General features: G+C 70.4%; 46 protein-coding genes. 18 read left to right on the top strand and 28 right to left on the bottom strand.

Features of this window, described 5'->3' with window-relative positions:
• Nucleotides 1–159: 159 nt before the first annotated feature.
• Complete coding sequence (ahcY, locus tag OG194_RS28125) at nucleotides 160–1617, bottom strand: adenosylhomocysteinase (protein ID WP_327403578.1); 1458 nt, start codon at nucleotides 1615–1617, stop codon at nucleotides 160–162.
• Nucleotides 1618–2087: 470 nt separating this feature from the next.
• Between ahcY and OG194_RS28120 the strand changes: the two genes are divergently transcribed.
• Complete coding sequence (locus OG194_RS28120; protein WP_327403577.1) at nucleotides 2088–4343, top strand: fructose-specific PTS transporter subunit EIIC; 2256 nt, start codon at nucleotides 2088–2090, stop codon at nucleotides 4341–4343.
• Nucleotides 4344–4435: 92 nt separating this feature from the next.
• Nucleotides 4436–5125 carry a signal peptidase I gene (gene lepB, locus OG194_RS28115; protein WP_327403576.1) on the top strand — a complete coding sequence of 230 codons (690 nt, stop codon included), beginning with the start codon at nucleotides 4436–4438 and terminating at the stop codon, nucleotides 5123–5125.
• Nucleotides 5126–5186: 61 nt separating this feature from the next.
• Here lepB and OG194_RS28110 read toward each other — a convergent pair whose 3' ends face one another.
• From OG194_RS28110 to OG194_RS28085, 6 genes are all read right to left on the bottom strand, one after another.
• A complete protein-coding gene (locus tag OG194_RS28110; protein WP_327403575.1) occupies nucleotides 5187–6167 on the bottom strand; it encodes a cation diffusion facilitator family transporter in 981 nt (326 codons plus the stop codon).
• Nucleotides 6168–6318: 151 nt separating this feature from the next.
• Nucleotides 6319–7470 carry a mannose-6-phosphate isomerase, class I gene (manA, locus tag OG194_RS28105; protein WP_327403574.1) on the bottom strand — a complete coding sequence of 384 codons (1152 nt, stop codon included), beginning with the start codon at nucleotides 7468–7470 and terminating at the stop codon, nucleotides 6319–6321.
• 109 nt (nucleotides 7471–7579) lie between these two features.
• On the bottom strand, nucleotides 7580–8707 hold the full coding sequence (locus tag OG194_RS28100) for an SIS domain-containing protein (RefSeq protein ID WP_327403573.1): 1128 nt from the start codon (nucleotides 8705–8707) through the stop codon (nucleotides 7580–7582).
• Between the two features lie 31 nt (nucleotides 8708–8738).
• Nucleotides 8739–8909 (bottom strand): Trm112 family protein, encoded by a 171-nt coding sequence (locus OG194_RS28095; protein ID WP_327403572.1) that lies wholly within the window; start codon nucleotides 8907–8909, stop codon nucleotides 8739–8741.
• Between the two features lie 390 nt (nucleotides 8910–9299).
• Nucleotides 9300–10664, bottom strand: a complete 1365-nt coding sequence (locus OG194_RS28090) for a phosphomannomutase/phosphoglucomutase (RefSeq protein WP_327403571.1) — start codon at nucleotides 10662–10664, stop codon at nucleotides 9300–9302.
• 216 nt (nucleotides 10665–10880) lie between these two features.
• Nucleotides 10881–11312 carry a DUF3499 domain-containing protein gene (locus OG194_RS28085; protein WP_327407232.1) on the bottom strand — a complete coding sequence of 144 codons (432 nt, stop codon included), beginning with the start codon at nucleotides 11310–11312 and terminating at the stop codon, nucleotides 10881–10883.
• A 279-nt stretch (nucleotides 11313–11591) separates the two neighbouring features.
• On the opposite strand from OG194_RS28085, the gene OG194_RS28080 reads away from it, so the two are divergent.
• A complete protein-coding gene (locus tag OG194_RS28080) occupies nucleotides 11592–12041 on the top strand; it encodes a metallopeptidase family protein (RefSeq protein ID WP_327407231.1) in 450 nt (149 codons plus the stop codon).
• A gap of 30 nt (nucleotides 12042–12071) precedes the next feature.
• On the opposite strand, the gene OG194_RS28075 is transcribed toward OG194_RS28080, so the two are convergent.
• The 3 genes from OG194_RS28075 to OG194_RS28065 all read right to left on the bottom strand — a co-directional run bounded on the left by OG194_RS28075 (nucleotide 12072) and on the right by OG194_RS28065 (nucleotide 17764).
• Nucleotides 12072–13562, bottom strand: coding sequence for a DUF5719 family protein (locus OG194_RS28075; RefSeq protein ID WP_327403570.1), 1491 nt, complete (start codon nucleotides 13560–13562; stop codon nucleotides 12072–12074).
• On the bottom strand, nucleotides 13559–17302 hold the full coding sequence (locus tag OG194_RS28070) for a glycosyltransferase (protein WP_327403569.1): 3744 nt from the start codon (nucleotides 17300–17302) through the stop codon (nucleotides 13559–13561). Before OG194_RS28070 ends, OG194_RS28075 begins: the two co-directional genes overlap by 4 nt.
• A gap of 198 nt (nucleotides 17303–17500) precedes the next feature.
• Complete coding sequence (locus OG194_RS28065; protein WP_003975777.1) at nucleotides 17501–17764, bottom strand: WhiB family transcriptional regulator; 264 nt, start codon at nucleotides 17762–17764, stop codon at nucleotides 17501–17503.
• Between the two features lie 609 nt (nucleotides 17765–18373).
• On the opposite strand from OG194_RS28065, the gene OG194_RS28060 reads away from it, so the two are divergent.
• The 4 genes from OG194_RS28060 to OG194_RS28045 all read left to right on the top strand — a co-directional run bounded on the left by OG194_RS28060 (nucleotide 18374) and on the right by OG194_RS28045 (nucleotide 22391).
• Nucleotides 18374–18883, top strand: a complete 510-nt coding sequence (locus tag OG194_RS28060) for a cysteine dioxygenase (RefSeq protein WP_327403568.1) — start codon at nucleotides 18374–18376, stop codon at nucleotides 18881–18883.
• Between the two features lie 90 nt (nucleotides 18884–18973).
• On the top strand, nucleotides 18974–19933 hold the full coding sequence (cofD, locus tag OG194_RS28055) for a 2-phospho-L-lactate transferase (protein WP_327403567.1): 960 nt from the start codon (nucleotides 18974–18976) through the stop codon (nucleotides 19931–19933).
• Nucleotides 19930–21246, top strand: a complete 1317-nt coding sequence (locus OG194_RS28050; protein ID WP_327403566.1) for a coenzyme F420-0:L-glutamate ligase — start codon at nucleotides 19930–19932, stop codon at nucleotides 21244–21246. The genes cofD and OG194_RS28050 overlap by 4 nt, the downstream gene beginning before the upstream one ends.
• 137 nt (nucleotides 21247–21383) lie before the next feature.
• Entirely contained in the window at nucleotides 21384–22391 is a 1008-nt protein-coding gene (locus tag OG194_RS28045) for a DNA-3-methyladenine glycosylase family protein (RefSeq protein WP_327403565.1), read from the top strand.
• A gap of 560 nt (nucleotides 22392–22951) precedes the next feature.
• Here the strand turns inward: OG194_RS28045 and OG194_RS28040 are convergent.
• A complete protein-coding gene (locus OG194_RS28040; protein WP_327403563.1) occupies nucleotides 22952–24034 on the bottom strand; it encodes an NDP-sugar synthase in 1083 nt (360 codons plus the stop codon).
• Between the two features lie 147 nt (nucleotides 24035–24181).
• Nucleotides 24182–25513 (bottom strand): peptidoglycan recognition protein family protein, encoded by a 1332-nt coding sequence (locus OG194_RS28035; protein ID WP_327403562.1) that lies wholly within the window; start codon nucleotides 25511–25513, stop codon nucleotides 24182–24184.
• A gap of 138 nt (nucleotides 25514–25651) precedes the next feature.
• Here OG194_RS28035 and OG194_RS28030 point away from each other — a divergent pair, with 138 nt between their 5' ends.
• From OG194_RS28030 to OG194_RS28015, 4 genes are all read left to right on the top strand, one after another.
• Entirely contained in the window at nucleotides 25652–26395 is a 744-nt protein-coding gene (locus OG194_RS28030; protein WP_327403561.1) for a TIGR03089 family protein, read from the top strand.
• A 231-nt stretch (nucleotides 26396–26626) separates the two neighbouring features.
• Nucleotides 26627–27811 (top strand): LCP family protein, encoded by a 1185-nt coding sequence (locus OG194_RS28025; RefSeq protein WP_327403559.1) that lies wholly within the window; start codon nucleotides 26627–26629, stop codon nucleotides 27809–27811.
• A 214-nt stretch (nucleotides 27812–28025) separates the two neighbouring features.
• Nucleotides 28026–29753, top strand: coding sequence for an LCP family protein (locus OG194_RS28020; RefSeq protein ID WP_327403558.1), 1728 nt, complete (start codon nucleotides 28026–28028; stop codon nucleotides 29751–29753).
• A 129-nt stretch (nucleotides 29754–29882) separates the two neighbouring features.
• On the top strand, nucleotides 29883–31451 hold the full coding sequence (locus tag OG194_RS28015) for an LCP family protein (RefSeq protein ID WP_327403557.1): 1569 nt from the start codon (nucleotides 29883–29885) through the stop codon (nucleotides 31449–31451).
• Nucleotides 31452–31478: 27 nt separating this feature from the next.
• On the opposite strand, the gene OG194_RS28010 is transcribed toward OG194_RS28015, so the two are convergent.
• A complete protein-coding gene (locus tag OG194_RS28010; protein WP_327403556.1) occupies nucleotides 31479–32528 on the bottom strand; it encodes a glycosyltransferase family 2 protein in 1050 nt (349 codons plus the stop codon).
• Between the two features lie 126 nt (nucleotides 32529–32654).
• On the opposite strand from OG194_RS28010, the gene OG194_RS28005 reads away from it, so the two are divergent.
• Nucleotides 32655–34112 carry an LCP family protein gene (locus OG194_RS28005; protein ID WP_327403555.1) on the top strand — a complete coding sequence of 486 codons (1458 nt, stop codon included), beginning with the start codon at nucleotides 32655–32657 and terminating at the stop codon, nucleotides 34110–34112.
• Nucleotides 34113–34178: 66 nt separating this feature from the next.
• Here OG194_RS28005 and OG194_RS28000 read toward each other — a convergent pair whose 3' ends face one another.
• Nucleotides 34179–34703, bottom strand: coding sequence for an acyl-CoA thioesterase (locus OG194_RS28000; RefSeq protein ID WP_327403554.1), 525 nt, complete (start codon nucleotides 34701–34703; stop codon nucleotides 34179–34181).
• 120 nt (nucleotides 34704–34823) lie between these two features.
• On the opposite strand from OG194_RS28000, the gene OG194_RS27995 reads away from it, so the two are divergent.
• A complete protein-coding gene (locus OG194_RS27995; RefSeq protein ID WP_327403553.1) occupies nucleotides 34824–36119 on the top strand; it encodes an LCP family protein in 1296 nt (431 codons plus the stop codon).
• Between the two features lie 10 nt (nucleotides 36120–36129).
• Here OG194_RS27995 and OG194_RS27990 read toward each other — a convergent pair whose 3' ends face one another.
• Together OG194_RS27990 and OG194_RS27985 are read right to left on the bottom strand one after the other, a co-directional pair.
• On the bottom strand, nucleotides 36130–36942 hold the full coding sequence (locus OG194_RS27990; RefSeq protein ID WP_327403552.1) for a class I SAM-dependent methyltransferase: 813 nt from the start codon (nucleotides 36940–36942) through the stop codon (nucleotides 36130–36132).
• Nucleotides 36943–37012: 70 nt separating this feature from the next.
• A complete protein-coding gene (locus tag OG194_RS27985) occupies nucleotides 37013–38170 on the bottom strand; it encodes an acyl-CoA dehydrogenase (protein ID WP_266769313.1) in 1158 nt (385 codons plus the stop codon).
• A gap of 178 nt (nucleotides 38171–38348) precedes the next feature.
• Here OG194_RS27985 and OG194_RS27980 point away from each other — a divergent pair, with 178 nt between their 5' ends.
• Entirely contained in the window at nucleotides 38349–39692 is a 1344-nt protein-coding gene (locus OG194_RS27980; protein WP_327403551.1) for a UDP-glucose dehydrogenase family protein, read from the top strand.
• Nucleotides 39693–40201: 509 nt separating this feature from the next.
• Here OG194_RS27980 and OG194_RS27975 read toward each other — a convergent pair.
• The gene (locus tag OG194_RS27975) at nucleotides 40202–40702 is read right to left on the bottom strand and encodes a CGNR zinc finger domain-containing protein (protein WP_327403550.1); all 501 of its coding nucleotides are present in this window, start codon (nucleotides 40700–40702) and stop codon (nucleotides 40202–40204) included.
• 101 nt (nucleotides 40703–40803) lie between these two features.
• Between OG194_RS27975 and OG194_RS27970 the strand changes: the two genes are divergently transcribed.
• Together OG194_RS27970 and OG194_RS27965 are read left to right on the top strand one after the other, a co-directional pair.
• Nucleotides 40804–41181 carry a VOC family protein gene (locus OG194_RS27970; protein ID WP_327403549.1) on the top strand — a complete coding sequence of 126 codons (378 nt, stop codon included), beginning with the start codon at nucleotides 40804–40806 and terminating at the stop codon, nucleotides 41179–41181.
• 52 nt (nucleotides 41182–41233) lie between these two features.
• Nucleotides 41234–41617, top strand: a complete 384-nt coding sequence (locus OG194_RS27965) for a VOC family protein (protein ID WP_327403548.1) — start codon at nucleotides 41234–41236, stop codon at nucleotides 41615–41617.
• Nucleotides 41618–41627: 10 nt separating this feature from the next.
• On the opposite strand, the gene OG194_RS27960 is transcribed toward OG194_RS27965, so the two are convergent.
• From OG194_RS27960 to OG194_RS27945, 4 genes are all read right to left on the bottom strand, one after another.
• On the bottom strand, nucleotides 41628–42770 hold the full coding sequence (locus tag OG194_RS27960; protein ID WP_327403547.1) for a dipeptidase: 1143 nt from the start codon (nucleotides 42768–42770) through the stop codon (nucleotides 41628–41630).
• A 119-nt stretch (nucleotides 42771–42889) separates the two neighbouring features.
• Nucleotides 42890–44068: a dipeptidase gene (locus tag OG194_RS27955; RefSeq protein WP_442811638.1), complete on the bottom strand. Its 1179-nt coding sequence runs from the start codon at nucleotides 44066–44068 to the stop codon at nucleotides 42890–42892.
• Nucleotides 44069–44073: 5 nt separating this feature from the next.
• The gene (purE, locus tag OG194_RS27950) at nucleotides 44074–44613 is read right to left on the bottom strand and encodes a 5-(carboxyamino)imidazole ribonucleotide mutase (protein WP_327403545.1); all 540 of its coding nucleotides are present in this window, start codon (nucleotides 44611–44613) and stop codon (nucleotides 44074–44076) included.
• The gene (locus OG194_RS27945) at nucleotides 44610–45749 is read right to left on the bottom strand and encodes a 5-(carboxyamino)imidazole ribonucleotide synthase (protein ID WP_327403544.1); all 1140 of its coding nucleotides are present in this window, start codon (nucleotides 45747–45749) and stop codon (nucleotides 44610–44612) included. The genes purE and OG194_RS27945 overlap by 4 nt, the downstream gene beginning before the upstream one ends.
• A 163-nt stretch (nucleotides 45750–45912) precedes the next feature.
• Between OG194_RS27945 and OG194_RS27940 the strand changes: the two genes are divergently transcribed.
• Nucleotides 45913–46455, top strand: coding sequence for a GtrA family protein (locus OG194_RS27940; RefSeq protein WP_327403543.1), 543 nt, complete (start codon nucleotides 45913–45915; stop codon nucleotides 46453–46455).
• 22 nt (nucleotides 46456–46477) lie between these two features.
• Here the strand turns inward: OG194_RS27940 and OG194_RS27935 are convergent, their stop codons facing one another.
• Nucleotides 46478–47755 carry an ATP-binding protein gene (locus OG194_RS27935; RefSeq protein ID WP_327403542.1) on the bottom strand — a complete coding sequence of 426 codons (1278 nt, stop codon included), beginning with the start codon at nucleotides 47753–47755 and terminating at the stop codon, nucleotides 46478–46480.
• A 138-nt stretch (nucleotides 47756–47893) separates the two neighbouring features.
• Nucleotides 47894–48571 (bottom strand): response regulator transcription factor, encoded by a 678-nt coding sequence (locus OG194_RS27930; protein WP_174447603.1) that lies wholly within the window; start codon nucleotides 48569–48571, stop codon nucleotides 47894–47896.
• Nucleotides 48572–49048: 477 nt separating this feature from the next.
• On the opposite strand from OG194_RS27930, the gene OG194_RS27925 reads away from it, so the two are divergent.
• A complete protein-coding gene (locus OG194_RS27925) occupies nucleotides 49049–50545 on the top strand; it encodes an oligopeptide:H+ symporter (protein ID WP_327403541.1) in 1497 nt (498 codons plus the stop codon).
• Nucleotides 50546–51958: 1413 nt separating this feature from the next.
• Here OG194_RS27925 and OG194_RS27920 read toward each other — a convergent pair.
• The 5 genes from OG194_RS27920 to serS all read right to left on the bottom strand — a co-directional run bounded on the left by OG194_RS27920 (nucleotide 51959) and on the right by serS (nucleotide 57453).
• On the bottom strand, nucleotides 51959–53293 hold the full coding sequence (locus OG194_RS27920; protein ID WP_327403540.1) for a hypothetical protein: 1335 nt from the start codon (nucleotides 53291–53293) through the stop codon (nucleotides 51959–51961).
• Complete coding sequence (locus OG194_RS27915; protein WP_442811806.1) at nucleotides 53290–54390, bottom strand: hypothetical protein; 1101 nt, start codon at nucleotides 54388–54390, stop codon at nucleotides 53290–53292. The genes OG194_RS27920 and OG194_RS27915 overlap by 4 nt, the downstream gene beginning before the upstream one ends.
• An 8-nt stretch (nucleotides 54391–54398) precedes the next feature.
• The gene (locus tag OG194_RS27910; RefSeq protein ID WP_327407230.1) at nucleotides 54399–55268 is read right to left on the bottom strand and encodes a COG1470 family protein; all 870 of its coding nucleotides are present in this window, start codon (nucleotides 55266–55268) and stop codon (nucleotides 54399–54401) included.
• 33 nt (nucleotides 55269–55301) lie between these two features.
• Nucleotides 55302–56021, bottom strand: a complete 720-nt coding sequence (locus OG194_RS27905; RefSeq protein WP_327403538.1) for an LPXTG cell wall anchor domain-containing protein — start codon at nucleotides 56019–56021, stop codon at nucleotides 55302–55304.
• Nucleotides 56022–56178: 157 nt separating this feature from the next.
• On the bottom strand, nucleotides 56179–57453 hold the full coding sequence (gene serS / locus OG194_RS27900; RefSeq protein WP_327403537.1) for a serine--tRNA ligase: 1275 nt from the start codon (nucleotides 57451–57453) through the stop codon (nucleotides 56179–56181).
• Nucleotides 57454–57671 lie beyond the last annotated feature (218 nt).

The raw sequence follows: 57671 nt of genomic DNA, 5'->3' as shown, positions 1-57671 counted from the left end.
GTCCTGGGTCTTGACGGGCCGGTCCGGCCGACGGAGCCAAAGGGGCAGGCCCCCGGCACGGGGGTGCGGGGGCCTGCCTCGGAGGATCTGCTGCTGAAGACCTGCCGCTGAGAACCGCGTCAGTGCACGGACGCGGTCACAGCGGGCGGGGTCGCCGGATCAGTAGCGGTAGTGGTCCGACTTGTACGGGCCCTCGACCTCGACGCCGATGTACGACGCCTGCTCGGGGCGGAGCGTGGTCAGCTTCACGCCGAGCGCGTCCAGGTGGAGGCGGGCGACCTTCTCGTCGAGGTGCTTGGGCAGCACGTAGACGTCGGTCGGGTACTCCTCGGGCTTGGTGAACAGCTCGATCTGGGCCAGGGTCTGGTCCGCGAAGGAGTTGGACATCACGAACGAGGGGTGGCCGGTGGCGTTGCCCAGGTTCAGCAGGCGGCCCTCGGACAGCACGATGAGGACCTTGCCGTCGGGGAACTTCCAGGTGTGGACCTGCGGCTTGACCTCGTCCTTGACGATGCCCGGGATCTTCGCCAGGCCGGCCATGTCGATCTCGTTGTCGAAGTGACCGATGTTGCCGACGATCGCCTGGTGCTTCATCTTGGCCATGTCCGCGGCCATGATGATGTCCTTGTTGCCGGTCGTGGTGACGAAGATGTCGCCCTTGTCGACGACCTCGTCCAGCGTCGTGACCTGGTAGCCGTCCATCGCCGCCTGCAGTGCGCAGATCGGGTCGATCTCGGTGATGATCACGCGGGCGCCCTGTCCGCGCAGGGACTCCGCGCAGCCCTTGCCCACGTCGCCGTAGCCGAGGACGACCGCGGTCTTGCCGCCGATGAGGACGTCGGTGGCGCGGTTGATGCCGTCGATCAGGGAGTGGCGGCAGCCGTACTTGTTGTCGAACTTCGACTTGGTGACGGCGTCGTTCACGTTGATCGCCGGGAACAGGAGGGTGCCGTCACGGTGCATCTCGTAGAGACGGTGCACGCCGGTCGTGGTCTCCTCGGTCACGCCGCGGATCTCCGAGGCGAGCTGGGTCCACTTCTGCGAACCCTCGGAGATGGTGCGGGTCAGGACCTGGAGGACGACGCGGTGCTCGTCGGACTCGGCGGTGTCGAGGGAGGGGACCTTGCCGTCCTTCTCGTACTCGACGCCCTTGTGGACGAGCATCGTGGCGTCGCCGCCGTCGTCCAGGATCATGTTCGGGCCGCCGGTGGGGGTGTTCGGCCAGGTCAGCGCCTGCTCCGTGCACCACCAGTACTCCTCCAGGGTCTCGCCCTTCCAGGCGAAGACCGGAATGCCCTGGGGGTTCTCGGGCGTACCGTTCGGGCCGACGGCGATGGCGGCGGCCGCGTGGTCCTGGGTGGAGAAGATGTTGCAGGACACCCAGCGGACCTCGGCGCCGAGGGCGACCAGGGTCTCGATGAGGACGGCGGTCTGCACGGTCATGTGCAGCGAGCCCATGATGCGGGCGCCGACCAGCGGCTGGCTGGCGGCGAACTCGCGGCGGATCGACATCAGGCCGGGCATCTCGTGCTCGGCGAGGGTGATCTCCTTGCGGCCGAACTCGGCCAGAGAGAGATCGGCGACCTTGAAGTCCTGTCGGTTGTCGACAGTCGTCATTACGAGGAGCTCCTCGGAGTTGGGGCCTTGTGGATACGGCTGGTCTGCGCGGCAGCGGGCACAGGGGTGCCCGAGGAAGGGCACCGGAATGCCCCCGTACGCGCAGCGCAGTCCGTCGGAGGCCCTCTCTCCCTCGGTCGGTCCGCGTCGGGACCGCCCGACCGCCATCAGCAGCGACGTCTGGCTCCCACCCAAGCTACACCGGCGGACCCGGCCGCCCCCAGCCCACCTCCGGACGGATCCGGCCGAACTCCGGCGGGTGTCCGGTGTCGGACCGGGTTTCCGGGGGAGCCGCAGGAGAGTGCCCGCGAGCAGTGGGCGGAGGGGAGCGCACGACGGCGACCAGGGACTTCCGCGTCTTTGAGTCGGGCGTCGGATGTTGCAGGATGCACGGAGATCAGGAGCCTCTGATCAATCTTGCGGGACGTCCGGGACGGCGTTCCGCGCGACGAAGGTGTTAGGAGAACGACGTGACGAGTACGGCCGGCCCTCCCCCCACGGGCGGCGGCGATGGCGAGCGGCAGCGGTTGAGGCTGCTCGCGGTGACCGCGTGCCCGACCGGCATCGCCCACACGTACATGGCCGCGGAGAAACTCGCGCGGGCCGCCGAGAGCCGCGGCATCGACATGAAGGTGGAGACGCAGGGTTCCATCGGGGCTGAGAATGTCCTGGATGACAACGATGTCAGCACCGCGGACGGCGTCATCATCGCCGCGGACAAGGACGTGGACCTGAGCCGTTTCGTCGGCAAGCGGGTCCTCGTGGTCGGAGTCGCCGAGGGCATCCGGCATCCCGAACGGCTGATCGAGCAGGTGCGGTCCGCGCCCGTGCACACAGCGAGCGGTACAGCCTCGGCGACCGCGGCGCCGACCGGCAGGGAACGGAGCGTCGCGTACAAGGCGCTGATGAACGGCGTCAGTTACATGATCCCGTTCGTCGTGGTCGGCGGGCTGCTGATCGCGATCTCGCTGTCGCTCGGCGGCCACCCGGACCCCTCCGGCGGTCTGGTCATCCCGAAGGACTCCTTCTGGATGGACGTGAACAACATCGGCGTGATCGGTTTCACGCTGATGGTGCCGATCCTGTCCGGTTACATCGCCTACGCGATCGGCGACCGGCCCGCGCTGGTGCCGGGCATGATCGGCGGCTGGATCGCCAACACCGGTTCGCTGTACGACTCGAAGGCGGGCGCCGGGTTCATCGGGGCGATCGTGACCGGGTTCCTCGCCGGCTATCTGGTGCTGTGGATCAAGAAGGTCAAGGTCCCGAAGTTCGTACAGCCGATCATGCCGATCATCGTGATCCCGATCGTGGCGACGACGGCTCTCGGGCTGTTCTTCATCAACGTGATCGGGAAGCCCATCTCCTGGGTGTTCGAACACCTCACCAGCTGGCTCGGCGGGATGACCGGCACCAGCGCGATCCTGCTCGGCACGATCCTGGGGCTGATGATCGCGTTCGACATGGGCGGGCCGGTCAACAAGACGGCGTTCCTGTTCGGCGCGGGGCTCATCGCGACCGGCAACCAGGCCGTCATGGGCATGTGCGCGGCCGCGATCCCGGTGATGCCGCTCGGCCAGGGCCTGGCCACGCTGATACGGCAACGGTTCTACACCGAGCAGGAGCGGGAGACCGGTCTGGCCTCGCTGTTCATGGGCTGCTTCGGCATCTCCGAGGGCGCGATCCCGTTCGCGGCGGCGCGGCCCGCGCAGGTCATCCCCGCCAACATGCTGGGCGGCGCGGTGGCCGGTGCGATCGCCGGGCTCGCAGGGGTGAAGGACGCGGTGCCGCACGGCGGGCCGATCGTCGCGGTGCTGGGCGCGGTGAGCGGCGTACCGATGTTCTTCGTCGCGGTGGCGATCGGTACGGCGGTCACCGCGGTGACGACGGTCGCGCTGGCCGACGTGAGTGAGCGGAAGCGGCACGGGGCGCCCGTCGGGCACGGGGTCAGCGCGGACGAACCCGAGCTTGCGTTGGTCGGGGCCGGGGTCGGAACGCCGGGCGCCGGGGGCGTCGTAGCGGAGCGGGCTTCGCGTGGGGGCACGGCAACGGTCGGGTCGGCCGGGTCAAGTACGGGTGCTGCGGCTGCCGTTGAGACCATGGCCGACGCTGGCTCGGCCGGCATCGACTCAGCGAACTCGGGCTCGGCCAACTCCGGCTCGGCCGACGCTGAAGGCGCCCCCGGTTCCGGCTCCGGCTCCCCCGCCGCGAGCTCCGACCCGGAGATCCGCCCCGGAATTCTCCCCGAGGCTCTCCCTGAAGTTCCCCCCGAAGTCCTCTCCGGCTACCTCACCGAGCAGACCGTGAAGGTGGGGCTCGACGCGGGTGACAAGGAGGGCGTAATCCGGGAGATGGCCGGGCTGTTGGCGCGGACCGGGAAGGTCGTGGACGTCGAGGAGTTGGTGGCGACCGCGTTGCGGCGGGAGGCGCAGGGGACGACCGGGCTCGGGGAGGAGATCGCGATTCCGCATGCCAAGACGGATGCGGTGAGTGCGCCGGTGGTCGGGTTCGCGCGGTCGGCGGAGGGGGTCGAGTGGGGCTCCCTGGACGGCACGAAGGCCCGGCTGGTGTTCATGATCGCCGTGCCGGAGGCGGCCGCCGGTGATGAGCATCTGCGGATTCTGGCGCTGCTGTCGCGGAAGTTGATGGATGCCGGGTTCCGGGAGCGGCTGTCGGCGGCCGAGGACGAGTCGGCGGTGCTCGGTGTGCTGAGCGAGGTCGGCTAGCCGTCCGGTGTGGGCCCACGGCCGTCGCAGGTCGCGGGCCCGCACAGACTGTTCACAGAGACCCGCTACCCTCGCGCCCGCGGAAGTGCCGCATGGGGAGGGAAACGATGTCGGGCAAGGGGCGGGGACTCGGGGTCACGGCTGTCGTCGTGGGCGTGTTGGGGGTGCTGTTGGCGATCGGCGCACTCGTGTACGCGCGGAATTCCTACGGAAGTTCCACCATCAGCAGCCAGAGCATGGCGCCGACGTACATGCCGGGCGACCGGATCGTCTACGAGAAGGTCGGCGGCGGGGTGCACCGCGGTGACGTCGTGCTGTTCTCGGCGCCGGACCGCTACGGGTTCAGCGCGAGTGTGATGCAGCGGGTCGTCGGGGTGGGTGGCGACCGTGTGGTGTGCTGCACGGGTTCGGGCACGGCCGCGCGGATCACCGTGAACGGAAAGCCGCTGGCGGAGCCCTATGTGAAGCAGGGGGATGTCGACGGTGTGCACAAGACGTACGACGTGACGGTCCCGAAGGGGCGGCTGTTCCTGCTCGGTGACAACCGTGCGAACGCGATGGACTCGCGTTTCTTCGCGAGCGACCACGACGGGACGGTGGCCGAGTCCGCCGTCCGGGGCCGGGTGACCGACGACCGTACGGTCGCCTCCGGGATCGGGGCGGTGGTCATCGGCGGGGTCGTGCTCGCGCTGGTCGGTATCGGCCTGGGGATCGCCGCGTTCGTCGTACGGCGGCGGAGGGCGGCGCCGATCGCGCCGTGGCCCGTTCAGCAGAGCCAGTAACTGGAGCAGCAGGGCCCGTCGAGCGTCTCGGCCGGCCCTGCTGCCGTAGCAGCGGAGGGGCTCAGTGCTCGGCGGGGTGCTGGGCCGGGCCTCCCGGAGTCGCCTCGCGGTCCGCGCCCTTCGTTGCTTCGGACTCGCTGTAGATGTCGGGTTCGAGGTAGATCACGCGGGCGATCGGGACGGCTTCGCGGATGCGGGACTCGGCGGCGTTGATCGCGGTGGCGACCTCGGTGGCCGTGTCATCGTGCTGGACGGCGATCTTGGCGGCGACGAGCAGTTCCTCGGGGCCGAGGTGGAGCGTGCGCATGTGGATGATGCCGGTGACGGTGTGGCCGTCGACGATCGCGGTCTCGATCTTCTTGACGTCCTCGGGGCCGGCGGACTCGCCGAGCAGCAGGGACTTGGTCTCGGCGGCCAGGACCAGCGCGATCAGGATGAGCAGGATGCCGATGCAGAGGGTGCCGATGCCGTCCCAGACGCCGTCGCCGGTGAGCAGGGCCATGCCGACGCCGCCGAGGGCGAGGACCAGGCCGATGAGCGCGCCGAAGTCCTCCAGGAGGACGACGGGCAGCTCGGGGGCCTTGGCGCGGCGGATGAACTGCGACCAGGAGTGCGTGCCGCGCAGTTCGTTCGACTCCTTGATGGCCGTACGGAACGAGAAGCCCTCGGCGATGATCGCGAACACCAGGACGCCCACGGGCCAGTACCAGTGCTCCAGTTCGTGCGGGTGCCTGATCTTCTCGTAGCCCTCGTAGACGGCGAACATGCCGCCGACGGAGAAGAGGACGATCGAGACGAGGAAGGCGTAGATGTACCGCTCGCGGCCGTAGCCGAAGGGGTGTTGCGGGGTGGCCTCGCGCTGGGCCTTCTTGCCGCCGATGAGGAGCAGGGCCTGGTTGCCGGAGTCCGCGAGGGAGTGGACGCCCTCGGCGAGCATCGAGGACGAGCCGCTGAAGGCGAACGCCACGAACTTCGATACCGCGATCGCGAGATTGGCGCCGAGCGCCGCCACGATCGCCTTGGTGCCGCCTGACGCGCTCATGTGTTCGCGGTGTCCCTTCGCCTTCGTACGTCTTCGTCTACGTCGGACGTCTGCCCCGGATGGGCCGTCCGACGTCTTTGCCCGTCCTTTGCCGGTGGGCCATTCTTGCAGCCCTGCCCGGCGACGGCTCGTCAGGTATCCACAGGCCCGGTCATACGATCACAGTGGCGCGGAAGACCGTGCCTACGCCGGACACCTCGGCCTTGTCTCCTGCCGGGACGAAGACCGACTGGCCGGGCGTCAGTTCGAATTCGCCCGCCTTCACCACGCCGGCCGTGCAGAGCAGTATCTGCGGGGTGTCGAGGGTGAGGTCGTGGGCGCCGGTGCCCTCCGGGAGGACGTACCGGGACAGCCGGAACTCGTCGATGGGGGTCTCGTAGACCTCCTCGCCGTCGGGGGACGCCTCGGGGCGCAGCACTCCGGGGTCGCTCGCCTCGAAGCGGACGATGCGCAGGAGTTCGGGGACGTCGACGTGCTTGGGGGTGAGGCCGCAGCGCAGGACGTTGTCGGAGTTGGCCATGATCTCGACGCCGAGGCCGTTGAGGTAGGCGTGCGGGATGCCCGCGCCGAGGAACAGGGCCTCGCCGGGCTGGAGTCGGACGTGGTTCAGGAGCATGGCCGCGATGACACCGGGGTCGCCCGGGTAGTGGTGCGCGATGTCGGCGTAGGGCTCGTAGTCGCCGCCCAGACGCGTGCAGGCGGTCGCCGCCGCGGTGACCGTGTGGCGCATCTCCTCGGGGTCGGCGGTGAGGATCGCCGTGAGGACCTCGCGCAGGGCGGCTTCCTCGGGGTGTGCGTGCAGGAGGTCGACGTACGGCTTCAGGGAGTCGACGCCGAGACCCGCGAGCAGGTCGGCGGCGCGCAGCGGGTCGCGGAAGCCGCACAGGCCGTCGAACTCCGTGAGCGCGCAGATCAGTTCGGGCTTGTGGTTGGCGTCCTTGTAGTTGCGGTGCGGGGCGTCCACGGGGATGCCCCGGCGCTCCTCGTCGGCGTAACCCTCCTTCGCCTGCTCCAGGTTGGGGTGCACCTGGAGGGAGAGCGGGGCGCCGGCGGCGAGGATCTTCAGCAGGAAGGGCAGTCGCGGGCCGAACTTCGCGACCGCCTTCTCCCCCAACTCCCGCTCCGGAGCCGCCTCGATGACCTCGACGAGCGTCCCGCGCGCGGTGCGTGAGGGTGCTCCCGGGTGCGCGCCCATCCACATCTCCGCCTGCGGTTCGCCGTTCGGCTCGACGCCGAGCAGCTTGGGGATGGCGGTGGTGGAACCCCAGGCGTAGGGGCGGACGGTGTTGTCGAGGCGGTCCATGTGGCTCTCTACCGGTTCTCTCTGCGTACGACCCGAGGACGACCTGGGTACGACGTGGCTTCGCGCCCCGTACGACGCTGTACGGCGGCTCAGGGCTTCGACGACAGGATCAGGCGCCCGAGGCGAGCGCCAGGTAAACGGCGGCGAAATCCGTCATGGCGATCAGCTCCGCGAGGGTCTCCAACTCGCCGCCCTCTTCGGGCTCCAGCTCGCTGATCGGCGTGTCGTGGCTGAGGGCCAGGTCACGGGCGGTCGGAGCGGCCGTGAGGCCGCCGATCGGACGGTCCCGGAGCAGCACCACGCGTGCGTGCAGCGCGGGCGCTTCATCGACGCGATCCCTGAAGAAGTCGTCGGGGTCGGCACTGGCGGCGAGCGGGCCGGCCAGCAGCGCGTTGTGCTCGGCGAGCGCCTCGGGCAGTTCGGAGACGAGCGCGGGGCGACCGGCCAACTCGGCGAGCGCGGCGGCGAATCGGCGGCCCGCCGGGCCTGCCGACGTGCCCTCCGTCCAGATGACCGGGAGCGATTCGGCGAGTTCGGAGGCCAGGGTCTTCGCGGGATTGCTGTACGTCGCGACGGCGGGCCCGCAGCGCTCGGCGACCTGGTCGAGCCGGTCGGCGACCTTCTCCAGGGCCTCCGGAGGCGCGCTGAGCAGTCCCGTGCGGTCCAGGATCGCGAGGAGCGGGGTGAGCAGCGCCCAGAGGACTCCGGGGGCGGAGGCGGCCAACGGCTCGTCGTGTTCGTACGGTGCCGTCGCCATCGGTACGAAGAGGCCGTGCGCGCCGTCCACCGCCTCGGTGAGAGGGCTGCGGCTCGGTGCTACGGCTACGACGGTGCAGCCGCGGCGGTAGGCCTGCTCGGCGAGGAGGGACAGGCCGGGTTCGGTGCCGTCCGGGGTGGTGATCAGCAGCAGGTCCACGGAGCCCGCCCAGCCCGGGAGTTCCCAGCGCAGGGCGCCGGCCGCGGAGGCCACGCCGGTGGGTGCGAGGCGGGTGACGGGGCTGCTGGCACCCGCGAGTGTGCCGAGCAGGTCGGCGACGCAGATGGCGGCGGCGCCGGGGCCGGCGATCAGGATGGCGCGGGGGCGGCCGTCCGGTTTCAGGTCGTGGACGCCGGCCTCGGCGGCGTGCCGAGCGGCTGTGCGCACCCGTGCACCGGCTTCGGCGGCACCGCGGAGCAGGGCTCGGCGGTCGGCCTCGGCCAGTGCCTCCGGGGTGTCGAGCAGCGATTCGTCGAGCATGGGCGGCGGCCTCCGATCGCGTCGTCGTCGGTTACGCGGGGTGGCGGGCCTCGTCGACGAGCAGTACGGGGATGCCGTCCCGGACGGGGTAGGCCAGACCGCAGTCCGCACCGGTGCAGATCAGCTCGGTGTCCTGCTCCTTGAGGGGGGCGTGGCAGGCCGGGCAGGCCAGGATCTCCAGGAGGCCGGCTTCGAGCGGCATGAGGTGTCCCTCCGAGGGGTGTCTGCGACGCTTGGGCGGATGTGCCTGGTCAGGGTACCGCCGGTTGGTAGGGCTTGCCGGAGTTGGGCTCGGCGTACCTGGGGGCTGCCGCCCCCAGACCCCCGCGTCGGCCTGAACGGCCTCGTCCTCAAACGCCGGACGGGCTGGATGTGGCGGCCGGTGCTGGAGAGGTGGGCCCCCTCCGGGGTGGGTGGGGGTTGGGGACGGCCAACTCGGTCTGTGACGCCAGGCAAGCTGAAAATGCCGACCGGCGCCGCAGAGGTCTCCCCTCCGGGTAGGTGGGGTTTCAGGGCAGCGAACTCGGCCTCAGACGCCGGGCCACCTGGATCTACCGACCGGCACCGAGAAGAGCCCCCAGCCGAAGCGCCCTCAGCCCCTGATGATCCCCAGCACCTCGTCCCGCACCTTCCCCATCGTCGCCTCGTCCCGTGCCTCCGCGTTGAGCCGCAGCAGCGGTTCCGTGTTGGACGGGCGGACGTTGAACCACCAGTCGGCGGAGGAGACGGTGAGGCCGTCGAGTTCGTCGAGGGTGAGGTCGGTCTGGTTCTCGTAGGCGGTGCGGATCGCCGTGAGGCGGGCCTGTTGGTCGTCGACCGTGGAGTTGATCTCGCCGGAGCCCACGTAACGGTCGTACTGGTCCACGAGGGCGGACAGGGGGCCATCCTGGCCGCCGAGTGCGGCGAGGACGTGGAGGGCGGCCAGCATGCCCGTGTCGGCGTTCCAGAAGTCCTTGAAGTAGTAGTGCGCGGAGTGCTCGCCGCCGAAGATCGCGCCGGCCTTCGCCATCTCGGCCTTGATGAAGGAGTGGCCCACGCGTGTGCGTACCGGTGTGCCGCCGTTCTCCTTGACGACCTCGGGGACCGACCAGGAGGTGATCAGGTTGTGGATGATGACGCCCTTGCCGCCGTTCCTCGCCAGCTCGCGGGAGGCCACCAGGGCGGTGATCGCGGACGGTGAGACCGGGTCGCCGTTCTCGTCGACCACGAAGCAGCGGTCGGCGTCGCCGTCGAAGGCGATACCGAGGTCGGCGCCCTCCACGCGTACGCGTGCCTGGAGGTCGACGATGTTGGCCGGGTCGAGCGGGTTGGCCTCGTGGTTCGGGAACGTGCCGTCCAGCTCGAAGTACATCGGGACCAGGGTGAGCGGCAGGCCGGCGAACACCGTCGGGACCGTGTGGCCGCCCATGCCGTTGCCCGCGTCGACGACGACCTTCAGGGGGCGGATGGAGGTCAGGTCGACGAGGCCGCGGAGGTGCGCCGCGTAGTCCTCCAACGTGTCCCGCTGGGTGATCGTTCCCGTCGGTCCGGAGACCTCCGGCGCGCCCGAGTCCAGCCAGGACTCGACGAGTCGGCGGATCTCGGCGAGGCCGGTGTCCTGGCCCACGGGGGCCGCGCCCGCCCGGCACATCTTGATGCCGTTGTACTTCGCCGGGTTGTGCGAGGCCGTGAACATGGCGCCGGGCAGGTCGAACGCGCCCGACGCGTAGTACAGCTGGTCCGTGGAGCACAGGCCGATCTCGGTCACGTCGACGCCGCGGGCCGCCGCCCCGCGCGCGAAGGCTGCGGAGAGACCCGGGGACGAGGGCCGCATGTCGTGCCCGGTCACGATGGCGCTCGCGCCGGTCACTTGGACGAAGGCCGCTCCGAACAGCTCGGCCAACGACTCGTCCCACTGGTCCGGGACGACGCCCCGTACGTCGTACGCCTTCACAAGCTGTGACAGATCAGCAGACACGGCCAACCCTCCAGAAAGTCCTATCGGTCGCCCCAAACTACCCGCCAGGACCGGCATTCGACGTGCGGCAATGGAGCCGTCCACACACCGTTACCTCAGCTCAGGGCGGCATCTACCCGAGCGGCACAGGGTGGTTGGAGGAGCGACCGCGTGAATCGTTGAACGACGGGTTCACTGAACGACCGGATCGTTGAACGAACTCCGGGACGGACCGCGTCAGTTGTCCGGTGAGCGCAGCACCCGAAGGTGACCCCGGCGTGCGACCTCCATCGGGTCCACCGTGCGGGCCCCGCCTCCGCCGCCCGCGCCTGCCGCCCGCTCCTGGGGGCGGGCCGCCTCGCGCACGGCATTGGCGAGCGCTTCCAGGTCGTCGCCGGTCGGGCGGGCCGGGGCGGAGCTGTCGAGGAGGCGGACGACTTCCCAGCCGCGGGGCGCGGTGAGGCGCTCGGAGTGCTCGGCGCACAGGTCGTAGCAGTGGGGTTCGGCGTAGGTGGCGAGGGGGCCGAGGACCGCGGTCGAGTCGGCGTAGACGTACGTCAGCGTCGCGACGGCGGGGCGGCCGCAAGCGGTGCGCGAACAGCGACGTACGGGGCTCACGACGTTGGACGGTACCGCACTCTTGAGCGGGCCGCGACGACTCTCCCCCAGGTCACCCCACCGTGTCGGGCTGTGAAACGCCCCACACACCTCACCGACAACACGCGGCTGACCTGCACGAACACCCTCTCCCGAGATCTCGAACGGGGTCGGATCCGGTCACCACTCGGCACAAACACCGTCAATTGCCTTGAGAGGGACGGTCTTCGAGACCTACGGAATCGAGCCCAACCTTGGCTGGAATGGTCATCCGGCGACATGCCGTGCGGAGCGTCCGACGGCGGGTGGAGTCGGGCGGCCGGACCTGACGGGGACTACGCTTCACCAGTGATGGACACCCCCGTACCGCCCTCCGCCGCCGGCCCCGGGCCCCACCGCCGCGATCGCCACGGCCGGGGCATGCGCGGCCCGATCGCGCCGCCCCAGGTTCCGCTCGCCGCGAGCCGCGCCGACGCGTTCGCGGATCTGGTGCAGGACTCCGTGGAGCGCCTGGAGCGGCGCTGGCCGCAGCTGTCCGACATCGATTTCCTCGTCCTGGAAGTCCCTCGACTGGGTGGTGCGGGCGAGGGCTGGAACGACGAGTCGGTGCCCCTGGGAGGCACGATCGCCGCCCGCGAGGGCCAGCCCGCGCGCGTGGTGATCTACCGGCGCCCCGTCGAGATCCGCACGAAGGGGCGCGACGAACGGGCCGCCCTCGTCCACGAGATCGTCGTGGAGCAGGTCGCCGAACTGCTGGGGCTCACCCCGGAGACGGTCGATCCGCGCTACGGGGAGGACTGAGCCCTCCCCACGCGCGCGTGCCCCCGACTCCTACTTCTTCTGCAACACCGACAGGTCCTCGTCCGTCTGCGGCACCGACACTGTTCCCCGGTCGTCGGGCAGTGTCTGGATGGTGAAGCCCGGTACGCCCTCCTCGGTCGCCGACAGTGTGCGGGCCGCGTACACCGGGCCGCCCGACTGCGGTTCGACCGTCAGCGCGTAGGTGCCCTTCAGGCCTGCGGGGACCGGGAGTTCGACGTCCTCGGTGGTGCCGGCCTTGATCGTGTACGTCTTCGAGACGGGCGTACCGCCGCCGCTGCCCGCGGACGCGGTGACCTTGACCGTCGCGGTGCGGGTGGGCGCGACCAGGGACAGCGTGGAGCCCTTGGCGCTGTTGTCGGCGGACGTCGCGCGCGCGCCGACCTGGCCGGTCGCCGGGATGAACGCCGTCTCCTGCTTGCTGCCCTTGCCCCGTACGACCTTCAGCGCGGCGACGATCGGCACGGACTGGTCGGTCGGTGTCAGCACCAGGGAGCCCGGGTCGCCGCGCGTGACGTCGCCCAGGTCGACGGCGGTCGTCATGCCCGCCTTCACGTGCACGGTCTCGTGCCCGGCCGGCGTGATCATCCCCGTGGGTGACGACAGTCGCACCTTCAGGTCGGCGTCCGAGTCGCCCGGCGTGAAGGCGATCAGCCGCACGGAGGTGGCGTCCTTCGGGATGCCCGGCATCACCAGGCTGCCCGCCGGGTCCGTGGACGCGGCCAGCCAGTCGCCGCCGAGCTTGGAGTCGAGGGCCTGCACGGACGCGCCGACCCGGCCGCTGCGCACGCTCACATGCACGGTCAGGTCGGTCTCCGGGTCGTCGGTGAGCGTGGACAGCAGGATCGGCTCGCTGGCGTGCGGCTCGACCGTGATGCCCTCCCCCACCGTCGACTTGAGGTCGCCGTCCTTGCCGTAGAGCTCGATGTCGACGACGGCGGCGGAGTCGTCCGGGTTGGTGAGGTGCACGTAGTCGGTGCGGCCGGTGGCGGTGCTGGCGCCCGGGAACCAGAACTCGGTGTCCGGGGCGGTGCAGTTGACGCCCTGGAGGCCGCGGCCGTTGCCCGCGGCGACCTCGGTGGTCTCCTGGACGGACCAGCCGGGCGCGTACTTGCCCTCGGCGGTGCCGAGCAGCGCGGGTGCGTCGGCGCCGGAGCTGTCGCCGGTGGCCGGGGTGCCGGGGGCCTTCGGCTCCAGGACGGGCTTGGCGGGCTTCTTCTTGCTGCTCGTGCCGTCGCCCGACTCCTCGGTGGCGGACTGGAGTTCGGCCTTGCCGCCGCTGTCGGTGCCCGTCGTGACGGGCGTGAAGGACGTGTACGAGGTGTCGGCGAGGTCGGAGGTGCTGGGCGCCGGGCAGAGCAGGCTGGTGCGCTCCACGGGCAGCCGGGCGGCCGCCTTGGCGGTGCCGGTGCCGGACGCGGCCGGTGCCTTCATCTCGGCGAACCCGGTGACGGCGGCGAGCGCGACCACGCCGGCGAGGAGGGACAGGGTGGGGCGGTTCACTGCTGGCTCCCGTCGGGGCGCTCGTTGCCGTGCGGTCGTTGCTGCTGGTCCGGGTCGTACGTCGGGTCGTAGGCGGGGTCGTAGTTCGGGTCGTAGCCCTGGTTCTGCCCCTGGTTCTGCCCCTGGTTCGGGTCGTAGCCCGGGTCGTACGTCGGGTCGTACGCCGGTGTCGCGGGCTGGCCGCCGTACGCGTACGGGTCGTACTGGCCGGCCTGACCGGTCTGGTAGGGGTCCGCCTGGTACGACTGGTCGTAAGTACCGGGCGGGTACTGCTCGTTGGCCTGGTACTGCTCGCCGCCGTAGGTGCCGTACTCGGCGCCCGCGTAGCTCGCCGCGTCCCACTCGCCGTAGGACTGCTGCTGCGGGATCGCGACGACGGCCTCCTCCTCCGGAGGAGGCGTGGTGTTCGTCGCGAAGGCGTCGAACTGCCCGGTGTCCGCCGGGTCGTCGGTCTCGTCGGTGGATTCGGCCTCCGCCTGGGCGCGCAGGCGGCGGGCCCTGCGGCCCTCGCCCGCGACCGCCTGGGCCGGGATCAGCTCCTCCTCGGGGAGGTCGTCGTCGATCTCACGGCGGCGGCCCGGGAGGGCGAGCACGACGAGGACGAGGGCGAGTGCGCCCTGGGTCCACAGCCAGGCGGTGTGCCCGATCGGGTCGTCGTAGGTGACGTCCAACCTGCCGCCGGAGGCGGGGAGTTCGAAGCCCTGGGCCCAGCCGTCGACCGTGGTGCGGGTGAGCGGCTTGCCGTCCAGGGTGCCTGTCCAGCCCGCGGCGACGGAGTCGGCGAGGCGCAGGACACGGCCGGTGGCGCCGGACGGGATCGTGGTGTGGATGTCGACGGGTCCGGCGGCGACGGGCTTCGGGGTGCCGGAGCCGGTGACGATCGCCGCGCGGGAGACCTCCTCGTCCACCTGCCACAAGGCGCTGCCGTCGGCCTGGCTGAGCCTGCTGAGGCCGGGGGTGGCGTCCAGGACGCGGCTGACCTCGCGGGGCGCGCCCTTGTGGACGAGGACGTAGCGCACGGCGAAGCCGCCGAGTTCGTCGGCCTGGTCGGCGCCGGAGCCGGCGACGAGGTTGGCGACGACCTTGTCGAGCTTGGTGTTCTCGCCGTCCGCCGCGGCGAACTCGCCGTCTCCCATGCGGGTGCCGGAGCCGCGCACCAGCATGTAGCCGACGTGGGCGGCGGAGTCGCTGTCGAGGACGAGGGTGCGGGCCTGGTCCCGGGTGCCGCTCTCCTCGGCGACGAACGCGGGCACCTGGGTCGGGTCGTGGCGCTCCAGGGGGCCGTCGGCGCCGCGGATCATCCAGCCTGCGGCGACGAGCAGCGGGCCCGCGGCCGAGGCGAAGGCGATCAGGACGGCCACCGGCTGGCGCCAGCCGAAGCTCTGCTCGGCCACACGCGCGCGTGCCCCGTCGGCGCCGAGCGCGGCGGCGGCGAGGAGGGCGAGGCCGTAGACGAGGGTCGCGGGGCCCGCCCAGGTGGAGCTGTTGGACAGGACGGCGAAGACGAGGCCCACCAGGGCGACGCCCCAGGCCGTCCAGATGCCGAACTGACGCTCACTGCGCAGCAGGGCGGCGAGCGCGGCCAGGACGATGCCGATGAGCATCAGGCCGCTGACCGTGCCGGGGCCGCCCGGGCTGGCGCCGAGCAGGTCGAGGGGGGACGCGGACCCGGAGCCGTACTCCAGGCCTGCCTGCTGGAAGAAGCCGAACGGGAGCAGGGTCAGCGACCAGGGCGCCAGCATCAGCAGCGGGGTGCCGTACTGGGCCAGGAAGCGCGGTCCGTAGCCGACGAGGTCGCCGCGGCGCACGGCCAGCAGCGCGACGCCCAGGAGCAGCGTGATGGGCCAGATGATCGGCGTGAAGGCCGTGGTGACCGTCAGGAGCAGGGCGTACGCCCAGGTGGCGCGCCAGCTGCCGCGGGCCCCGGAGGCGTGCGTGAGGCCGCTGGCCGCGATGCCCGCGCGGGCCATCAGCGGGAGCAGCACGGCGAGCACGGCGGTGCCGATGTGGCCGCCCGCGAGGGCGCCGGTGGCGGCGGGCAGGAAGGCGTAGACGACGGCCGCCCACGCGCGCAGCAGGCGCGACTCGACGAGCGGGCGGGACGCGAAGTAGGCGGTGAACCCGGCCAGCGGGACCGACGCGACCAGGAGGACCGTGACCGCGAAGCCGGTCGAGCCGAAGAGCAGCGAGGAGAGCATCGCGACGAACGCGAGGTACGGCGGCGCGGACGGGGTGCCGCCGACGCCCACCGGGTGCCAGGAGTCCAGGAAGCGCGACCACAGCTCGCCGGAGTCGCCCGGGGCGGGCAGCAGCGCGCCGCCCGTGAGCGCGCCGCTGGCGAGCAGGCCGCGGCAGGCGACGAGGGAGACGAGCAGCAGCACCAGGAACAGCACCGGGCCCGGCTTGCGGGCGATGCGCTTCACGCGCGCGAACTGCTCGATCTCCAGGAAGTCCGCGTCGTCGCCGCCGGGTCCGGACTCGACGGCACCGCCGTGCCGGCCGGCTCCGGAGGTGATCTCGGGGTCGGAGGTGTCGACGAAGCTTCCGGCGACCTGTTCGAAGGTGGCCCGCACGGTCGCGCCGGGCGGCGGGAACAGGGGCCGCAGTTCGGCCTTGTCGATCTGGGCGCCGGCGCGCCTGCGCCTGCCGGCGAGGATCCGCTCGGGGCGCAACAGGGTCCCCAGGAGGCCGCGGATCTCGTCGAGGGCCTGTCCGGGGACCTTGCCGACGAGGTTGGCGACGGTCCGCAGCAGTGTGCCGACGACGACCCTGACGAGCACCCAGGGCAGCACTGCCGTACGGCTGTTGACGAGCAGGGTGTAGACCGCGCCGGCCTTGTCGACCTTGTGCGGGGAGGCGACGGTGCGGCCCGCGCAGTCGACGGCGCGGCGCTCGCGGGAGGCCGCCTCGGCGTGCCGGACGACCGCCTCGGGGGCGACCAGGACGCGGTGGCCGGCGGCGGTTGCGCGCCAGCACAGGTCGACGTCGTCGCGCATCAGGGGCAACCGGCGGTCGAAGCCGCCGAGTTCGTCGAAGACGTCGCGCCGGACGAGCATGCCGGCGGTGGACACGGACAGCACGGGCCGTACGTGGTCGTGCTGTCCCTGGTCCTGTTCGCGGCGGTCCAGGCCGGTCCAGCGGCGGCCGGAGTGAGCGATGGTGACGCCGACCTCCAGCAGCTGCCGCCGGTCGTACCAGCCGCGCAGCTTGGGGCCTACGACGGCCACGTCGTCGCGGCCCAGCTCGTACTCCTGGTCCACGACCCGCAGCAGTTGCGCCAGGGCGTCGGGCTCCGGGGCGGAGTCGTCGTGCAGCAGCCACAGCCACTGGACGGGCTCGCCGTACGGGAGTTCGGGCATGTCGTAGGCGTCGTCGCGCCACGTGCGCGTGACGGGGTCCCAGCCGCTGGGGCGCTTCAGGTACAGCAGCTCGTCCGGGGTCAGCAGGGGCGCGATGCGGTTGGCCTCCTCGACGGCCTGGCCGAAGCCGGTGCGCCGGGCGAGGTGGAGCACGCGGTCGGCGCCGAGGGCGTCGGTGACCAGCTGGGCGGAGTCGTCCGCGCTGCCGGTGTCGGCGGCCATGACGCTCTGCACGGGGCGCTCCTGGCCGAGCAGCCCGGCGAGCGCGTCGGGCAGCCAGCGGGCGCCGTCGTGGGAGACGAGCACCGCGGTCACCACGTGACGCGGGAACTCAGGAGTGGCAGCGTCGTGTTGGCCTGCCGTGTGGCTGTGCACGGACATCGAGGTACGGGCCCCGGTTCGATGGACTGCGGTGGACGCCCGTGTCCCGAGGGGACCGCGGTACGTCTCGGACGAGCGCCCACACTATCGGCTGGGCATGACGACGGCCCGCCGCCTGTGGATAACCCAGCCGCGACGGGCCGTTCGGTACGTCCCGAGGTATGTCCCGAGGTATGTCCGGAGGTGTGCCGTCCGGCTTCAGACGGCGGCCTTCTTGAGCCGACGGCGTTCCCGCTCGGAGAGGCCGCCCCAGATGCCGAAGCGTTCGTCGTTGGCGAGGGCGTATTCGAGGCATTCGGAGCGGACCTCACAGGCCAGGCAGACCTTCTTGGCCTCGCGGGTGGAGCCGCCCTTCTCGGGGAAGAAGGACTCGGGGTCGGTCTGGGCGCACAGCGCGCGCTCCTGCCAGCCGAGTTCCTCGTCCGCGTCGTCGACCAGCAGTTGCTGCACCAGCTCGGTCATGTGCGCCCCTCGTCCGTCTTTCGCGTCCCCGTGATGTGGCCGTTACCGATGTCGGCTGAACGACACGAGTGAAATTACAAGTGTGCTGCTCCGGGCGAGTCAAGCCGAGATCTGCTATTGGGCCCCTTATTCACTCTGCGGAACCAAGGGCTAGCGGAAAGTGTTCAAATCGGCATAAACATTGACAAGCAGAAGAGACCCTCCCGAGCGCCTCCTACCCCGGGACGGAGCCTGTACGGGGGAGGACGCCCAGGAGTTCGATCTCGTTCCACTGGGGTTTGTGCGCCCGGTTGTGCGCCATGTGTCCCGGTAGACACCTGAACAAACCTTTCACCTCGGAGATGAACCGGATGAGGTGAAACATGTCCCACATGCCGGGCGTCGAGTTGACAGTGCGGGTGTGAACCGCTGTCCTTGTGGGCATGCTCGCGAACTCGGCACCCACCTCGACCCGCACCGCCGGGTCCCTCGGTGCTGCCCACGCTCGCTGTAGCTGTTGTTGCTGTTCCAGCTGTTGAGCCCACGCGCTCCAGCCCTGCTTGCTCTCTTCATTTGGTGACACCCAGCCCCCGCCGTTACTTACTTACGCCGAGGAACCACCGCACCCCCATGAACAGCGACAGCGACCTCCAGATCGCCGGCGACATCCTCGAAGTCCCGCACCTCCTCCAGCCGCCGCGCGAACACCCCTCCACCGTGGCCGAGTTCGTCGGCCTGGCGCGCTCCGTCGCGGCCGACCGCGCCCAGTGGGAGCACCTCGTCGAGTTCGACGCGACGACCCGCTGGTACCACCGGCTGCGCACCGGCCCCGGCTACGAGGTGTGGCTGCTGTCCTGGGTGCCCGGACAGGGCAGCGGGCTGCACGACCACGGCCGCTCCTCCGGTGTACTGACCGTCCTGGACGGCACGCTGACCGAGCGCACCGAACGGGGCACGCGCGCGTTGGGGGCGGGCGCGCAGCGGGTGTTCGCGCCGGGGTACGTCCACGAGGTCGTCAACGACACCCTCGAACCGGCCATAAGCCTGCACGTCTACTTCCCCGGCCTGACCGCGATGCCGATGCACACGGCGTGCGCGCGGCGCACCGGGTCCGAGCCGGTCGACGCCGTGACCGCCTGACCCGACGCGGTGACCGCCGGGCACGCGACTCGGTGCGCGATGGGACGACTGCCCGCCGCGTTGTCGGACCCGCCTGCAAGACTTGTCCCCATGCGCATTGTGGTTCTGGCAGGCGGTATCGGTGGTGCCCGGTTCCTGCGCGGTCTCAAGCAGGCCGTGCCGGACGCGGACATCACGGTGATCGGCAACACGGGGGACGACATCCACCTCTTCGGGCTGAAGGTCTGCCCGGACCTCGACACGGTGATGTACACGCTCGGCGGCGGTATCAACGAGGAGCAGGGCTGGGGTCGGGCCGACGAGACCTTCCACCTCAAGGAGGAACTCGGGGCGTACGGGGTCGGGCCCGAGTGGTTCGGGCTCGGCGACCGGGACTTCGCCACGCACATCGTGCGGACCCAGATGATCGGCGCCGGGTTCCCGCTGAGCGCGGTCACCGAGGCCCTGTGCGACCGGTGGCAGCCCGGGGTGCGGCTGATCCCCATGACGGACGACCGCGTCGAGACGCATGTCGCCGTCGAGGTGGACGGTGAGCGCAAGGTGATCCACTTCCAGGAGTACTGGGTACGGCTGCGCGCGTCGGTGGCCGCCGAGGCCGTCGTACCGGTCGGGGCCGAGCAGGCCAAACCCGCGCCCGGGGTCCTGGAGGCGATCGCGGAGGCGGACGTCATCCTCTTCCCGCCGTCCAACCCGGTCGTCTCCGTCGGCACCATCCTCGCCGTGCCCGGCATCCGGGAGGCGATCGCCGAGGCCGGGGTGCCCGTGGTCGGCCTCTCCCCCATCGTCGGGGACGCGCCCGTGCGCGGGATGGCCGACAAGGTGCTCGCGGCGGTGGGCGTGGAGTCCACGGCCACCGCGGTGGCCGAGCACTACGGCTCGGGGCTGCTCGACGGCTGGCTCGTCGACACCGTGGACGCGGCCGCCGTGGCGGATGTGGAGGCGGCCGGCATCCGCTGCCGGGCCGTACCGCTGATGATGACCGACACCGAGGCGACCGCGCGGATGGCGCGGGAGGCGCTGGCGTTGGCGGAGGAGGTGCGGGCGGTATGAGCGAGGTGGTACCGGTGGAGGGGTACCGGGTCTGGGCCGTGCCCGGGATGCCCGAGGTGGCGGCCGGAGACGATCTGGCCAAGCTGATCGCCGCGGCCGAGCCCGGGCTGGTCGACGGGGACGTGCTCCTCGTCACCTCGAAGATCGTGTCCAAGGCGGAGGGGCGGATCGTCGAGGCGGCCGACCGGGAGGCCGCGATCGACGCCGAGACCGTACGGGTCGTCGCGCGGCGCGGGGCCCTGCGGATCGTGGAGAACCGGCAGGGGCTGATCATGGCCGCGGCCGGGGTCGACGCCTCCAACACCCCTGCCGGCACTGTGCTGTTGCTGCCCGAGGACCCGGACGCGTCCGCGCGCGCGATCCGCGACGGACTGCGGGACGCGCTCGGCATCGGCGTCGGCGTCGTCGTCACCGACACCTTCGGGCGACCGTGGCGCACGGGGCTCACGGACGTCGCGATCGGCGCCGCCGGGGTGCGCGTGCTGGACGATCTGCGCGGGGGCAGGGATGCCTACGGCAATCCGCTGAGCGCGACGGTCGTGGCCACGGCGGACGAACTGGCCGCCGCCGGTGATCTCGTCAAGGGCAAGGCCGCGGGGCTGCCGGTCGCCGTGGTGCGGGGGCTGCCGCATGTCGTGACCTCTGAGGATGACGAGTTGGGCGCGCGGGCCATCGTGCGGGGCGGGCGTGACGACATGTTCCGGCTCGGGACGTCGGAGGCCGTACGGGAGGCGGTGACCCAGCGTCGTACGGTACGGGCCTTCACGGACGAGGCGGTCGACCCCGGTGCCGTACGACGGGCCGTGGCCGCGGCGGTGACCGCGCCGGCGCCGCATCACACGACGCCGTGGCGGTTCGTGCTGCTGGAGTCCGCCGAGTCGCGGACCTCGCTGCTGGACGCGATGCGGGACGCGTGGATCGCGGATCTGCGGCGGGACGGGAAGTCCGAGGAGTCCATCGCGAAGCGGGTGCGGCGGGGGGATGTGTTGCGCGGGGCGCCGTATCTCGTGGTGCCGTGTCTCGTCATGGACGGTTCGCACACGTATGGGGACGTGCGGCGGGACGGGGCGGAGCGGGAGATGTTCGTGGTGGCGGCGGGGGCGGGTGTGCAGAACTTCCTGGTGGCTCTTGCCGGGGAGCGGTTGGGGTCGGCGTGGGTTTCTTCGACGATGTTCTGCCGGGATGTCGTGCGGGGGGTGCTGGGGTTGCCGGAGGGGTGGGATCCGATGGGGGCGGTGGCTGTGGGGCATGCGGCGGTGTCGCCTGCGGCTCGGGCTGAGCGGGGGGCGGGGGCGTTTATTGAGGTGCGGTGAATCGCCGTTGGGGGGAGGACCGTATGCGAGTGCGGGTCGGTGGGGGCTGAGCGCGCAGTTCCCCGCGCCCCTGAAGGGCGCGCTACAGCCTAGGCTCGTGACACTGTCAGACCTCACACATCACCCTGGAACTCACCGTGGCCGGACGTTTCGTTCATCGGCCCACTCGTACGACTGTGCGGGGTGGGGATGTTGTCGTTCCTGGGGGTATCCCTCGGCAGGTCGCCGAAGTGGGACGGGTGCGGAGGTGGGTGCCGGACTGGCCGCTTGATCTGGGGCTGGTGCTCGGGCCGTTGCGGCGGGGGCCCGGGGATCCGACGTTTCGGGCGGACGCGGACGGGGCTGTGTGGCGGGCCAGTCTTACGCCCGTGGGGCCGGGGACGTTGCGGGTGTCCGCGCACGGGGGTGAGGTGCGGGGGGAGGCTTGGGGGCCGGGGGCGGAGTGGTTGTTGGAGCGGTTGCCGGAGATGCTTGGCGCCGGTGATGATCCTGAGGCGTTCGTGCCTCGGCATCGGCTTGTGGCGGTGGCTCAGCACCGGCGGCCGGGGTTGCGGTTGACGCGGACCGGGCTGGTGCTGGAGTCGTTGATTCCGTCGGTGTTGGAGCAGAAGGTGACGACCGACGAGGCGTATCGGGCCTGGCGGTTGCTGGTACGGAAGTTCGGGGTGCCGGCGCCCGGTCCTGGTCCTGTTGGCGGGCGGATGTGGGTGATGCCGGCGCCGCGGGCGTGGGCGTTGATCCCGTCGTGGGAGTGGCATCGGGCCGGGGTCGACGACAAGCGGGCCTCGACGATTCTGCGTGCCGTACGGGTCGCCGCGCGGCTTGAGCAGGCGGGGGCGATGTCCGCGGAGGATGCACGGGCCCGGTTGGAGGTGGTGCCGGGGGTGGGGGTGTGGACGTCCGCGGAGACCGTGCAGCGGAGTCATGGGGCGGCGGACGCGGTGACCGTGGGGGATCTGCATCTGCCGGGGATCGTGGGGTGGGCGTTGGCCGGGGACCGGGACGCGGACGACTCGGTGATGTTGTCGTTGCTGGAGCCGTATGCGGGGCAGCGGCATCGGGCGGTCCGGCTGATTCTGCTGAGCGGGCGGACTCCGGCGAGACGGGCGCCGAAGATGCCGCGGGGTGACATCGGGAAGCTGTGAGGTTGCCGGGGTTCCGCGGGGCGGCATCGGGAGGCTGCGAAGTCACCGGGGTCCCGCGTGATGACATCGAGAAGCTGCGAAGTCACCGGGTCTCGCTCGCCGTCCCTGGGGGCTTCGCCCCCAGACCCCCAGGCCTATGCCCACCCACCACCCGACTCGGTGGGCATAGAAGTGGGCCACCGACTGGCTCGGTGGGCCGAGAGGTGCACCGGCGATCGGCTCGGTGGGTCGAGACGCCGGCCGGCGACCAACTCAGTAGGCCGGGAGAAGTATTCGCGATCGGCTCGATAGGTCAAGAAGTCGACCGGCGATCGGCTCGGTAGGGCAAAGCGTCGACCACCGACCGACGCGTCTCGCCTGGGCACCGACTGCCAGCCAACTCGGTAGGTCCAGACGTCAACGACCGCCCAACCCGGCACACCCAGAAGCGGGCCCCGCCCCCTCACCACACCCAGATCCGGCCCACTGCCCGCCTCCCCAGGCCGAGCACCCCCTAAAGGCACCGGGGCGCAGCCCCCAAGGACAGCGCCCCTCCCCCCTCCGCTCGCCCCCTCCCCTGCCTACTGATCCGAAGAGAACCGAACCGCCCCCGCCGGAATCCGCGCATCGCACCACACCCGCATGCCGTCCCGGAGTTCGTTGTCGGCGCCGATGATCGCGCCGTCTCCGATGACCGTGCCGGTGAGGACGGAGCGTTCGCCGACTCGGGCTCGGGTGCCGATGAGGGAGTCGGTGATGACGGCGCCCGGTTCGATCACCGCGCCCGGGAGGATCGTCGAACCGAAGACTCTCGCGCCCTCCGCCACGAAGGCGCCCTCGCCGACCACCGTGCCGCCCGTCAGTTTGGCGTCGGCGGCCACCCGGGCCGTGGGGAGGACCAGGCGGTCTCCGCAGCGGCCCGGGATCGCGGGGGACGGGGCTCGGCCCAGGACCAGGTCCGCCGAGCCCCGGACGAAGGCCGCCGGGGTGCCGAGGTCGAGCCAGTACGTCGAGTCCACCAGGCCCTGGAGGTGGGCGCCGGCGGCCAGCAGGTCCGGGAAGGTCTCCCGTTCCACCGATACCGGGCGGCCCGCCGGGATCGTGTCGATGATCGAGCGGCGGAAGACGTACGCGCCCGCGTTGATCTGGTCGGTGACGATCTCCTCGGGGGTCTGGGGCTTCTCCAGGAAGGCCAGGACTCGGCCCGTCTCGTCCGTGGGGACCAGGCCGTACGCGCGCGGGTCCGTGACCTTGGTGAGGTGGAGGGAGACGTCCGCGCCGGTTGTCTCGTGGGTGTGGACCAGGGCCCTGATGTCCAGGCCCGTCAGGATGTCGCCGTTGAAGATCAGGACGGGGTCGTCGGGACCCGAGTGGAGGCGCGAGGCCACGTTGCGGATCGCGCCGCCCGTGCCGAGGGGCTCGTCCTCCGTGACGTACTCGATGTGGAGGCCGAGGGACGAACCGTCACCGAAGTGCGGCTCGAACACCTCCGCCAGATAGGAAGTGGCCAGGACGATGTGGTCCACGCCCGCCGCTCTCGCTCTCGCCAGCTGATGCGTGAGGAACGGCACCCCCGCCGCCCTGACCATCGGCTTCGGCGTGTGCACCGTGAGCGGGCGCAACCGGGTGCCCTTGCCGCCGACCAGGAGGATCGCTTCTGTCACCTGTCGTCTCTGCTTCCTGCCGGGACCGGCCGAAGTGTTTTTTCGGCCGGCCAGTGTATGCAGACCGTGCACGCGCGCAGCTGTGTGTCCGTGCAGCCGCGCGCGTGTTCCGCAGACCCTTCCCGGCCCCCTGTCGGTCCGCCCCTGTCAGCGGCCCTGGTACCGGGCCGACGTGGAACGGGCCGAGCCGAGCTTGCCGTAGAGCTGCCTTCCCGGGCACTCCGTGGCGAACCCGTCCCGATGGCCGGAGATCACATTGAGTCGTACGTTCTTTCCTTTTCGGTAGAGATTGCCACCACCGGACTTCAGGTATGTCTTGCCGCGCGGATTGACCCCGTAGAGCCCGAGCTTCCATGCGGTGAGCTTGGCGATGGCGGTCACTGCCGCCGAGGACGGTTTGGCGCTGCCGAAGGTTCCGAGGACCGCGATCCCCATGCTGTTGGTGTTGAACCCGAGGGTGTGGGCGCCCATGACCGCCTTCGCGACTCCCCCGGCGCGCCCCTCGTAGATGGTCCCGCACTTGTCGACGAGGAAGTTGTAGCCGATGTCGCGCCAGCCACTGCTCTTGACGTGGTAGCGGTAGATACCGCGAATGACGGAAGGCGCTTGCGAGCAGCGGTAGTTGTTGCCGGTCGCGGTGTGGTGCACGAAGGCCGCCTTGACCTTCTTCGTGTACACGAAGCCCTTCTCCCGCAGCTTCTCGTCGGCGCCCCAGCCGTGCCGGGTGACGATCCGCGGGCGCGGGCCGATGTACGGCTGCGCCTTGGCGCCCAGGGCGACCATGTCCCGTTCCGTGGCCTGTTTGCTCAGCGCCGGGATCTCGTTGGCGGCGAGGCGGGGGGTGGCGGTGCGGTTGGTGGTCGCGGGGCGGGCGCCTGCGGTCGGGGCTTGTGCCGCGCCTGGATCCACCAGTTCCAGGTGCAGGCCGGTGGGGAGCGACGACGGCTGTTCGTCGATGTTTCCTACGGTCCGTGTCGCCGCCGTGTTCGCTCTTACTCGTACGTCCACTCCGTCCGAGTCGCCCACCCACAGCGGGGCCGTGGAGCCGTGGACGTGGCCGGAGTCGCGTTCGGCGGTGCCGGGGTCGGCGCCGTGGTCCTCGTTGTGGGTGTCGATGTCCTGCCAGCCCGACCATGTGCCGGTGCCGGTGGTCCGGGTGCGGACCTGGACCTGGCCGCGCAGTTCGGTGTCGGGGTCGGACCAGGTGACGCCGACGAGGGAGAAGCGGTGGACGCCGGCGCGGGTCAGGCCCTGTTCGGGGGCCGCGCCCAGGGTGCGGTCGCGGGTACGGGGGGTGAGGGGCAGCGACTGGGTGCTGCCGGGGAGGTCCGGTGCGGCGGTCGTCGACGCGGTTCTCGCGCCGCTCGTCGACCGCGCCGCCGGTGCCGATGCCGGCGCCGCGGACGCGGGCAGGGTGAGCGGGAGGGCCAGTGCGGCCGCGCAGGTGACGCCGATCGAGGAAGCAAGGAATCCACGCATGCCCCTGATTCTGAACATAGCCATACATATCTGCCCATCCGGGAATTGACGGACCGTCGGCTGCCGTTCGTCCGAACCGGTGGTCCGGCGCCGGACGCGGGGGCGTGCGGCGGTGGGCGCCCGCGTACGCTTGCGCGGGTGAACGCCACCGATCGCACCCCTGCCGACCTGCTGCGTTCCGCGCTCGCCGCGGATCCTGGCCGCCCCCTGGTGACCTTCTACGACGACGCCACGGGGGAACGTGTCGAATTGTCCGTGGCCACCTTCGCCAATTGGGTGGCCAAGACCGCGAATCTGCTTCAGGGGGATCTCGGCGCCGGGCCCGGTGATCGGGTCTCGGTGTTGTTGCCGGCGCACTGGCAGACGGCGGTGTGGTTGCTGGCGTGTTCGTCTGTGGGGGTGGTCGCTGACGTGGGGGGCGATCCCTCCGGGGCCGATGTGGTGGTCAGTGGGCCGGAGTCGTTGGAAGCGGCGCGGGCGTGTGGTGGGGAGCGGGTTGCTCTTGCCTTGCGGCCGCTCGGGGGGCGGTTTCCGCAGACCCCGGCCGGGTTTGTCGACTATGCCGTTGAGGTGCCGGGGCAGGGGGATCGGTTTGTGGCGTTCTCGCCGGTCGATCCTGGGGAGCCGGCGTTGGTCGTGGGCGGGAGTGAGTTCACGGGGGCCGAGGTTGTTGAGCGGGCCCTTGCCGACGGGGGTGTGGATGCGGGGGGTCGGGTGTTGTCGGGGCTGTCGTACGGCACGTGGGACGGGTTGAGCGCGGGGTTGTATGCGCCGCTTGCCTCTGGGGGGTCTGTGGTGTTGTGCCGGAATGTGGATCAGCTGGGCGAGGAGTCTTTGGCTAAGCGGGTTGAGAGTGAGCGGGTGACTGTTTCGCGGCTCTGAAGGGGGCGGCGAGGGTTGTCTGGCGAGTTACGGCCGGTGGGGGCTGGTCGCGCCCACGCGGCGGAGCCGCAAATCGACACAGCCCCGCGCCCCTTAGAAGCAAAGAGCATCAGTCACCTGAATGGGTCAGCAACGCCCGCCTCCCCCACCCCATCCACGCCATGGTCGTAAGAGCAGAACCACACGCAGGACCACACACTCTTACGACGGCCATGAGGGGTGGAACCGCACGTGTTCGACGACACCGTAGGAGGCGTTCTCGGGCCGGGTGCGGGGGCTTCCGCTTCCGGGCCGGGGCTCGTACGTCGGCGGCGTCGGCGGTGGGTGCGGTGGGTCGGGGCCGGGGTGGGAGTGGTCGTCGTAGGGGCCGCCGGGATCGGATGGGGCGTCTACGCCAAGCTCGACTCGAACATCACGCCCGACAACGCCGCCGCCGCCGAGCTCGCCCGGTACGAGAAGGAGCGGCCGACCGCCCTCGTGAAGGGCGCGCAGAACATTCTGCTGATCGGGTCCGACTCGCGGTCGGGGGACGGCAACGCGGAGTACGGGCGGGACTCGGGGACCGAGCGGTCGGACACGACGATCCTGTTGCATCTGGCTGCGGACCGGCGCAGCGCGACCGCCGTGTCGTTGCCGCGGGACCTGATGGTGGACGTACCGGGGTGTCTGCGGCCGGACGGGACGCGGACCGAGCCGATGTTCGCGATGTTCAACTACGCGTTCCAGGTGGGGGGTTCGGGGTGCACGATCCGGACCGTGGAGAAGCTGACGAACGTGCGGATCGACCATCACATGGTGGTGGACTTCCATGGGTTCAAGGACATGGTCGATGCCGTGGACGGGGTGGACGTCTGCCTGAAGGCTCCCATCCGTGACAAGGCCGCCAAGTTGAGGCTGCCCGCGGGCAGGGTCACCCTCGACGGGGAGCAGGCGCTCGGGTATGTGCGGGCGCGGAAGTCGCTCGGGAACGGTAGTGACACCGATCGGATGGACCGTCAGCAGGGGTTCCTGGGGGCGCTCGTCAACAAGGTGCAGAGCGACGATGTGCTCTTCAATCCGGTGAAGTTGTATCCCGTGCTGGACGCGGCCACCTCTTCGCTCACCACCGATCCGGAATTGGCGAATCTGCGTGGTTTGTACGAACTGGTGCGCGGACTGCGGAACATCCCCACCGAACATGTGCAATTCCTCACCGTTCCGCGGGAGTCGTACATTTACAACGCGAATCGCGACCAGCTCGTGGAGCCCGAGGCCGAAAAGCTGTTCGCCCGGCTCCGGGTGGACGCGACCGTCGCCGTGACGCGGCAGGTTCCGCAGGATTCCGTCGCAAACTCCCGTAATGCGGCGCCCGGTTCAGGGGTCTCGCCCGCGCCCACGTTTCGCGGGAACACCGCCGCCGAGGACACCTGCGGGTAAAGCGATCGCCAAGCAGACGAACTTTTGTTCCGAAAAATAGGACGGATTGACCGGTTGTAGGGACGTGGAATTTGTCACCACAGTCACTTGACGCTCAACTGGACGGATAGTGTGAGCGATCCGGTGTGCTGTGTGCTTGCGCACCGGATGAACGAGACCCGAGCGCCTGGAGGGGGAAGGCGCCGCGTGGCCCCGACGGAGGATTCGGTAAACCGTGGACGCGCAAGGCCGTGGGCGGGCGGGCGACATCGACCCCGCAGACCAGTGGGTACTCAATCCGAACACTGGTGAATACGAACTGCGACTGACTCCTTCCACACCGCAGTCAGCGGTGCCGGGGCCCCGTAGAGCCACTGCGCAGAACCGCAGTGTGGCGGCGCCGGAGCGGGAGACGGTCCCGAAGGGTCCGGGGCGTGAGGTGCCGCCGCCGCGCAGACGGCGGGGCGCGCCCGAGGAGCCACCCGGGCGGCGCGGGCGCCGGCCGGTGAAGAAGAAGGCCAAGGGCAAGAAGGTCCTGATGTGGACCGGCGGCGGGCTGGCCTTCGTGCTGGTCGCCGTCTCCGCGGCCGGATACCTCTACATCAAGCACCTCAACGACAACATCACGACCGCCTCCGACGACGGCGCGAGCACCGGTGGCTTCAGCAAGGGCAAGGCCATCAACCTGCTGGTGATCGGCACCGACAAGCGCACCGGCTCGGGCAACGAGGGCTACGGCGACGCCGGCAGCGTCGGCCACGCGGACACCACGATCCTGCTGCACGTGTCCAAGGACCGCTCGAACGCGACCGCGCTCAGCATCCCCCGCGACCTGATCACCGACGTCCCGGACTGTCCTACGACCCAGTCGGACGGCACGTCCAAGGTCATCCCGGGCACGACCAGCGTCCGCTTCAACACCAGCCTCGGGCAGGACGGCCGTACGCCCAGCTGCACCGTGCGGACGGTCACCGAGCTGACCGGGATCCAGCCCGACGACTTCATGGTGGCCGACTTCAACGCCGTGAAGACGCTGACGGACGCGGTCGGCGGGGTCGAGGTCTGTCTGGCCAAGAACATCGACGACTCCGACTCGCATCTGAAGCTGTCCAAGGGCACGCACAACCTCTCGGGCGAGCAGGCGCTGGCCTTCGTGCGGACCCGGCACTCGGTCGGCTTCGGCGGTGACCTCAGCCGGATCACGCTGCAACAGCAGTTCCTCAGCGCGCTGATGCGGAAGCTGAAGTCCAACTCCACGCTCACCAGCCCCTCGAAGATGCTGAAGCTGGCGGAGGCCGGCACCAAGGCGCTGACCGTCGACGACAACCTCGACACCATCGGCAAGCTGAAGGACCTCGGTCTGGAGCTGGGCAAGCTCAACCCGAAGAACCTGACCTTCACCACCGTGCCGGTCGTCGACAACCCGGCGGAGAAGACCCCGGTGACGGTCGTCCTCAACAACACGACCGCCCCGCAGGTCTTCTCCCTGATCAAGAGCGACACCTCCTTCACCGCCGTCAAGCAGCAGGCGGCGAAGGAGAAGGCCGCCGTGGCCGCCCGGCTCAAGGGCACCAAGTCCGCCGCCTCCGCGGTGCGGGTGCGGATCCTCAACGGAGGGGCCGTCGCCGGCAGCGCACAGGAAACTCTTACGTGGCTGCAGAATGATGAGGGCGTGCTCAAGTCCGAGAACGCGGGCAACGCTCCGGCGGCGCTCGCGAAGACGACCCTTGAGTACGCACCCGACCAGGCGGACCAGGCTCGACGGCTCGCCGACATCATGGGTCTCTCGGGGTCCGCGATGAAGCCGGGCAAGAGTGTGCAGAACTCCCAGGGACTGCCGGCGATGACGCTGACCCTGGGCAAGGACTTCAAGGGAGCCGGCGTCCCGCTCACCTCGACAGCGGGGTCGACGCCGGAGGGGGTCCAGAAGTCCACGGCGGACAAGGTTGAGTGCGCCAAGTAAGTGACCACACGGGTCCGTTCCGCGTCTAACAGGGCGCGGGGCGGACCCGTGCGTCAGGGCGCGTCGTGGAGGGGTGGGGACTTGACTCGGAGCAGCGTGCGTGGGGAGGTGCCGGCGGTTGAGGACACGATGTCGCTCACGCCGGCGGACGGGAAGAGACCGGCGGCCAGGAAGGGATCGTCGGACGGGGACGGGGGCAGACCCAAGGGCCGTAGCCGACGGGCCTTGCGCTGGTCGGCGAGTGTCCTCGTGCTGGTCATACTCGGGACGGCCGGCGCCGGATTCCTGTACTACCAGCACCTCAACCACAACATAAAGAAAGACCCCCTGAACATCGGGGACGAGAAGGACCGGGCGGCCGAGTCCAAGGCCAACGCGGCCGGGCAGAAGCCGCTGAACATCCTGCTGATCGGTTCGGACGCGCGGGACTCCGCGGAGAACCAGAAGCTGGGCGGCGCGAAGGACACGTTCGACACCCCGGCCCGCGCCGACGTCCAGATGCTGCTCCACGTCTCGGCGGACCGCAGCAACATGTCGGTCGTGAGCATGCCGCGCGACACGTTGACGGACATTCCCAAGTGCACGGACCCGGACACCGGCAAGAAGTACGCGGCCGAGACGGACGTCATCACGAACGACTCGCTGGGCCGCGGCGGCCCCGGGTGCACGGTGGCGACCTGGGAGAAGCTGACCGACATCCACATCGACCACTTCATGATGGTCGACTTCGCGGGTGTCGTGTCGATGGCGGACGCGATCGGCGGGGTGCCGGTCTGTGTGGACGCCAACATCTACTCGCACACCTCCTCCGGCAAGGGCTCCGGCCTGAAGCTGAAGAAGGGGACCACGGCCGTGAAGGGCACGCAGGCCCTGCAATGGCTGCGCACGCGTTACGGCTTCGAGGACGACACCGACATCGCCCGGACCAAGGCGCAGCACCAGTACATGAACTCGATGGTCCGGCAGTTGCGGGAGAACGCGACGCTGAGCAATCCGACGAAGCTGCGCAGCCTCGCCGAGACGGCCACGAAGGCGCTCACGGTCGACAACGGCCTCGGGACCGTGGCCAAGCTGTACGACCTGAGCAAGGAGCTGAAGAAGGTTCCGACGGGCCGGATCACCATGACGACGATGCCGTGGGAGTACTCGGGCAGCAGCGGCCGGGTGGTGCCCAAGCCGGCCGACGCGGCGAAGCTGTTCCGGCTGGTCCGTGAGGACATCGCGCTGGACGGCAAGGACAAGAAGAAGACGACTACGGCGGTGAAGGCGTCCACCGATCCGGCCGCCGACGACGACAAGATCGCCGTACAGGTGGAGAACGGCACCCGCACCGACACGACGGGCGCGGTCCGCGGCCGGGCCACCTCGATCGCCCAACTCCTCGTCGGCAAGGGCTTCAAGGAGGCGGTCGCCGACTCCTCGACGACCCCCAGCCAGGCCACGACGCTCGTCCGCTACCCGAGCGCCGACCTGGAGGGCGACGCCCAACGGGTCGCCAAGGCCCTCGGCATCCCGACGAGCGCGGTGAAGAAGTCCACGAGCGTCTCCGGCGTCACCCTGGTCGTCGGCGCGGACTGGACCACCGGCACCAAGTACAAGGCCCCGGCCGAGGACGACACGACCCCGACCTCGGCGGACGCCCTCAACGGCTCGGACACCACGGCGTGCATGCACGTCGACCCGAACTACGTCTGGTAGCAGTTCGGGTCGTCGGGGTGGCGGTACTCAGCTGCTGGTCGAGCTGAGTACCGCGGGCCGCCTGGACGCGATCACCCTGCGGGCAAGGGACTTGGGGCTGGTGAGGAAGCCGTAGCCCCAGGACATGTGCATGGTGGCGAGGGCTACCGGGATCTGGAGGCGGGCCTTCAGGGAGAGGCCCTTGCCTGCCGGGAGGGAGCCTAGGGTGATGGCGGCGAAGTAGCCGGCGGGGATCAGGAAGGCCCAGGGCGTCAGTACCGCGCCGGCCACGATGCCCGCCGCGATCGCGCAGACCGCCGTCGGCGGGGCGAGGTAGCGGAGGTTGATGGAGCCCTCGTGGTAGCGGGCGACGACGTGGCGCCAGCGGCCGTAGTCCTTGTACTGCTTGGCGAGGGCCTTCACCGACGGGCGGGGGCGGTACGAGACCCGGAGTTCGGGCGAGAACCAGATCAGGCCGCCGGCCTCGCGGATGCGGAAGTTCAGCTCCCAGTCCTGGGCGCGGATGAACTCCTCGTTGTAGCCGCCCTGTTGCTCCAGTGCCTCGCGGCGGAACACCCCGAGGTAGACCGTCTCGGCGGAGCCCGCTTCCCCTCCCGTGTGGAAGGCCGCGTTGCCGACGCCGATCTTCGAGGTCATCGCGGCGGCGACCGCGTCCTCCCAGGCGTTCTCGCCCTCGGCGTGCATGATGCCGCCGACGTTCTGCGCGCCGGTCTCCTCCAGGAGGCGTACGGCGGTGGCGATGTAGTTCGGCGAGAGGATGCCGTGGCCGTCGACGCGGACGACGATCGGATGGCGGGAGGCCTTGATCGCGGCGTTGAGGGCGGCGGGCGTCCGACCGGTGGGGTTCGGGACGGTGTGCACGCGCTTGTTCTCAGAAGACGCGGTTTCGGCGACAAGCTCGGCCGCGATCTCGTCCGTACGGTCCTTCGAGGGACCGATGGCGATCACGACCTCCATCTCGCCGTCGTACTCCTGAGCAAGGATCGCTTGGACGGCTCCGCGCAGATGCCGTTCCTCGTCGAGGACGGGCATGATCACAGAAACGGCGGGGAGTCGCACGTCGGGCTTGGCGTTCATAGGGGGCTCACGTTACCGCGAACGGGGGACACGGACGCGCCCCGCCCGGGCGTCTGCCGTCGTATCAGATCGTATCGGCCTACGGTGCTCAAGATCCCACGTACGGCCCTCGCGGAGGTGTCCCCCATGCCCACGCCGCCCCGCCGCTCCCCCGCCGCCCGTCCCCCTCAGCGGCGCCCACGGCCCCCCGTACGACCGAAGAAGAAGCCGCGCTGGGCCACGCGGGCGGCGACCACGCTGTCCGTGGTGGTGCTCGCGTCCGCCGGGATCGGGCACGCGGTGGTCACCAGCCTCGACGCCGACATCGCCCGCGTCGACCCCTTCAAGGACATGAAGAACCGCCCGCGCGCGGGCCACGGCATGAACGTCCTGCTGGTCGGCACCGACGGCCGCGACAAGATCACCGAGCAGGAGCGGCGCCAGTACCACCTCGGCGGCGCGCCCTGCCACTGCACCGACACGATCATGATCGTGCACATCTCGGAGGACCGGGAGCGCGCCAGCGTCGTCAGCCTCCCCCGCGACTCCTACGCCGAGACGCCCCCGCACGTCGACCAGACCACCGGCGACCACCACGGCCCGCACCCCATCAAGCTCAACGCGGCGTACGCGGAGGGCGGCCCCAACCTCACCGTCCGGACCGTCGAGTCCATGACCCACGTGAAGATCGACCACTACCTGGAGGTCGACTTCACCAGCTTCATGAAGACGGTCGATGTCCTCGGCGGCGTGAGGATCTGCACCGCCGAGCCGCTCAAGGACTCGTACACGGGTCTCGATCTGCCCGCCGGTTCGCACACCCTGATGGGCGGGCAGGCCCTCCAGTACGTCCGCTCGCGGCACGTCGACGGTGCCTCCGACCTCGGCCGGATGAAGCGCCAGCAGCGTTTCCTGGCGGCGCTGATCGACCAGGCCACCTCCTCCGGGGTGCTGCTGAACCCGCTGAAGTTCCGTGACGTGACCCGCGCGGTGCTCGGCTCGGTCCGCGCCGACAAGGGCTTCGGCACCGACGAACTCCTCGACCTCGGGCGGGCGATGCGCACCTTCTCGCCGTCCTCCTCCGAGTTCACCACCGTACCGATCGGGCAGATGGGATACGTCGTGAAGGGCATCGGCTCCACCCTGAAGTGGGACGAGCCGAAGGCGGCCAAGCTCTTCCAGGCCCTGCGCGACGACAAGCCCCTGACCGTGCGCAAGGCGGCGCACGCCAACGCCGTGAAGGTGGACGTGGCCCCGCAGCAGATCCGGGTCCAAGTGGAGAACGGGACGGCCACGGGCGGTCTCGGCAAGCGCGTCGACGCGGCGCTGGCGGCGACCGGCTTCCGCACGACGCACCAGCCGACGAGCGCGGCCGATCACGCCGTACGCCGGACGGTCGTGGCCTACGACCCCCGCTGGGACCGTTCCGCGAAGTCCCTCTCCGCCGCGCTGCCCGGAAGCGAGCTGCGGGCCGTGAAGGGGCAGGGGCCGGTGCTGAAGGTGATCGCCGGGAGCGACTTCAAGCAGGTCACGCGGGTGCGGGCGACGGATGTGCAGCAGGGCGAGTTCGGGGTGGTGACCGGGGACGAGGTGGGGTGTTCCTGAAAAGTGTGACACTTCGGCGATTTCTGTAACACTTTTCCCAGGAGGGTAGGTCCCCCCACCCCCGCCTCAGTCGTCGAGGCCCTCCGCCGCCCGCTTCTCGCGCAGTTCCATGATGGCGCGGCGGCGGGCCAGGCGGTGGGTGCGGCGGATCTGGGCCTCCTGGTAGCGGCGCTCGTCGCGCTCGGTCTCCGGGAGGACCGGCGGTACCGCGCGGGGCTTGCCGTCGGCGTCGACGGCGGCGAAGACGAGATACGCGGAGCCGACCTGGGTGGCCGGGGTCGACTCGTTCCACCGCTCGGCCAAGACCCGCACGCCGACCTCCATGGAGCTCCGCCCGGTCCAGTTGACCTGGGCCTTCACATGGACGAGGTCGCCGACGCGGACCGGTTCCAGGAACGCCATCTCGTCCATCGACGCGGTCACGGCCGGCCCGCCGCTGTGCCGCCCGGCGACGGCGCCCGCCGCGTCGTCGACCAGCTTCATGATGACCCCGCCGTGCACCGTGCCCAGCAGGTTCGTGTCGGCGTTCGTCATGATGTGGCTGAGGGTGGTCCGGGAGGCGGACGTCGGCTTGCCCGGCAGGTCTGTCATGGACGCCACCCTATGCCGGGGTGGACATCTGCGGACTTTGTGTTGGCTTCGCAACAGCAGTGCCCTGATTTTCCTACGACCCTTGTAATGGACCAGGTCGCAACCTGCACACTGGGCCCCATGAACGATTGGCCCGAGGGATCGTCCGGCGGCAACCGCGGCAACGAGTACGGACGCGGTAGCGCGAACGCACAGCCGGAGAGCGCACGTGTGATGCGCCAGGTACGACGCGGCCCGCAGGCCCCGCCGTACGGCGCCGGAGTCCCGCCGCAGCCGTCGTACACGGGCGGCCAGGGCTATGACGAGGGCCAGAACGGCTACGGCCAGGGCGGCTACGACAACAACGGGCACGACGGCTACAACACCGGCCAGGTCTACGGCGGTGGCGGGCCGGGCGGACCGCAGGGGCCGGACGGCGGGCGTGGTCCGCGCCGCGCGCCGAACTGGCGGCGTCGTATCAAGTGGGGCGCGATCACCCTGGTCACCGTGCTGGTCGTGACTTCCGTGGCGACCTACTTCTGGGCCGACTCCAAGCTGAACCGCGACGTCGACCTGTCGAAGGTGATCGACCGGCCGGAGGCGGGCGACGGCACGAACTACCTGATCGTCGGTTCCGACAGCCGCGAGGGGCTGTCCGCGGCCGAGAAGAAGAAGCTGCACACCGGTTCCGCCGCGGGCAAGCGCACGGACTCGATGATGATCCTGCACGTGGGCGACAGCGGTGACACCCTGGTCTCGCTGCCGCGTGACTCGAACGTCACGATCCCGTCGTACGTGGGATCCAGCTCCGGCAAGACGTACCAGAACACGGGTCGGCAGGAGAAGCTCAACGCGGCGTACGCGGAGGACGGGCCGACGCTGCTCGTCCGCACGGTCGAGTACAACATGGGCCTGCACATCGACCACTACGTCGAGATCGGCTTCAACGGCTTCGCGGACATCGTGGACGCGGTCGGCGGGGTCACCATCGACATCGACAAGGGCTTCAAGGACTCGTACTCGGGCGCCGACTTCAAGGCCGGCAAGCAGACGCTGAACGGCGAGGAGGCGCTGGCCTTCGTCCGTACCCGGCACGCGTTCGCCGCCTCCGATCTCCAGCGCACGAAGAATCAGCAGAAGTTCCTCTCGGCCCTGGCCCACCAGGTGGCGACCCCGGGCACCCTGCTGAACCCCTTCAAGCTCTACCCGACGCTGGGCGCGGGCCTGGACTCGCTGAGCGTCGACAAGGACATGTCGCTCTGGGACCTGGCGTCCATGTTCTGGGCGATGAAGGGCGTCAGCGGCGGCGACGGCACCTCGATGAACATGCCGATCTCGGGCTCCACCGGCGGCAACCTCGTCTGGGACAAGGCGAAGGTGAAGACGCTGGTGAACGAGCTGAACAACGACCAGAAGGTCACGGTCGCGGGTAACTGAGGCCCGAGGCTCAGGCCCTGCCGCACGCCAGCACGGCGATGTGCGGCAGGGCCAACTCATGTCCCCCTACGGCGAATTCGCCGGCCAGCCGCTCGTACTCCCGCCTGATCCGTACGACCGTCCCCTCGTCCTGCGAGGTGACGATGAGCCCGGCGGTGGCGACACCGGCGGCGGGCCCGCCCCACCACTCGCCGACGGTGGTGCGGTGGTCCCACTCCAGCTCGGCGGCCCGGGCGTCGGTGAAGCCGGCCTCGCGGAGCAGCTCCGCGAACGCGTCCGCCGTACGCGCGAAGTCCTCCGCGGGATCGAGTCGCCGCAGATCGTCCGGCACCACGGCCCCCGCCGCCGCGAAGGCCCGCCCGAACAGTTCCTGCCCGGCACCGCGCCGCGCGCCCCACGAGGTCAGCGCGACCCGTCCGCCCGGCTTCAGCACGCGCCGCAGTTCAGCGAGGGCAGCACGCGGGCGGCCCACGTGATTGACGACGAAGTTGGCTACGACTGCCTCGAACTCGCCGTCGGGGTAGGGCAGTTCGGGCAGGAGGGCGACCTCCGCCTCGACGCCCGCGGCCCGCGCGGCGGCCACCATCCCGGCGTCGGCGTCCACGGCACACACCCGCGCGCCCCGCTCCAGCGCGGCCAGGGCCGCCGTACCGGTCCCGGTGCCGGCGTCGAGGACGTACGTCCCGGTCTCGATCTCGGCGGCGTCCAGCAGCCGCTCCACCGGGTGCGCGCAGAGCCGCGCGAAGCTCGCCGCGTAGGCGTGGGCTCGGCCGGCCCACATGGTGCGTTCGGCAGTGTCGAAGGCTTGGGTCGAGTCAGTCATGGGCCGCAGCATGCCTGACGAAACGGCGAGGGCACCCACCAGGGGTGCCCTCGCCGCTGTTCGTCGTTCCTTACGGCAGGTTGCGCGCCATCACGATGCGCTGGACCTGGTTCGTGCCCTCGTAGATCTGGGTGATCTTGGCGTCGCGCATCATGCGCTCGACCGGGTAGTCGCGGGTGTAGCCGTAGCCGCCGAGGAGTTGGACCGCGTCGACCGTGACCTCCATCGCGACGTCCGAGGCGAAGCACTTGGCGGCGGCACCCTGGAAGGTGAGGTTCTTGTCGCCTCGCTCCGATGCCGCCGCGGCCTGGTAGGTGAGGGCGCGGGCGGCCTCGATCTTCATGGCCATGTCGGCGAGCATGAACTGGATGCCCTGGAAGTCGGCGATCGGCTTGCCGAACTGCTTGCGCTCCTTGACGTAGCCCTTGGCGTAGTCGAGGGCGCCCTGGGCGATGCCGAGGGCCTGGGCCGCGATGGTGATGCGGGTGTGGTCCAGGGTCTTCATCGCGGTGGCGAAGCCGGTGCCCTCGGCGCCGATCATGCGGTCGGCCGGGATGCGGACGTTGTCGAGGTAGACCTCGCGGGTCGGGGAGCCCTTGATGCCGAGCTTCTTCTCCGGGGCGCCGAAGGAGACGCCCTCGTCCGACTTCTCGACGACGAAGGCGCTGATGCCCTTGCTGCGCTTCTCGGGGTCCGTCACCGCCATCACCGTGTAGTACTCGGAGACGCCCGCGTTGGTGATCCAGCGCTTCACGCCGTTGAGGACGTAGTGGTCGCCGTCGCGGACCGCCTTCGTCTTCATGCCGGCCGCGTCCGAGCCCGCGTCCGGCTCGGAGAGGGCGTACGAGAACATCGCGTCGCCCTTGGCGAGCGGGGTCATGTACCGCTTCTTCAGGTCCTCGGAACCCGAGAGGATCACCGGGAGCGAGCCCAGCTTGTTCACCGCGGGGATGAGGGAGGAGGACGCGCAGACGCGGGCCACCTCCTCGATCACGATGACGGTGGCCAGCGCGTCGGCGCCGGTGCCGCCGTACTCCTCGGGCACGTGGACGGCGTGCAGGTCGTTCGCGACGAGGGCGTCGAGGGCCTCCTGCGGGAAGCGTGACTCCTCGTCCACCGCTGCGGCGTACGGCGCGATCTTCGCCTCGGCCAGTGAACGGATCGCGTCGCGGAGCATGTCGTGCTCCTCCGACGGGCGGTACAGGTCGAAATCAGCCGATCCGGCCAAGATCTCTCACGCTCCAAGGACGCTGTGATCACAGTGCTAATTACCGTTAAGTAACCCAAATTTTAGGGGCCCGCCCACGGGAGGGATACGTGAGCTTGGCGACAGGGGGAAAGGTGCCCGGTGAGAGCGCCGGTTATGCTCGGGCGCGCATCGCCCCCGTACCCCTTCTGGAGCACTCATGGCCCTCAAGATCACCGTGATCGGCACCGGCTACCTGGGCGCCACGCACGCCGCGGCCATGGCCGAACTGGGCTACGAGGTGCTGGGTCTGGACGTCGTCCCCGAGAAGATCGAGATGCTCCAACGGGGTGAGGTCCCGATGTACGAACCGGGGCTTGAGGAGCTGCTGCGCAAGCACGTCGCCGGGATCGAGGGCTCCACCGGGCGGCTGCGCTTCACCATGGACTGGGCCGAGGTCGCGGAGTTCGGCAACGTCCACTTCATGTGCACGAACACCCCGCAGAAGCACGGCGAGTACGCCTGCGACATGTCGTACGTCGACCGGGCCTTCGAGCTGCTCGCCCCGCACCTCACGCGCCCCGCGCTGGTCGTCGGCAAGTCCACGGTGCCGGTGGGTTCGGCGGACCGCCTGGCCGCCTACCTCGCCGCGCACGCGCCCGTCGGTGCGGACGCCGAGCTGGCCTGGAACCCGGAGTTCCTGCGCGAGGGCTTCGCCGTCCAGGACACGCTGCACCCGGACCGGGTCGTGGTCGGCGTCCGCAGCGAGCGGGCCGAGAAGCTGCTGCGCGAGGTGTACGCCAAGCCGATCGCGGCCGGGTCGCCGTTCGTGGTGACCGACTTCCCGACCGCCGAGCTGGTGAAGACGGCCGCGAACTCCTTCCTCGCCACGAAGATCTCCTTCATCAACGCGATGGCCGAGGTCTGCGAGGCCGCGGACGGCGATGTCGTGAAGCTGGCGGAGGCGATCGGGCACGACGAGCGGATCGGGAAGAAGTTCCTGCGGGCCGGGATCGGCTTCGGCGGCGGCTGCCTCCCGAAGGACATCCGGGCGTTCATGGCCCGCGCCGGCGAACTGGGCGCCGACCAGGCGCTGACCTTCCTCCGCGAGATCGACTCCATCAACATGCGCCGCCGCGGCCAGATGGTCGAGATGACCCGCGAGGCGCTCGGCGGCGGCTCCTTCCTCGGCAAGCGCGTCGCCGTCCTCGGCGCGACCTTCAAGCCGGACTCGGACGACGTGCGCGACTCCCCCGCCCTGAACGTCGCCGGCCAGATCCACCTCCAAGGCGGCCAGGTCACCGTGTACGACCCGAAGGGCATGCCCAACGCCCTACGGCTGTTCCCGACCCTGGGCTACGCCGACACCGCCGTGGAGGCCGTACGCGGCGCCGACATCGTCCTGCACCTGACGGAGTGGCGCGAGTTCCGCGAGCTGGACCCGGCGACGCTCGGCGAGGCCGTACGCGCCCGCGTGGTCCTGGACGGGCGCAACGCCCTCGACCCGGCGCTGTGGCGCAAGGCGGGGTGGACGTTCCGGGCGATGGGGCGGCCTACCGCGTGACGGTCGGGTGAGCGGCGGCTGAGCGACGGCTGAGCGGATGCCGCCGGCCGGGCCGAGGCTCGGCCGGTGAGCCATCCCGCCGCATCTCACGTGGGCGGGCGCACGGAGGACACCGGTCTGCCCGACGCTCACGCGGCGAGCCGCCCTACCGCATGGCGCACGCCTGAGCGGGGGGCTGAGCGGACGACGCCGGTCCGGCCGGGTTTTGATGGTCCGACCCATCGCATCACGCACAGGTAGATGGACTACACCGGTGCGCCTGCGGCTCAGTGGGTGAGCGTCCCAGCGCATAGCGCGCGGGTGGGCGGACAGCCCCGGTCCAGCAGAGGCTCGATCGGTGAGCGTCTCCTGCGGTGAGCCGCCCTACCGGATGACGCACGCGTGAGCGGCGGCTTGGCGGACGACGCCGGTCCGGCCGAGGCTCAGTCGGCCGGACCGGCGTCTGGCTGCATTCTGCACCACTGGACTGTGCTGGGCGTCGGGACCGCTCAAGTCGCCTTCCGTGAGGGCTACTTGGCGCGGTAGCGGCGCATCTTCGCGCGCGAACCGCAGACCGCCATCGAGCACCAGCGGCCCCGGCCGGCCGGGCTGCGGTCGTAGTACGCCCAGTGGCAGGTCGGGGCCTCGCAGGCTTTGAGTCGGGGCCAGGTGCCCGCGACGAGGGACCCGGCGATCGCGGCTGCCACGCGGGAGAGCAGGGGGTCCGCGTCGGCGGGGGTGAGGCGGGCGGAGCCGTCGTGGGCGTCGAGTTCGATCAACAGCGGGGCCCGTGCGAGGAGTTCACCGAGCGGGGTCACGTCCTGGTGCGCGGGGTGGCCCGCGTGGGCCAGCAGCGTGGCGCGCAGGGACTCGCGGAGTTCACGGGCGTGCGGGACCTGGTGTGCGGTGAGTCCGAAGGGGGTCCGGCCGGCCTCCGTGTCGAGCGCGTCGGCGCCCGCCTCGATGTCCAGCGTGTTCACCAGGGCCTCGATCAGGGCCAGGTCGCCGGGTGCGGGACCTCGTTCACTCATGGCTGCGACCGCTTCATGCTTGCGACGTTACCCCCAATGCGGGAGCATGCAGTAACCGTTACCGCCTTACAGTATCTATGGGTAACCCAAAGGAGTCCGTCATGACCGACCCCACCCCCATCGCCGAGCTGGGTGCCGTAGTCCTGGACTGTCCCGATCCGCGCGCGCTCGCCGCCTTCTACGCCGGGATCCTGGGCGGCACCGTCGAGGACGAGGACGGCGGCGGCTGGGTGGACCTGAAGCTGCCGGGCGGGCGGACGCTGGCGTTCCAGGAGGCCCCCGGGCACGTACCGCCGGAGTGGCCCGCGCCCGCCGGCTCGCAGCAGTTCCATCTCGACCTGACCGTCACGGACCTGGACGCCGCCGAGAAGGACGTCCTGGCGTTGGGCGCGACGCCGCTGGACACCGACGATCATTCGCGCGCGTGGCGTGTGTACGCCGACCCGGCGGGGCACCCGTTCTGTCTCTGCGCCTGCTGAGACCGCCGACACAGCCGACACAGCCGACACAGCCGACACCAGGGAGTTCACCATGACCGCCGTGGCACGTTTCCGTTCCACCGTGCTCGACTGCCCCGACCCGCTCGCGCTCGCCGAGTTCTACGCCGGGATTCTCGGCGGCACACCCCATGTCGCCCACGACGAGTGGGTCGTACTCGACATCCCGGACGGGCCGCGGCTCGCCTTCCAGCGGGTGACGGACTACACCCCGCCCCAGTGGCCGCGCGCGGACCGGCCGCAGCAGTTGCATCTCGACTTCGACTCCGGGCCGACCTGGGAGGAACTGGAGGTCGCGGAGGCGAAGGCGCTGGCGCTCGGCGCGCGGCCGTTGCACCAGGAGGACAAGGAGAACTTCCGGGTGTACGCCGATCCGGCAGGGCATCCGTTCTGCCTCTGCCGGATCGACCACCCGTAGGTCCTGAGCGCTACCCGTCCAGCTCGGCGATCTTCGCCGTCGACGGCTCGCGGCGCTGCTGGGCGGCGCGGGCCGTGAAGTCGGCGCTGCGCAGGGCGCGTTGGACGTTGCCCCAGCTGAGCAGGGCGAGGTCGGGCTCGGACCAGCCGCGGTGGAGGAGCTCGGCGATGAGGTTCGGGTAGCAGGAGGCGTCGGCGAGGTCCTGCGGATGGGCCGTACCGGCGTCGTACGTGCCGGACAGCGCGACGCACTCGCGGCCCGCGACCTCGTGGACGTGGTCGAGGTGGTCGGCGACGTCCCGGACGGACGGCCCGGTCTGCTCGGCCGTGAGCGGCACCATGCACAGGCCCTTGGCGGCGCCGACCGCGGCGAGGAGTTCGTCGGAGAGGTTCGCCGGGTGCGGGCGCAGCGTGCGGGCGGCGGAGCGGGTGAACAGCACCGGTGCCTTCGAGACCGCGAGCGTGCGGCGGATCGTGCCGTCGGAGGCGCCGGAGAGGTCGGCGAGCACGCCGAGCCGGTTCATCTCGCGCACGACCTCCTCGCCGAACCGGGTCAGCCCGGCCTCGCTCGCCCAGGACACCCCGGACAGCGTGAGGACCCGTAGACCCAGCGCGTGCAGGGAGCGCAGGATGCCCAGGGAGTCGCCGAGCGCGGCGGCTCCGGCGGGGCCGAGCAGCACGGCGATACGGCCGCAGTGGCGCACGTCGGTGGTCTCGCCGGCGGTGTACGCCAGACGCAGGCCCTCGGGGTGGGCGCGGACCACCGTGTTGACCAGATCCAGCTGCTCCAGGGTGGCGCCGACCGCCCGGTCCCCGGCGAGGCCCTCGGGCAGGTGCAGCGACCAGAACAGCGCGCCGACATGCCCCTCGCGCAGCCGCGGCACATCGGTGTCCACGGAACTCTCCCCCAGCTCCAGGTCAAACCACGGCAGATGCCGCAGCGCCCACGGCAGCCCGCTGTAGCCGTCCGCGACCGGGTGCGCGGCGAGGATGGCGTGCGCGCGCTCCAGCGGGGCGGCGGCCGGGTCGGAGACGGGGTCGTACGGTTCCGCGGTGTCCGGCGGGAAGACCCCGGCGGGGAAGGGCTCGTGGACCAAGTCGTCGAGCTCGCCGACCTCGGTCGGCGCGTGCAGTTGGTCCTGGAGGTCGGCCATGGCGGGCTCCGTACGTCGTTACGGCAGTACGGTCACCGTCGCACGCCCGCGAGGGGGCCACCCGGTGGGCGGGGCGTTCGGGGTACGGCGCGGGAGTGGGCGCTCCCGCGCCGCGCCGGTCAGCCGTCCAGCGACTCGATCGTCGCGTTCGACGGCCCCCGCGTCGCCCGGGTCCCGCGCGCGACGTCCTCGGCCGCGCCCAGCACCCGTACCGCGTTCTTCCAGGTCAGCTTGGCGAGGTCGGCCTTGGACCAGCCGCGGTCGAGCAGTTCCGCGATGAGGTTCGGGTAGCCGGACACGTCGTTCAGGCCGTCGGGGGTGAAGGCCGTGCCGTCGTAGTCGCCGCCGATGCCGAGGTGGTCGACGCCGGCGACCTCGCGCATGTGGTCGAGGTGGTCGGCGACCGTGGAGACGGTCGCGATCGGGCGCGGGTGGAGCTCCTCGAAGGCGTGGTGCACCTTCATCGCCTCTTCGGTGGTCTCCAGGTGGTGCAGCCCGTGCGCGCGCATGTTGTCGTCGGCCGCGGCGGTCCAGTCGACGGCGGCCTGGAGCACGAACTTCGGTACGAACGTCACCATCGCCATGCCGCCGTTGCCGGGCAGTCGCTCCAGCACGTCGTCGGGGATGTTGCGCGGGTGGTCACAGACGGCCCGTGACGACGAGTGGGAGAAGATCACCGGGGCCGTCGAGGTGTCCAGCGCGTCGCGCATCGTCGTCGCCGCCACGTGCGAGAGGTCGACGAGCATGCCCTCGCGGTTCATCTCCCGCACGACCTCACGCCCGAACGCCGACAGTCCGCCGACCCCCGGCTCGTCCGTCGCCGAGTCCGCCCACGCCACGTTGTCGTTGTGGGTGAGCGTCATGTAGCGGACGCCGAGCGCGTACAACCCCCGCAGCGTGCCGAGGGAGTTGGCGATCGAGTGCCCGCCCTCCGCCCCCATCAACGAGGCGATACGGCCCTCCCCGCGCGCCGACTCCATGTCCGCGGCGGTCAGCGCGGGCGCCAGGTCCTGCGGGTAACGGGCGAGCAACTGCCGTACGCAGTCGATCTGTTCGAGCGTCATCGACACCGGGTCGGGCAGGTCCGAGCGCACGTACACCGACCAGTACTGCGCACCGACGCCGCCCTCACGCAGGCGCGGGATGTCGGTGTGCAGGTGCGCGTTCTGCGCTACGGCGATGTCGCGGGCGTCGAGGTCGTAGGTGACCTGGTTGCGCAGCGCCCAGGGCAGGTCGTTGTGCCCGTCGACGACCGGGAACTCGCGGAGTATCTCCCGGGCTTGGTCCAGTGACGTCATCGCCGTCACTTCCCGAAGCCGAAGCCGCTGCCGCTCGCGCCCTCGACCTTGGCCCGCAGCCGCTTGCCCTTCTCGGTGGCCTGGTCGTTCAGCTCCTGCTGGAACTCCCGCATACGGACGAGGAGTTCGTCGTCGTGCGTGGCCAGGATGCGGGCGGCGAGCAGCCCCGCGTTGCGCGCTCCGGCGACCGAGACGGTGGCGACGGGGACACCGGCCGGCATCTGCACGATGGACAGCAACGAGTCCATGCCGTCCAGGTACTTCAGCGGCACGGGGACGCCGATCACCGGCAGCGGCGTCACCGAGGCGAGCATGCCCGGGAGGTGGGCGGCGCCGCCCGCACCCGCGACGATCACCTTGAGACCGCGGCCGTCGGCCCGCTCCCCGTACGTGATCATCTCGCGGGGCATGCGGTGCGCGGAGAGGACGTCGACCTCGTACGCGATCTCGAACTCGTCGAGGGCCTTCGCGGCACCCTCCATGACGGACCAGTCGGAGTCCGACCCCATGACGATTCCTACGACGGGTCCTGCGACGGAGCTCATTCGGTGATCGTGCCTCTCAGATAGCCGGCTGCGTGGCGGGCGCGGTCCAGGACGTCGTCCAGGTCGTCGCCGTAGGTGTTGACGTGGCCCACCTTGCGGCCGGGCTTCACGTCCTTGCCGTACATGTGGATCTTCAGCTGGGGGTCCCGGGCCATGCAGTGCAGGTACGCGGAGTACATGTCCGGGTAGTCGCCGCCGAGAACGTTACACATCACGGTCCAGGGGGCCCGTGCGCGCGGATCGCCCAGCGGGAGGTCGAGGACCGCGCGGACGTGGTTCGCGAACTGGCTGGTGATCGCGCCGTCCTGGGTCCAGTGACCGGAGTTGTGCGGGCGCATGGCGAGTTCGTTGACGAGGATGCGACCGTCGCGGGTCTGGAACAGTTCGACGGCGAGGTGGCCGACGACTCCGAGTTCCTTGGCGATGCGCAGCGCCATCTCCTCGGCGTGGAGCGCGAGGGACTCCTCCAGATCGGGGGCGGGCGCGATGACCGTGTCGCAGACCCCGTTGACCTGCTGGGACTCGACGACCGGGTAGGCGACGGCCTGGCCGTGCGGGGAGCGTACGACGTTCGCCGCCAGCTCCCGCACGAAGTCGACCTTCTCCTCGGCGAGGACGGGGACGCCGGCGCGGAACGGGTCGGCGGCCTCCTCCGGGGAGTCGACGACCCACACGCCCTTGCCGTCGTAGCCGCCGCGGACGGTCTTGAGGACGACGGGGAAGCCGTCGCCCTCCGCCGCGAACGCGACGACGTCCGCCGGGTCGCTGACTAGCCGGTGCCGCGGGCACGGCACGCCGATCTCGACGAGCTTCGCGCGCATCACACCCTTGTCCTGGGCGTGCACGAGCGCGTCCGGGCCGGGGCGCACGGGGATGCCGTCCGCCTCCAGGGCACGCAGATGCTCGGTGGGTACGTGTTCGTGATCGAAGGTGATCACGTCGCAGCCCCGCGCGAAGTCACGCAGCGTGTCGAGGTCGCGGTAGTCGCCGATGACGACATCGCCGACGACCTGCGCCGCGGAATCCTGAGGGGTGTCACTGAGGAGCTTGAATTTGATGCCGAGCGGGATGCCCGCCTCGTGTGTCATACGAGCGAGCTGCCCCCCGCCGACCATGCCGACTACCGGGAACGTCACTCCCCCAGGGTATCGGTCACGCCGGGGCGGCCTGATTTCCGTATCTCTTACCGTTCTTTTCCGGGTCTCTTCCCGACCTGTGAGCGGCTTCACGGGCGCCGGGGGAAAGCGGTGGTTAGCATGGCTGGGTCGAGAATCCGAGAAGACGGGGGCCTGCACAACCATGGAGCCTGGTTCCGAAGGGCCTTTCAAACGGCTCGCCCGCGAGGTCGCCAAGTTCGGCGCGGTGGGCGTGGTGGGCACCGTGGTGAACTTCGCGGTCTCGAATCTGCTGTGGCATCTGACCAGCCTGCAGGCCGTGCGTGCCAACGTGATCGCGACGATCGTCGCCATCGCGTGCAACTACGTAGGCTTCCGGTACTTCACCTACCGTGACCGCGACAAGAGCGCCCGCACCAAGGAACTGAGCCTGTTCCTGGCGTTCAGCCTGGTCGGCCTGGTGATCGAGAACGGCATCCTGTTCGCGGCGATCTACGGCTTCGGCTGGGACAGCTCGCTGCAACGCAACGTCTTCAAGGTGCTCGGCATCGGCATCGCGACGCTGTTCCGCTTCTGGTCGTACCGCAGCTGGGTGTTCAAGGCGCTCCCGGCGGAGGACGACGGCGAGGACGAGGATGAGGCCGGGGAACCCGTCGCGAAGGCGGATACCCCCCTCATCGAGCCCCAGCGCGAGCCGCTCCCCCGCCCCAAGCAGCACGTGAGCTGAACCCGCCCGCTCCCTCCGGTCCCTAGCGGACCGTGGGCTCGTCGTCGTCCACCGGCACCCGCTTGGTCGGCGGCGTACGCGACAGGAACAGCCCGAACACCGGCGGCTGCGCCTGCAACATCTCCAGCCGCCCGCCGTCCGCCTCCGCGAGGTCCCGGGCGACCGCGAGCCCGATCCCGGTGGAGTTACGACCGCTGATCGTCCGCTCGAAGATGCGAGCACCGAGGTCCGTGGGAACGCCGGGCCCCTCATCCGTGACTTCTACGACGGCCTGGTTGCCGGTGACGCGGGTGCGCAGGGCGACCGTGCCGCCGCCGTGCATCAGGGAGTTCTCGATCAGCGCGGCCAGCACCTGCGCGACGGCGCCCGGGGTGCCGACGGCCTGGAGATGCCGCTTGCCCGAGCTGACGATCGCGCGCCCCTCGCTGCGGTAGGCGGGGCGCCACTCGGCGAGCTGCTGCTGGATGACCTCGTCGAGGTCGAAGGAGACGGCGGAACCGGTACGGGGGTCACGCGCGTTCGTCAGCAGCCGCTCCACGACATCTGTGAGCCGCTCGACCTGCGTCAGCGCGATCGTCGCCTCCTCCTTCACCGTGTCCGGGTCGTCGGTGAGGGTGATCTCCTCCAGCCGCATGGACAGCGCGGTCAGCGGCGTACGCAGCTGGTGTGAAGCATCGGCAGCCAGCCGTCGCTCGGCGGTGAGCATGCGGGCGATGCGCTCGGCGGAGGAGTCGAGGACGTCGGCGACCCGGTCCAGCTCGGGCACGCTGTACCGCTTGTGCCGGGGCCGCGGGTCACCGGAACCGAGCCGTTCGGCGGTCTCCGCGAGGTCGGTGAGCGGCGAGGCGAGGCGGTTGGCCTGGCGTACGGCGAGCAGTACGGCGGCGACCACGGCGAGCAGGGCGACGGCGCCGATGATGAGCAGCGTCCGCCCGACCTCACGGGTGACGGTCGAGCGGGGCTCCTCCACGGTGACCGTCTCGCCCTCCTCGCCCTTGGCGGTGGAGCGGATGACGTCACCGGCCGGCTTGGTACCCACCTCGATCACCGGGTCGCCCGGGATGCGGATCACGGCGTAACGGTCCTCCGTGACCTGCGTGCGCAGCACCTCGGAGTCGACGATCTCCGCCCCGAGGATCCGGCTGTCCACGATGCTGGCCAGCCGGAGCGCCTCGGAATCCACGCGTTCCTGGGCGCTGTTGCTGATGGTCCGCGTCTCCACGATGACAAGAGACACACCGAAGACGGCGATGACCACGAGCACCACGGCGAGGGTGGACTGAATAAGACGACGACGCACGGGACTCTCCGAGAAAGGGTGACGTCAGCGCCCCTTTAGGGGCGCTTCAGGGGCGCGGGGAACTGCGCGACCAGCCATACGCAGCCAGCACCCGCGCACCCACCCAAGCCACCATGGCGATGACGCGCGTAAACCGACCTAGCTCTTCTCGAACCGGAAACCCACACCCCGCACCGTCGCGATGTACCGAGGGTTGGCCGCATCGTCACCGAGCTTCTTCCGCAGCCAGGAGATGTGCATGTCGAGGGTCTTGGTCGACGACCACCACGTCGTGTCCCACACCTCGCGCATCAACTGGTCACGGGTCACCACCCGCCCGGCGTCCCGCACAAGCACCCGCAGCAGGTCGAACTCCTTCGCGGTGAGCTGGAGTTCCTCGTCGCCCATCCACGCACGGTGGGACTCGACGTCGATACGGACGCCGTGCGTGGCGGGCGGCTGCGCGGGCTCGGCCGCGCCGCGCCGGAGCAGGGCCCGGACGCGGGCGAGCAGTTCGGCGAGCCGGAAGGGTTTGGTGACGTAGTCGTCGGCGCCCGCGTCGAGGCCGACGACTGTGTCCACCTCGTCGGCGCGCGCGGTCAGGATGAGGATGGGGACGGTGTGGCCCTCGGCGCGCAGTCGGCGGGCCACTTCCAGGCCGTCCATGCCGGGCAGGCCCAGGTCCAGGACACACAGGTCGATGCCGCCCTGGATGCCGGCGTCGAGCGCTGTCGGTCCGTCCTCGCGCACCTCGACCTCGTAACCTTCCCGTCGCAAAGCGCGGGCCAGCGGCTCCGAGATGGACGCGTCGTCCTCGGCGAGCAGTACACGGGTCATGAGGTGATGGTAGTCCGCCTCGGACAGCGGTCGGGGTGTGATCGCCACGAGTGATTCTTACCTTGGGGCAAGTCGGATTCTCAGCGGTGAAGAATCTGGTCCGAACCTGTGCCTGTGGGATGCGATCCTTGTATCCACCTTCGAAAGATCGACCACGGTTCCACTTATCCCTGTGATCGATGTCTCAAGTCCTTCCATTTCCGGCGGTGTCCTGCCGTATGGTGACCTGAACGCCTGTAGCAACACCGGGGACCTTTGGCGAGCGTTTATAGCTGAAGGTCTCTTTTGTGTGCGGGCTGGCTGTCGCCAGCCTTGAAAGGAATGACCTGTGGCCGGGTGCCCCGGGGCGGACTCCCCGAGGGCGTGGGGACGGACGTGCCGATCCCGCCGGTGCCGGCCGCCCCCCACCGGGCGCGCGACCTCCCCCAGAGGGGGGACCCCCACTGCAAGCGCGTCCCGAACCAGCAAGGAACGACCATGGCGTCCAGCCTGACGAAGGACTCGGTGACTCCGGGCACCCCCGGTTCCGAGACGACCTTCTTCGGCCACCCCCGCGGACTGGCCACTCTCTTCATGACCGAGATGTGGGAGCGATTCTCCTACTACGGCATGAAGGCCCTCCTCCCGCTGTACCTGGTGGCACCGGGCGGCCTGCACATGAGCGCGGCCACCGCGACCGCGATCTACTCGGTGTACCTGTCGCTCGTGTACCTGCTCGCCCTCCCCGGCGGCTGGTTCGCGGACCGGGTCCTCGGCCCCCGCAAGACGGTCGCTGTCGCCGGCGTGATCATCATGCTCGGCCACCTCACCCTGGCCCTCCCGTCCTCGGGCACGTTCTTCGCGGGCCTGGGCCTGGTGGCGATCGGCTCGGGGCTCCTCAAGGCCAACATCTCCACGATGGTCGGCCACCTCTACGAGGGCCCGGACGACCCGCGCCGTGACGGCGGCTTCACGCTCTTCTACATCGGCATCAACATCGGCGCGTTCGCCGCGCCGCTGGCCATCGGTACCGTCGGCGAGAACTACAACTGGCACCTCGGCTTCGCGCTCGCCGCGGTCGGCATGGCCATCGGCCTCGCCCAGTACCTGCTCGGCACGCGTCACCTCAGCTCCCGCTCGGACATCGTCCCCACGCCGCTGTCCGCCGAGGAGAAGGCGGCCACCCTGCGCAAGTCGGCGTTCTGGGCGGCGGTCGCGGTCGTCTTCTACGCGATCGTCGGCTTCTCCGGCCACTACACCCTGAACTGGCTGCTGGTCCCGATCACCGTCGCCGGCCTGCTCATCCCGGTCCTGGTCATCGCTCGCATCAAGCGCGACAAGGACCTCGACCGCGCCGACCAGTCGAAGATGTCCGCGTACATCTGGTTCTTCGTCGCCGCGGCGGTCTTCTGGATGATCTACGACCAGGGCGGCTCGACGGTGTCCCTGTTCGCCGACTCCTCCGCGAAGAACACCGTCTTCGGCTGGAACTTCCCGATCTCCTGGTACCAGTCGGTCAACCCGGTCCTCATCATGGCCCTGGCCCCGGTCTTCGCCTGGGCCTGGCTGGCCCTGGCCCGCCGCGGCAAGGAGCCGAGCACGGCGACCAAGTTCGCGATGGGCCTGATCCTGATCGGCGCGTCCTTCTTCCTCTTCCTGGCCCCCCTCGCGATCGCCGACGGCGGTCACAAGGCGGCGGCGATGTGGCTCGTGGCGATCTACTTCGTCCAGACGGTCGGCGAACTGACCCTCTCCCCCGTCGGCCTCTCCGTCACCACGAAGATGGCCCCCGAGAAGTACGCCTCCCAGATGATGGGCGTCTGGTTCCTGGCGGTGACAGCAGGCGACGCCACGACAGGCCTCCTCTCCATCGCCGGCGTCAACCTCAACAAGACAGGCATCGTCACCCTCGAAGCGGCCCTCGCGGTCCTCGCGGGCGCAGCGGTCTGGATGTACCGCAAGAAGGTCAAGCACCTCATGGGCGACGTCCACTGACAGTCGTCTACGGCAACGCGCCAAAGGGCCGCTGAATCCTTCGGGACACGGCGGCCCTTTCCCATCCCCGGCACTTCCCAGTGAACGTTGGGCCACTCGCTTCTCAGCCAGTGTCGTGCTTCCACGGCCCGAGTAAAGGGCGCTCCCTGCGGTCGCGTCGGCTACGCCGATTCCGCTCCGCTCCACCCTTGACTAGGGCCGCTCCAGCCCGTTTCAGAAGCGAGCGAGCGGCCCGGAAGGACGGGTGGCCAAGGTGGGCGGGCCCCTACCTGCACTGCGTAGCAAGCCGGTGCGAGGGGACGCGTTCGCGTCTCACCAGCACGCCGGGCCGGCTTAGCGGCTATCGGCCGGTGGGGTGGGAGGGTGCGGGGGGGGACTGCCCCCTGGGTAGATCCGGGCCGGTGCGAGGGGACGCGGCCGCGCCTCGCCAGCACGCCGGGTCGGCTCAGCGGCTACCCGCCGGTGGGGTGCGAGGGTGCGGTGAGTACTGCCGCCTTGGGCTGATCCGGGCCGGTGCGACGGGGCGCGTTCGCATCTCGCCAGCACGCCGGGCTGGCTCAGCGGCTACCCGCCGGTGGGGTGCGAGGGCGCGGTGAGTACTGCCGCCTTAGGCTGATCCGGGCCGGTGCGACGGGGCGCGTTCGCGTCTCGCCTGCACGCCGGGCTGGCTCAGCGGCTAGCGGCCGGTGAAGTGGGAAGCACGGGTGGCGACCGCCGCCTTGGGCAGATCCGGGACCGGCGCGAGGGGACGCGGCCGCGTCTCGCCAGCACGCTGGGTGGGCTTGGCGGCTGTCGGCCGGTGGGGGTGGAGAGAGCACGGGGGCACGGGGCATGGGGGCGCGCTGCCTTCTTGCCGGTACGCCGCCTCGGTTCAGCGGCCGACGCCGGGTGGGTGAGTAGGTGGGTGCTGGAGGCTGTGGGTAAAACTAACCACCTTCACGGCTTTGACTGGTTAGATATGAACCCGGCTTCCCACACCCACCGACCTGTAGCCGCTGAGCCGACGCGGCGTGCGGGCGAGACGCCAGCGCGCCACCTCGCCCCGACCCCGCCCTCTCTGGAAGCCGGGGTCTTTTCTAACCAGTGATGGCATGCCACACCGGTTAGTTTTACCCACAGCCTCCAGCACCCCCACCCTCCACCGGTCGTTGGCCGCTGAGCCGAGGCGGCGTGCTGGCGAGGCGCGAGCGCGCTCCCTCGCCCCGGATCAGAACGCAGCCCACCCGACGGGAATCGTGCCTGGCCACCCATCCCTCGGGGCCGCCCGCTCGCTTCTGAAACGGGATTGCGGGAGGCGAGTCAAGGGTGGAGCGCAGCGGAATCGGCGCAGCCGACGCGACCGCAGGGAGCGCCCTTTACTCGGCTTCCGCAATCCCGACACTGGCCAAGAAGCGGGCGGCCAACCCGTACTTGTCAGCGCAGTCGCCTCCGTCCCGGCATGAACGTGAACACCGCCACGCCAAGCAGGATCGCCGTACCGGAGACCAGGCCGAGCGCTTTCAGGCCGCCGTGGCTGTCCGAGCCCGTCTCCGCCAAGCCCCCTGAGGTGGATGTCGACGTTGACGTACCGCCCGATGTCGAGGAGCCGCCGGACGCGCCGCTTGCCTGTTCCGTCGTGTCCAGGGTCAGCGAGACCTCCGACTTCGTGGGGGTGCAAGTCGTCGTCGTGCCAAGGGCGTTGACCGTCAGGACGCCGGGGGACAGTGTCGACGTACCGCTCGCGCCCGGTTTGTATGTGCCCGTCAGGTCCGGGATCTCGATCGGGTCGCCGGACTTGATGGCGGCGGAGTTGGTCGGTCCCTCCACGTGGACCGTGCCCTTGTCGGCGCCGCCCAGGACCACCTCCATCGACGGCTTCACGGAGTCCGCCGGGATGTCCGCCGGGCTGTCCATCACCGACCCGTTGAACTTCACGGTGAGGTCGTAACTCCCGCCGTCCCTCGTGGCGTTGATCTGCACCGGCGAGGTCGCGTTCTTGTCACCGATCGGCGTCTTGCACGCGTACGGGACGGAGACCTCCTTGCCGGTGAAGTCCGTCTGGCCGGTTCCGGTGCCGTCACTGGAGCTCGCCGATGCCGATGCCGATGCCGAATCACTGGGCGAGGCTGATTCCGATGCCGATGCGGATGCCGACGTCGAGTTCGACGGAGTCGGTGACGTGCTGGATGAACTGCCGTCCCCCGCCGTCACATTGATCGTCGCCGAAGGCGAGACCGTCGCCGTCGGTGCGCACTTCGTGTCCGTCGAGAACGCGTTGACCGTGTACGCGTCCGGTGTCAGCGTCACCGGCCCCGCCGTCGTCAGCTTCAACGTGCCCTTCATGTCGGACAGGGTCATCGCCGCGCCCTTGGGAATCGCCGGGTTCGTGCGCGGGCCCAGCATCGCGATGTCGGCGGTCTGTGCGCCGCCCGCCTTCAGAGTCCCGGACGGCTGGACCGAGTTGGCGGGCAGGTCGATGATGTCGGGGTTCTTGGACGCGGCCTGGGTGAACTTCCAGACGACGTCGACCGTGTCGCCCACCTTCGCCGTGGCGGGCGCGGTGATCTCGACCTTGGTGGTGCCGTCGACCGGGTCGATGCCGGCGGGCGGCACGCAGTGGGTGGCGTAGGACACCTCGGCGGCCTGCGCGGTCCCGGCGGTCAGGCCGAGCGCGAGGCCCGCACCGCCGAGGACCAGCGCGAACGTGGCCGCGCCCGCTCTCCGTACACCGCCTCCGCCGACCGGTATGACTCTCCTTCGCTTGCTCACGTAAGTCCCTTCCTGGTGGGAGTCGTCGGACTCGTCGGACTGTCGTCGTGCGGTGCGGAGAGTCGACCGGCCGCCGTGCCCGGATCCGAATCCGGGGTGAACCACGGCAGGGTCGAGGTCGTAGGGGCGACTGCTTCCTGAGAGGCGGCCGCCTTGCCCAACTTCGGCATGCGCAGGGTGACTTGGGTGGGCATGTGCAGGGCCCTGTGCCGGGGCGGGCCCATGCTGCGGGCCGCCTTGCGTGGCCGTAGGCGGTCCACCACGGCCATCCCGATACGGAACACCGCCGCCGGTACGACCACGCAGACCAGGATCCAGAACAGGGTCACGCCCCAGGGGCGGCCGACTCCCCATGGTTGTTCGGCAAGTACCCGGCCGCCGTACTTCATCGAGACGGTGTAGTCGCCGTGCGCTCCGGCCGAGAGTTCGACGGGGAGTTTGATCTCCGCCTTGCCGCCGGGCGCGATCGTGCCGCTGTACTGCTGGTCGTCCCACTGCGGTGCGAACACCCCGTGGGAGGTGCCGACTTGGAAGACGGGGTTCTTGACGGGGGACGAACCGGCGTTGCCCACGGTGAAGACCAGCGTGCGCGACGGTGGTGCCCCGAACCAGGTCAGCAGCCCGCTCGAACCGTCCAGCCGGGTGTCCGACAGGACCGACAATCGTCCGGTGGAAGGCTCCGCAGGCAGTGGTTCGACTGCGTGTCCGGCCACCTTGAAGACCGTGTCCGCCGACGCGCTCGCGCCCGTCACCGTCGCCACATGCACCACGCACGGGCACGGCACCGGCGGTTCGGACACCGGCAGCTTCTTGCTGAAGACGCCCTTGGCGTCCGTCGTCACGGCTCTGCCGTCCGCGTTCGCACAGGAGTTGGTGCCGCCGATCACCCCGCGCGCGGGCGTCGCCTGTCCGCAGATCAGCATCATCAGCAGGGCGTGCGGCCGCCAGCCGCTCCCGGAGACGGTGATCGAACCCCCCGTCCCCGCCTGCGACTTGGAGAGCTTCACACTCGGGCCGCCCGCCGCCGCGGCGGACGTCGCCCCCGTCAACGGCAGCAGAAGCAGCGCGAGTACCGCCACCAGCGCCGGAATCCGCATCTTGCCGCTCACATCGCCGCTCCCGTCAACTCGGTCTGCGTGTACGGGTGTTCGGCCGTCTCGCCGGCTTCGTCCGTACGGCGCCGTCGACGTCGTAGGCGTAGGCGTAGGCGTAGGCGTACGAGAAGCAGCGCGGCCGCGGCCGTCAGCGCACCCCCGGTCCCCGCCACCGCTTCCCACGGCACGAACCGTGTCGACACGTTCGCCGTGTCGTGGGCGCCGCCCGTCGCTGTGACCGTGAGGCGTAGGTCGACCGCGTCCAGGGTGGGGTGGTCGGGCCAGGGTTCGGTGAGCTTCAGGCGTTCGCCGGGCGGGAGTTGGACGGGGAGGGTGCGGGGGGCGCGGTTGAGGAGGGTGCCGAAGAGGCCGGTGGCGTGGACGGCGAGGTTCGGGGTGAGGGGTGTGGTGCCGCGGTTGACCAGGTCGTAGGTGATGCGGTCGCCGTGGACCGCCACGTGTTCGACGGTCAGGGCCGACAACGCCGGTCCGCGTACGTGGAGTTGGAGCCGTACCGTCGCCTCTCGGCCCTTCGTGTCGCGCGCGGTGATCGTGGCGGCGCGGTCGCCGGGGGTGGCGGTCGTCGGGACGTTCACGATGAAGGGGATGTCGGCCCGGGTGCGGGACGGGACCCGAACTCCCGTGTCGGCGAAGGTGATCGGGACGCCCGTGGCGTGCAGTCGTACCGTGACCGGGTGGGTGCTGGGGTTGGTCACGGACAGCGTGTCCTGGAGGGTCGTGCCGGGCTCGCCCTCGGCGTAGAACGTCGGGCGTCCGCCGCCCGCGGGCGCAACGGTCCATCCCTCGGCGGCCGTTGCGGTCGGTGCGGCCGCCAGGAGGGCTAGGAGGGTCAGGCACAGGACGCGGGCGGTCGACGGCAGCATGGGCGGCTCCAGCGGGCGTACAGGGGGCTGTCAGCGGCGGGCGCGGGCCGTCTGGTTGCGCCGGGTCAGCCACAGGGTGCCCGCCGCGCCCGCGAGCAGGACCGTGCCGCCGAGCGTGCCGAGGGCGATGACGGAGTCGTCGGGGCCGGTCTTCGGGAGCGTGCCGCTGGAGTCCGTACCGGTGCCGGAACCGGTGGAGCCCGTCGTGCCCGTCGAACCGCTGGATCCCGACGAACCGCCCGCCGCCGTGACGTCCAACGTGAGGGACGGGCCGGGGCTGTTGGTGGGGGTGCAGGTGGTCGTCGTACCGAGGGCCTTGATGGTGAGGACGGCCGCCGTGAACGTGACCTTGCCGGATGCCTTCGGGGTGTACGTACCCGTCAAGTCGTTGATTTTGATGGGGGTGTTGGCGGGGATCGCGGCCTGGTTGGCCGGGCCCGACACCGCGACCGTGCCGCTGTCCGCACCGCCCAGCTTGATGGTGGCGCTCGGGCTCATCGCACCCTTGCCGAGTTCGACGGGGCTGGAGGAGACGCCCTTCTGCCAGGACATGGTGAGCTGGTAGCCGCTGCCGCTCTTGACACCCTTGATGTCGATCGGCGAGACGGCTGTCTTGACGCCGATGGGCGTCTGGCACTTGTAGTTGACGTCGACCACGTCGGCCCGGGCTGCGGGGGCGGCCATGAATACCGCCGAGCCGGCCAGGGCCGCGACGGACGCGAGCGCTGCGGTTCGTTTCTGGTACGACACGGTCCCCTCATTCCTGACGGCACATCAGATCGGCCGTCAAGGTACGCCCGGGGTCGTGAGGAGGGAAGACAAGGCGCACGCCGGAGTTGTGACGATCCGGCGTGCGCGAAGAGGTCGCCACGTGGACGGGGTGACCGGAGGTAACCCGAGGTCGGCGTCAGCCGAGCCGGCCGGGCAGGCCCCAGCGGCGCAGCACCTCGGGAACCACGACCGTGCCGTCCGCCTGCTGGTGCTGTTCGAGGATCGCGGGGAGGAGACGGCTGGTCGCCAGGCCCGAGGCGTTGAGCGTGTGCACGTACGCCGCCTTGCCGCCGCCTTCCGGGCGGTACCGGATGCCGCCGCGCCGGGCCTGGTACTCACGGGCGTTCGACACCGAACTGACCTCCGTGTACGCGCCGAGGCTGGGCAGCCACACCTCAACGTCGTACGTCTTCGCCTGGGCGGGGCTGGTGTCCCCGGCGGCGAGCTTGGTGACCCGGTAGCGCAGTCCCAGGCCGGCCACCAACTCCTCTGCGCGGGCCAGGAGTTCGAGGTGCGCCGCGTCCGAGTCGGCGGGGCGCGCGAACTGGAACAGCTCGACCTTGTTGAACTGGTGGCCGCGCAGGGTGCCCCGGTCGGCGGTGCGGTGGCTGCCGCCCTCCTTGCGGTAACAGGGCGTGTACGCCACGTACTTGCGCGGCAGCTCGCCCTCGTCGAGGGTCTCCCCGCGATGCAGATCGACCAGCGCGGTCTCGGCGGTGGGCAGCAGGAACCGCTCCGGGCGCCCGCCCTCGCCCGCCTCCACCACGAACACCTCGTCGGCGAACTTCGGGAACTGGCCCGCCGTATAACCGGCTTCGTAGGTCAGCAGATGCGGCGGCAGCACGAACTCGTAGCCCGCCCGGCGGTGGCTGTCGAGGAAGTGGTTGAGCAGGGCCCACTCCAGCGCGGCGCCGTCGCCCCGGTAGATCCAGTGGCCGTTGCCGGCGAGGGCGGTGCCGCGCCGGTAGTCCACCAGGCCCAGATCCTGGGCGAGTTGGACATGGTCGCGGGGAGCGAGATCGAGGGTCGGGGTGCCTACGGTCCGTACGACCTCGTTGCTCTCCTTGCCTCCCGCGATCACGTCCTCGTCGGGGAGGTTGGGCAGGGCATCGAGGAACTGCTGGTGTTCGCGGGCGAGTCGGGCGAGTTCGCCCTCGGCCTTCGTGACCTGGTCGGCCAGGGTCGAGGCGTTCGCCTGGAGGTCGTCGGCAGCGGTGCCCGCCCTGCGGTGCGCCGCGATCTCCGCCGAGATCCGTTTCCGCTCGCCGCGCAGCCGCTCCACGGCCGTACGGGTGTCCCGGAAGCGGGTGTCCAGGGCGAGGAAGGCCGGGAGGTCGGCGTCCACCGCGCGCTTGCGCAGGGCCTCGCGAACCCGCTCGGGCTGCTGCCGGATGAGGGTGACGTCGAGCATCGTGCACGCTCCGTCCGGTCGGCCGGGGCACAGAAATCGCCCCGGGGGTGATCCCTCGGGGCGTGGGCGAGAGGGTGCTCGCGGTGCCACCACGCCTTCACCGGTCGCGGGCCGCACGGCCGTGGAAACGGTCGCGTACCGCCGTAGAACGGTCTCGTTCTGGCCCGATGACGGGGGCCGGCCGGCGGGGCATGGGGTCCGCCGGGGCGGCGGGCCGT

The sequence above is a fragment of the Streptomyces sp. NBC_01288 genome (assembly GCF_035982055.1).
In the GTDB taxonomy this organism is placed as follows: domain Bacteria; phylum Actinomycetota; class Actinomycetes; order Streptomycetales; family Streptomycetaceae; genus Streptomyces.
This window is presented reverse-complemented; position numbering and strand designations above follow the sequence as displayed.

Coding starts and splice junctions, on each gene's coding strand:
- ahcY (WP_327403578.1), bottom strand. CDS start 1,617: ATGACGACTGTCGACAACCGACAGGACTTCAAGGTCGCCGATCTCTCT.
- lepB (WP_327403576.1), top strand. CDS start 4,436: ATGGGGAGGGAAACGATGTCGGGCAAGGGGCGGGGACTCGGGGTCACG.
- OG194_RS28110 (WP_327403575.1), bottom strand. CDS start 6,167: ATGAGCGCGTCAGGCGGCACCAAGGCGATCGTGGCGGCGCTCGGCGCC.
- manA (WP_327403574.1), bottom strand. CDS start 7,470: ATGGACCGCCTCGACAACACCGTCCGCCCCTACGCCTGGGGTTCCACC.
- OG194_RS28100 (WP_327403573.1), bottom strand. CDS start 8,707: ATGCTCGACGAATCGCTGCTCGACACCCCGGAGGCACTGGCCGAGGCC.
- OG194_RS28095 (WP_327403572.1), bottom strand. CDS start 8,909: ATGCCGCTCGAAGCCGGCCTCCTGGAGATCCTGGCCTGCCCGGCCTGC.
- OG194_RS28080 (WP_327407231.1), top strand. CDS start 11,592: ATGGACACCCCCGTACCGCCCTCCGCCGCCGGCCCCGGGCCCCACCGC.
- OG194_RS28070 (WP_327403569.1), bottom strand. CDS start 17,302: ATGTCCGTGCACAGCCACACGGCAGGCCAACACGACGCTGCCACTCCT.
- OG194_RS28065 (WP_003975777.1), bottom strand. CDS start 17,764: ATGACCGAGCTGGTGCAGCAACTGCTGGTCGACGACGCGGACGAGGAA.
- OG194_RS28060 (WP_327403568.1), top strand. CDS start 18,374: ATGAACAGCGACAGCGACCTCCAGATCGCCGGCGACATCCTCGAAGTC.
- cofD (WP_327403567.1), top strand. CDS start 18,974: ATGCGCATTGTGGTTCTGGCAGGCGGTATCGGTGGTGCCCGGTTCCTG.
- OG194_RS28050 (WP_327403566.1), top strand. CDS start 19,930: ATGAGCGAGGTGGTACCGGTGGAGGGGTACCGGGTCTGGGCCGTGCCC.
- OG194_RS28035 (WP_327403562.1), bottom strand. CDS start 25,513: ATGCGTGGATTCCTTGCTTCCTCGATCGGCGTCACCTGCGCGGCCGCA.
- OG194_RS28015 (WP_327403557.1), top strand. CDS start 29,883: ATGTCGCTCACGCCGGCGGACGGGAAGAGACCGGCGGCCAGGAAGGGA.
- OG194_RS28010 (WP_327403556.1), bottom strand. CDS start 32,528: ATGAACGCCAAGCCCGACGTGCGACTCCCCGCCGTTTCTGTGATCATG.
- OG194_RS28005 (WP_327403555.1), top strand. CDS start 32,655: ATGCCCACGCCGCCCCGCCGCTCCCCCGCCGCCCGTCCCCCTCAGCGG.
- OG194_RS28000 (WP_327403554.1), bottom strand. CDS start 34,703: ATGACAGACCTGCCGGGCAAGCCGACGTCCGCCTCCCGGACCACCCTC.
- OG194_RS27995 (WP_327403553.1), top strand. CDS start 34,824: ATGAACGATTGGCCCGAGGGATCGTCCGGCGGCAACCGCGGCAACGAG.
- OG194_RS27990 (WP_327403552.1), bottom strand. CDS start 36,942: ATGACTGACTCGACCCAAGCCTTCGACACTGCCGAACGCACCATGTGG.
- OG194_RS27980 (WP_327403551.1), top strand. CDS start 38,349: ATGGCCCTCAAGATCACCGTGATCGGCACCGGCTACCTGGGCGCCACG.
- OG194_RS27975 (WP_327403550.1), bottom strand. CDS start 40,702: ATGAGTGAACGAGGTCCCGCACCCGGCGACCTGGCCCTGATCGAGGCC.
- OG194_RS27970 (WP_327403549.1), top strand. CDS start 40,804: ATGACCGACCCCACCCCCATCGCCGAGCTGGGTGCCGTAGTCCTGGAC.
- OG194_RS27965 (WP_327403548.1), top strand. CDS start 41,234: ATGACCGCCGTGGCACGTTTCCGTTCCACCGTGCTCGACTGCCCCGAC.
- OG194_RS27960 (WP_327403547.1), bottom strand. CDS start 42,770: ATGGCCGACCTCCAGGACCAACTGCACGCGCCGACCGAGGTCGGCGAG.
- OG194_RS27955 (WP_442811638.1), bottom strand. CDS start 44,068: ATGACGTCACTGGACCAAGCCCGGGAGATACTCCGCGAGTTCCCGGTC.
- purE (WP_327403545.1), bottom strand. CDS start 44,613: ATGAGCTCCGTCGCAGGACCCGTCGTAGGAATCGTCATGGGGTCGGAC.
- OG194_RS27940 (WP_327403543.1), top strand. CDS start 45,913: ATGGAGCCTGGTTCCGAAGGGCCTTTCAAACGGCTCGCCCGCGAGGTC.
- OG194_RS27930 (WP_174447603.1), bottom strand. CDS start 48,571: ATGACCCGTGTACTGCTCGCCGAGGACGACGCGTCCATCTCGGAGCCG.
- OG194_RS27925 (WP_327403541.1), top strand. CDS start 49,049: ATGGCGTCCAGCCTGACGAAGGACTCGGTGACTCCGGGCACCCCCGGT.
- OG194_RS27915 (WP_442811806.1), bottom strand. CDS start 54,390: ATGCGGATTCCGGCGCTGGTGGCGGTACTCGCGCTGCTTCTGCTGCCG.
- serS (WP_327403537.1), bottom strand. CDS start 57,453: ATGCTCGACGTCACCCTCATCCGGCAGCAGCCCGAGCGGGTTCGCGAG.